47 protein-coding genes and 1 pseudogene (1 of these 48 running past the window's edge) are annotated in these 57,671 nt (G+C 72.9%); 20 read left to right on the top strand and 28 right to left on the bottom strand.

Annotation, left to right across the window (positions count from 1 at the left end; all coding sequences use genetic code 11):
- Positions 1–302, bottom strand: the 5' portion of a protein-coding gene (wecB, locus tag GA0070215_RS10140; RefSeq protein ID WP_091044457.1) for a non-hydrolyzing UDP-N-acetylglucosamine 2-epimerase. It extends 784 nt beyond the left edge of the window; only the first 302 of its 1,086 coding nucleotides appear in the window; it begins with the start codon at positions 300–302; the stop codon falls past the left edge of the window.
- Between the two features lie 438 nt (positions 303–740).
- Between wecB and GA0070215_RS10135 the strand changes: the two genes are divergently transcribed.
- Positions 741–2,654 (top strand): DUF6311 domain-containing protein, encoded by a 1,914-nt coding sequence (locus GA0070215_RS10135; protein ID WP_091044453.1) that lies wholly within the window; start codon positions 741–743, stop codon positions 2,652–2,654.
- Between the two features lie 3 nt (positions 2,655–2,657).
- Here the strand turns inward: GA0070215_RS10135 and GA0070215_RS10130 are convergent, their stop codons facing one another.
- Positions 2,658–3,848, bottom strand: coding sequence for a hypothetical protein (locus GA0070215_RS10130; RefSeq protein ID WP_091044449.1), 1,191 nt, complete (start codon positions 3,846–3,848; stop codon positions 2,658–2,660).
- Between the two features lie 229 nt (positions 3,849–4,077).
- On the opposite strand from GA0070215_RS10130, the gene GA0070215_RS10125 reads away from it, so the two are divergent.
- From GA0070215_RS10125 to GA0070215_RS10110, 4 genes are all read left to right on the top strand, one after another.
- A complete protein-coding gene (locus GA0070215_RS10125) occupies positions 4,078–5,697 on the top strand; it encodes a glycosyltransferase family 4 protein (protein WP_377468843.1) in 1,620 nt (539 codons plus the stop codon).
- The gene (locus tag GA0070215_RS10120; protein ID WP_091044445.1) at positions 5,694–7,262 is read left to right on the top strand and encodes a glycosyltransferase family 2 protein; all 1,569 of its coding nucleotides are present in this window, start codon (positions 5,694–5,696) and stop codon (positions 7,260–7,262) included. Before GA0070215_RS10125 ends, GA0070215_RS10120 begins: the two co-directional genes overlap by 4 nt.
- Before the next feature lie 3 nt (positions 7,263–7,265).
- Positions 7,266–8,549, top strand: coding sequence for a nucleotide sugar dehydrogenase (locus GA0070215_RS10115; RefSeq protein WP_091044442.1), 1,284 nt, complete (start codon positions 7,266–7,268; stop codon positions 8,547–8,549).
- Between the two features lie 189 nt (positions 8,550–8,738).
- Positions 8,739–10,487 (top strand): CDP-glycerol glycerophosphotransferase family protein, encoded by a 1,749-nt coding sequence (locus GA0070215_RS10110; RefSeq protein ID WP_091044810.1) that lies wholly within the window; start codon positions 8,739–8,741, stop codon positions 10,485–10,487.
- Between the two features lie 53 nt (positions 10,488–10,540).
- Here GA0070215_RS10110 and GA0070215_RS10105 read toward each other — a convergent pair whose 3' ends face one another.
- Both GA0070215_RS10105 and GA0070215_RS10100 read right to left on the bottom strand, forming a co-directional pair.
- Positions 10,541–11,083, bottom strand: coding sequence for an acyltransferase (locus GA0070215_RS10105; RefSeq protein ID WP_018784881.1), 543 nt, complete (start codon positions 11,081–11,083; stop codon positions 10,541–10,543).
- Between the two features lie 65 nt (positions 11,084–11,148).
- Positions 11,149–11,487 carry a DUF952 domain-containing protein gene (locus GA0070215_RS10100; protein ID WP_091044438.1) on the bottom strand — a complete coding sequence of 113 codons (339 nt, stop codon included), beginning with the start codon at positions 11,485–11,487 and terminating at the stop codon, positions 11,149–11,151.
- An 85-nt stretch (positions 11,488–11,572) separates the two neighbouring features.
- On the opposite strand from GA0070215_RS10100, the gene GA0070215_RS10095 reads away from it, so the two are divergent.
- The gene (locus GA0070215_RS10095) at positions 11,573–12,229 is read left to right on the top strand and encodes a response regulator transcription factor (protein WP_091044435.1); all 657 of its coding nucleotides are present in this window, start codon (positions 11,573–11,575) and stop codon (positions 12,227–12,229) included.
- 10 nt (positions 12,230–12,239) lie between these two features.
- Positions 12,240–13,628, top strand: a complete 1,389-nt coding sequence (locus tag GA0070215_RS10090; RefSeq protein WP_018784884.1) for a sensor histidine kinase — start codon at positions 12,240–12,242, stop codon at positions 13,626–13,628.
- Between the two features lie 8 nt (positions 13,629–13,636).
- On the opposite strand, the gene GA0070215_RS10085 is transcribed toward GA0070215_RS10090, so the two are convergent.
- The 4 genes from GA0070215_RS10085 to GA0070215_RS10070 form a co-directional block, all read right to left on the bottom strand.
- Complete coding sequence (locus tag GA0070215_RS10085) at positions 13,637–14,587, bottom strand: TAXI family TRAP transporter solute-binding subunit (protein ID WP_377468846.1); 951 nt, start codon at positions 14,585–14,587, stop codon at positions 13,637–13,639.
- Between the two features lie 107 nt (positions 14,588–14,694).
- On the bottom strand, positions 14,695–15,342 hold the full coding sequence (locus tag GA0070215_RS10080) for a hypothetical protein (RefSeq protein WP_091044427.1): 648 nt from the start codon (positions 15,340–15,342) through the stop codon (positions 14,695–14,697).
- A gap of 109 nt (positions 15,343–15,451) precedes the next feature.
- Positions 15,452–16,255 carry a peroxide stress protein YaaA gene (gene yaaA, locus GA0070215_RS10075; protein ID WP_091044807.1) on the bottom strand — a complete coding sequence of 268 codons (804 nt, stop codon included), beginning with the start codon at positions 16,253–16,255 and terminating at the stop codon, positions 15,452–15,454.
- A gap of 16 nt (positions 16,256–16,271) precedes the next feature.
- Positions 16,272–17,876 (bottom strand): hypothetical protein, encoded by a 1,605-nt coding sequence (locus tag GA0070215_RS10070; protein ID WP_091044424.1) that lies wholly within the window; start codon positions 17,874–17,876, stop codon positions 16,272–16,274.
- Between the two features lie 82 nt (positions 17,877–17,958).
- Here GA0070215_RS10070 and GA0070215_RS10065 point away from each other — a divergent pair, with 82 nt between their 5' ends.
- On the top strand, positions 17,959–19,035 hold the full coding sequence (locus GA0070215_RS10065) for an App1 family protein (RefSeq protein ID WP_091044422.1): 1,077 nt from the start codon (positions 17,959–17,961) through the stop codon (positions 19,033–19,035).
- A 49-nt stretch (positions 19,036–19,084) separates the two neighbouring features.
- On the opposite strand, the gene glgB is transcribed toward GA0070215_RS10065, so the two are convergent.
- The 5 genes from glgB to glgA form a co-directional block, all read right to left on the bottom strand.
- A complete protein-coding gene (gene glgB / locus GA0070215_RS10060; RefSeq protein ID WP_091044419.1) occupies positions 19,085–21,190 on the bottom strand; it encodes a 1,4-alpha-glucan branching protein GlgB in 2,106 nt (701 codons plus the stop codon).
- On the bottom strand, positions 21,178–23,298 hold the full coding sequence (locus GA0070215_RS10055) for an alpha-1,4-glucan--maltose-1-phosphate maltosyltransferase (protein WP_091044416.1): 2,121 nt from the start codon (positions 23,296–23,298) through the stop codon (positions 21,178–21,180). The genes glgB and GA0070215_RS10055 overlap by 13 nt, the downstream gene beginning before the upstream one ends.
- 123 nt (positions 23,299–23,421) lie before the next feature.
- On the bottom strand, positions 23,422–24,147 hold the full coding sequence (locus GA0070215_RS10050; protein ID WP_091044412.1) for a class I SAM-dependent methyltransferase: 726 nt from the start codon (positions 24,145–24,147) through the stop codon (positions 23,422–23,424).
- Between the two features lie 43 nt (positions 24,148–24,190).
- The gene (locus GA0070215_RS10045) at positions 24,191–24,745 is read right to left on the bottom strand and encodes a Uma2 family endonuclease (RefSeq protein ID WP_244166936.1); all 555 of its coding nucleotides are present in this window, start codon (positions 24,743–24,745) and stop codon (positions 24,191–24,193) included.
- A 112-nt stretch (positions 24,746–24,857) separates the two neighbouring features.
- On the bottom strand, positions 24,858–26,051 hold the full coding sequence (gene glgA / locus GA0070215_RS10040) for a glycogen synthase (RefSeq protein WP_091044405.1): 1,194 nt from the start codon (positions 26,049–26,051) through the stop codon (positions 24,858–24,860).
- A gap of 94 nt (positions 26,052–26,145) precedes the next feature.
- On the opposite strand from glgA, the gene glgC reads away from it, so the two are divergent.
- Both glgC and pgm read left to right on the top strand, forming a co-directional pair.
- The gene (gene glgC, locus GA0070215_RS10035; RefSeq protein WP_018784895.1) at positions 26,146–27,378 is read left to right on the top strand and encodes a glucose-1-phosphate adenylyltransferase; all 1,233 of its coding nucleotides are present in this window, start codon (positions 26,146–26,148) and stop codon (positions 27,376–27,378) included.
- A 35-nt stretch (positions 27,379–27,413) separates the two neighbouring features.
- Positions 27,414–29,057 carry a phosphoglucomutase (alpha-D-glucose-1,6-bisphosphate-dependent) gene (pgm, locus tag GA0070215_RS10030; protein ID WP_091044403.1) on the top strand — a complete coding sequence of 548 codons (1,644 nt, stop codon included), beginning with the start codon at positions 27,414–27,416 and terminating at the stop codon, positions 29,055–29,057.
- Between the two features lie 6 nt (positions 29,058–29,063).
- Here the strand turns inward: pgm and GA0070215_RS10025 are convergent, their stop codons facing one another.
- Positions 29,064–29,993 (bottom strand): NAD(+)/NADH kinase, encoded by a 930-nt coding sequence (locus tag GA0070215_RS10025; protein WP_091044401.1) that lies wholly within the window; start codon positions 29,991–29,993, stop codon positions 29,064–29,066.
- A gap of 147 nt (positions 29,994–30,140) precedes the next feature.
- On the opposite strand from GA0070215_RS10025, the gene GA0070215_RS10020 reads away from it, so the two are divergent.
- From GA0070215_RS10020 to GA0070215_RS09995, 6 genes are read left to right on the top strand one after another with little or no spacing between them, the layout of a single operon-like run.
- Positions 30,141–30,869 (top strand): sugar phosphate nucleotidyltransferase, encoded by a 729-nt coding sequence (locus GA0070215_RS10020; protein ID WP_091044399.1) that lies wholly within the window; start codon positions 30,141–30,143, stop codon positions 30,867–30,869.
- Positions 30,866–31,804, top strand: a complete 939-nt coding sequence (locus tag GA0070215_RS10015) for an NAD-dependent epimerase/dehydratase family protein (protein WP_091044397.1) — start codon at positions 30,866–30,868, stop codon at positions 31,802–31,804. Before GA0070215_RS10020 ends, GA0070215_RS10015 begins: the two co-directional genes overlap by 4 nt.
- Entirely contained in the window at positions 31,801–32,808 is a 1,008-nt protein-coding gene (locus tag GA0070215_RS10010; RefSeq protein ID WP_091044394.1) for an SDR family NAD(P)-dependent oxidoreductase, read from the top strand. Before GA0070215_RS10015 ends, GA0070215_RS10010 begins: the two co-directional genes overlap by 4 nt.
- A gap of 44 nt (positions 32,809–32,852) precedes the next feature.
- Positions 32,853–34,145 carry an O-antigen ligase family protein gene (locus tag GA0070215_RS10005; RefSeq protein WP_244166954.1) on the top strand — a complete coding sequence of 431 codons (1,293 nt, stop codon included), beginning with the start codon at positions 32,853–32,855 and terminating at the stop codon, positions 34,143–34,145.
- Between the two features lie 23 nt (positions 34,146–34,168).
- Positions 34,169–35,470 (top strand): lipopolysaccharide biosynthesis protein, encoded by a 1,302-nt coding sequence (locus tag GA0070215_RS10000; protein ID WP_091044386.1) that lies wholly within the window; start codon positions 34,169–34,171, stop codon positions 35,468–35,470.
- 53 nt (positions 35,471–35,523) lie between these two features.
- A complete protein-coding gene (locus GA0070215_RS09995) occupies positions 35,524–36,861 on the top strand; it encodes a glycosyltransferase (RefSeq protein ID WP_091044382.1) in 1,338 nt (445 codons plus the stop codon).
- Positions 36,862–36,922: 61 nt separating this feature from the next.
- On the opposite strand, the gene GA0070215_RS09990 is transcribed toward GA0070215_RS09995, so the two are convergent.
- Genes GA0070215_RS09990 through GA0070215_RS09980 form a run of 3 tightly spaced genes read right to left on the bottom strand, consistent with a single transcriptional unit; the run spans position 36,923 to position 40,478 of the window.
- Positions 36,923–38,143, bottom strand: coding sequence for a glycosyltransferase (locus tag GA0070215_RS09990; protein ID WP_091044379.1), 1,221 nt, complete (start codon positions 38,141–38,143; stop codon positions 36,923–36,925).
- Positions 38,143–39,306, bottom strand: a complete 1,164-nt coding sequence (locus GA0070215_RS09985; RefSeq protein ID WP_244166935.1) for a glycosyltransferase family 4 protein — start codon at positions 39,304–39,306, stop codon at positions 38,143–38,145. Before GA0070215_RS09985 ends, GA0070215_RS09990 begins: the two co-directional genes overlap by 1 nt.
- A 41-nt stretch (positions 39,307–39,347) precedes the next feature.
- Positions 39,348–40,478: a DegT/DnrJ/EryC1/StrS family aminotransferase gene (locus GA0070215_RS09980; RefSeq protein ID WP_091044372.1), complete on the bottom strand. Its 1,131-nt coding sequence runs from the start codon at positions 40,476–40,478 to the stop codon at positions 39,348–39,350.
- A 213-nt stretch (positions 40,479–40,691) separates the two neighbouring features.
- Here GA0070215_RS09980 and GA0070215_RS09975 point away from each other — a divergent pair, with 213 nt between their 5' ends.
- The gene (locus tag GA0070215_RS09975) at positions 40,692–41,702 is read left to right on the top strand and encodes a DUF389 domain-containing protein (RefSeq protein ID WP_091044368.1); all 1,011 of its coding nucleotides are present in this window, start codon (positions 40,692–40,694) and stop codon (positions 41,700–41,702) included.
- Here the strand turns inward: GA0070215_RS09975 and GA0070215_RS09970 are convergent.
- Positions 41,665–42,099 carry a hypothetical protein gene (locus GA0070215_RS09970; protein ID WP_091044364.1) on the bottom strand — a complete coding sequence of 145 codons (435 nt, stop codon included), beginning with the start codon at positions 42,097–42,099 and terminating at the stop codon, positions 41,665–41,667. The two genes, GA0070215_RS09975 and GA0070215_RS09970, sit on opposite strands and share 38 nt — an antisense overlap.
- A gap of 122 nt (positions 42,100–42,221) precedes the next feature.
- Positions 42,222–44,708: a Tex family protein gene (locus GA0070215_RS09965; RefSeq protein WP_091044362.1), complete on the bottom strand. Its 2,487-nt coding sequence runs from the start codon at positions 44,706–44,708 to the stop codon at positions 42,222–42,224.
- A 207-nt stretch (positions 44,709–44,915) separates the two neighbouring features.
- Between GA0070215_RS09965 and GA0070215_RS09960 the strand changes: the two genes are divergently transcribed.
- Entirely contained in the window at positions 44,916–46,376 is a 1,461-nt protein-coding gene (locus tag GA0070215_RS09960; RefSeq protein WP_167361503.1) for a D-glucuronyl C5-epimerase family protein, read from the top strand.
- Positions 46,377–46,425: 49 nt separating this feature from the next.
- Positions 46,426–47,937: a deoxyguanosinetriphosphate triphosphohydrolase family protein gene (locus tag GA0070215_RS09955; protein WP_091044804.1), complete on the top strand. Its 1,512-nt coding sequence runs from the start codon at positions 46,426–46,428 to the stop codon at positions 47,935–47,937.
- 7 nt (positions 47,938–47,944) lie between these two features.
- Here the strand turns inward: GA0070215_RS09955 and GA0070215_RS09950 are convergent, their stop codons facing one another.
- The 8 genes from GA0070215_RS09950 to GA0070215_RS09915 all read right to left on the bottom strand — a co-directional run bounded on the left by GA0070215_RS09950 (position 47,945) and on the right by GA0070215_RS09915 (position 56,344).
- A complete protein-coding gene (locus tag GA0070215_RS09950; protein ID WP_091044355.1) occupies positions 47,945–48,589 on the bottom strand; it encodes an acetyltransferase in 645 nt (214 codons plus the stop codon).
- Positions 48,586–49,263, bottom strand: a complete 678-nt coding sequence (locus GA0070215_RS09945) for a sugar transferase (RefSeq protein ID WP_091044350.1) — start codon at positions 49,261–49,263, stop codon at positions 48,586–48,588. Before GA0070215_RS09945 ends, GA0070215_RS09950 begins: the two co-directional genes overlap by 4 nt.
- Before the next feature lie 109 nt (positions 49,264–49,372).
- Positions 49,373–50,518 carry an MBL fold metallo-hydrolase gene (locus GA0070215_RS09940; RefSeq protein ID WP_018784907.1) on the bottom strand — a complete coding sequence of 382 codons (1,146 nt, stop codon included), beginning with the start codon at positions 50,516–50,518 and terminating at the stop codon, positions 49,373–49,375.
- A 110-nt stretch (positions 50,519–50,628) separates the two neighbouring features.
- The gene (locus GA0070215_RS09935) at positions 50,629–51,573 is read right to left on the bottom strand and encodes an SDR family NAD(P)-dependent oxidoreductase (RefSeq protein ID WP_018784908.1); all 945 of its coding nucleotides are present in this window, start codon (positions 51,571–51,573) and stop codon (positions 50,629–50,631) included.
- Positions 51,570–52,754 carry a zinc-dependent alcohol dehydrogenase gene (locus tag GA0070215_RS09930; protein ID WP_018784909.1) on the bottom strand — a complete coding sequence of 395 codons (1,185 nt, stop codon included), beginning with the start codon at positions 52,752–52,754 and terminating at the stop codon, positions 51,570–51,572. Before GA0070215_RS09930 ends, GA0070215_RS09935 begins: the two co-directional genes overlap by 4 nt.
- A 164-nt stretch (positions 52,755–52,918) precedes the next feature.
- Positions 52,919–53,680, bottom strand: coding sequence for a succinate dehydrogenase/fumarate reductase iron-sulfur subunit (locus GA0070215_RS09925; RefSeq protein ID WP_018784910.1), 762 nt, complete (start codon positions 53,678–53,680; stop codon positions 52,919–52,921).
- Complete coding sequence (locus tag GA0070215_RS09920; protein WP_018784911.1) at positions 53,677–55,611, bottom strand: fumarate reductase/succinate dehydrogenase flavoprotein subunit; 1,935 nt, start codon at positions 55,609–55,611, stop codon at positions 53,677–53,679. Before GA0070215_RS09920 ends, GA0070215_RS09925 begins: the two co-directional genes overlap by 4 nt.
- Before the next feature lies 1 nt (position 55,612).
- Entirely contained in the window at positions 55,613–56,344 is a 732-nt protein-coding gene (locus tag GA0070215_RS09915; RefSeq protein WP_196806683.1) for a succinate dehydrogenase cytochrome b subunit, read from the bottom strand.
- Between the two features lie 35 nt (positions 56,345–56,379).
- On the opposite strand from GA0070215_RS09915, the gene GA0070215_RS09910 reads away from it, so the two are divergent.
- The gene (locus tag GA0070215_RS09910) at positions 56,380–57,309 is read left to right on the top strand and encodes a LysR family transcriptional regulator (protein WP_018784913.1); all 930 of its coding nucleotides are present in this window, start codon (positions 56,380–56,382) and stop codon (positions 57,307–57,309) included.
- 119 nt (positions 57,310–57,428) lie between these two features.
- On the opposite strand, the pseudogene GA0070215_RS09905 reads toward GA0070215_RS09910, so the two are convergent.
- Positions 57,429–57,671: pseudogene (locus GA0070215_RS09905) on the bottom strand (IS110 family RNA-guided transposase); the annotation flags it as partial.

Genomic DNA, 57,671 nt, shown 5'->3' with positions numbered 1-57,671 from the left:
GCCAGCGTCGAGTTGGTGTCGCCGTACACCAGCACCCAGTCCGGCGCCTCGGCGGCGAGCACCGGGTCCAGGGCGGCCAGGGTGTTGCCGGTCTGCACGCCGTGGCTGCCGGAGCCGATCCCGAGGTGCACGTCCGGGTCGGGGATGCCGAGACCGGAGAAGAAGACGTCGGACAGGTCGGCGTCGTAGTGCTGGCCGGTGTGCACGATCACGTGCTCGCACCCGTCCTCGGCGAAAGCCGCCGCGATGGGCGCCAGCTTCACCAACTGCGGTCGGGCGCCGACGATGCTGACGACCTTCACACGTGACTCCTCGTGATCTGCGACGGATGCTCGGTGCGGACCGGCCGCCACCCGAGTCGGGAGGCCCTGGACCCCGGCCAGACGGTCGGGCCGGTGCCCGCGGGCCCTAGGAATAGTAGTGCCCCGGTGGCCACCGGACGACGTACGCGGACGCGGGCGGTACGCGATGGTGGGCCGGGCCACCAGCCGTCACCGGACGCCGCCGCCCCGACGGGGAGCACGGTGACCGGTGACAGGGAACGGGACACGAGGGACCAGCCTAACCGAACCGGTCCGATCACCCCGGCCCCACGGTGCCCGGCCGGTGGCGGTGTCCGCCCCGGGCGCGGCCCGGTCACCGCGGGTACGTCCCGCCGTCGGCGGATCGTCGCCGACTCTTCACCGAGCCGGGCGAGCCTGTCCCTGCGCGGCGGCCGTGCTTGCGTACACTTCGGCGCCATGACCGCCCCCGGGCCCGAGACCCGTACCCGCACCGCAGACGCAGGTGGATCGGTGGCCGACGCCACCGACGAAACCGTGAAGCCGCCGGCCGCCGACGGCGCGGACCGGCCCGCCGACGCCGCGCCGCAGCGCCCGGCAGGGCCGCCGGCCGCCGCCACGGAGCGCGCCGACCGCCCCGCGCGATGGCGCCTCTTGCGGCCGGACCTGCTGGTCGCGGCGATCTACCTGGCCGGCGCGTTCTGGGTGACCGCGCGGGGCTGGGTGAACCCTGACGGCCGGCTGCTCGGCAGTCGCCCGAACGACCAGGGCTTCAACGAGTGGATGCTGGCGTACGCCGCGCACGCGGTCAGCAACCTGGAGAACCCCTTCTTCACCACGTTGCAGAACGCCCCGGACGGGGTGAACCTGATGACGAACGTCGGCATGCAGCTGCCAGGGCTGGTGCTGTCCCCGGTCACGCTGCTGTTCGGCGCGCCGTTCGCGTACCTGCTGTTCATCACGCTCAACCTGGCCGGCACCGCGTACGCCTGGTACCACGTGCTGTCCCGGAACCTGGTCTCGTCCCGGGCGGCGGCGTTCGCCGGTGGCCTGTTCTGCGCCTTCGCGCCGGCGCTGGTGTCGCACAGCAACGGCCACCCGCACATCACCGCCCAGTGGCTGGTGCCGTTCATTCTGTGGCAGGTGGTCAGGCTGGCCCGGGACGGCCGCCCGGTGCGCAACGGCCTGGTGCTGGGCGCACTCGTGACGGCGCAGTTCTTCGTCAGCCTGGAGATCCTCTTCCTGACCGCGCTCGGCTGCCTGATGATGGTGATCGGCTACGTGACCTTCCGGCCGCGCGAGGCGCTGCGCCTGGCCGGGCCGATGCTCGGCGGGCTCGCCGTGACGGGCGTGCTCGTCGGAGCCGCCGCCGCGTACCCGCTGTGGATGCAGTTCGCCGGCCCGCAGCACCGGGTCGGTCACCCGGGCGACCCGGACGTGTACGCGCTGACCCTCGGGTCGTTCGTGCGGTACGCCACCGAATCCGTGGCCGGCAGCCCCACGAGTGCCGTGCGCTGGGGCCCGAACACCACCGAGCAGGCCAGCTTCTACGGCTGGTCGGTGGTGATCCTCGCGCTGGGCGCCGTCTGGTGGCTGCGCCGGGAGATCGTGGTCCGGGTGCTCGCCGTGGTCGCGCTGATCTCGGCCGTGTTCTCGGTCGGCACCACCTGGACCGTCGGCACCCGGCGTACCGACGTGCCGGCGCCGTTCGCGCTGGTGTCCGAACTGCCGGTGTTCGACTCGGTGGTGGTCTCCCGGTTCGCGTTGATCACCACGGTGGCGCTCGGCGTCCTGTTCGCGGTCGCCGGGGACCGGGTGGCCCGGGTACGGGTCGGCGAGGGCGACCGGTCCCGGCTGGTGCCCCGGCTGGCCGCTGTGGCGCTGTTCGCCGCGCTGCTGCCGATCCTGCCGACCCCGCTGGAGGCGCGCGGGCGCAACCCGGTGCCGGACTTCGTCACCGCCGGCGTCTGGAAGGACCACGTCGCCCCCGGCCGCACCCTGGTGCCGGTTCCGGTCGACGGCATGACGTCGCTGTACTGGAGTTCCGCCGCGCTGGCCGGCTTCGCCGTCCCGGAGGGCTACTTCCTCGCGCCGGTCTCCAAGACCGACAACACCGGACGGTGGGGAGTCGAGCCGCAGCCGACCGCCAAGCTGCTCACCGCCGTGTCGCGGGGTGAGCGGGACACGGCGGTCGGCCCGGCCGACGTCGAGCAGGCCCGCGCCGACGTGCGGCACTGGAAGGCCGACGCGGTGGCGTTGCCGGACCGGGCACGCCGCCACGACGACCTCAAGGTGGTGCTCGACACGCTGTACGGGCCGGGCCGGCGGGTGGCGGACGTGTGGCTGTGGGACGTCCGTCCGCTTACCCGCTGAGCGTCACGGCGACCTGGTCCAGATGAGCAGCAGGTAGCAGCCGAAGTAGGTCGAGAACGCGGTGAGCGCGACCAGCACCGTGACGGCCCGGGCCCGGCCGGCCCGGGCCAGGCCGACGGCGGCCGGCAGCAGCAGCGCGAACGCCGGCACCAGGAACCGCGCCTTGGAGTGGTAGTAGCCCGCCGCGCCGAGCGTGGTGACGAGCATCAGCCCGCTGAACAGCAGCAGCTGCCAGGGCTGACGGTCGATCACGCTCAGCACGAAGAACGTCAGCGCCAGCAACAGCACCAGGCTCACCACGAGCATCTGCGGCGTCGCGGACACCGCCAGCACCTCACGTCCCCGCCGGAACGTGTCCACGCCGAAGTCGAAGTGGCTGCGCCATCCGGCGGACTGGATGTGGAACCAGCCGTCCGGCCGCCCCGTCTGGACACCCACCCAGGCCAGGTAGCCGAGCCACCCGGCCGGCGCGAGCAGCATGGCCACCCACGGACGCCAGCCGTCCCGGCGCCGGACCGCGGCCAGCAGCGCGGCCAGCCCCACCACCGGGATCAGCGACGAGGCGGTGGGCCGGGTCAGGCCGGCGAACAGGCAGAGCATGCCCGCGGTCAGCCAGTGCCGGCGCAGCAGCGCGTACAGCGTCCACGCGGCAAGCGCGGTGAACAGCGTCTCGCTGTAGGCCATCGACTGCACGACGGCGTGCGGCAGCGCGGCCCAGAGCGCGGCGAGCAGCACCCCGGTGCGACGGTCGTGCAGGTACGAGCCGATCGCGTACAGCGCCCACGCCGCGGCCAGCCCGGCGAGCGCGGCCACCGCGAGCCCGGCGGTACGCGGGCCGAGCGGGGTGACCCGTTCCACCACGCCGATCAGGGCCGGGTAGAGCGGGAAGAACGCCATGTCGCTCTGCACCTGTTCGTACCCGTCGTAGCCCCGCTGGGCGATGGCGATGTAGTAGGTCGCGTCGGACAGCGTCAGTTCGCGCACCGGAGACAGGTTGAGCGACCGGGCCCAGACGTAGACGGCCAGCACGCCGACGAGCCGGATCACCGCGTACACCGCCAGCGCGGGCGCCGCGTCCCGGGCGGCGTCGCGTAGCCGCCGGACGGGGCCGGGCCGGGCGCGGTCGGCTGTGGCCGGCCCGGACGGCGGGGCCGGTGCGGGCCGGCTGGGTTCCTCGGTGGTCACCACGTCCATTGTGCGGTCCCGTTCGCGCTGAGCTGCGGTTGGCCGAAGGCCCGCGTGGCGCGGCCGGCGACCCGGCGAACGACCCGGAGCGGGCGCCGGTCGTTGAACAGGGTGGAGGGTAGCAACAGTCACAGCAGGTCGGGGGGCACCGGCGGCGGCGGGCGTCCGGGCCCGATCCGCTGTCGTAGACTCGCTCGGGTCCGCGGGCGCGGTGCTGGCGACGACGAAACGGGCAGGAATGGGATCTGACGGCACGACCGCAGCGGCGGGCACCCGGGGACGGGTCGTGATGCTGGTGGACAACGGGGTCATCGGTGACTCCCGGGTGCAGAAGGCGGCCCGCTCCGCCGCCGACGCCGGCTGGGACGTCGTGCTGCTCGGCCGCGCGCCGGTCGGCAGCCCGCAGACCTGGCGCGTCGGTGCCGCCGAGGTACGCCTCGTGCCGATGCCCGAACCGCTGTCCCGCCGCCGGCACGAGTTCCGCCGGGCCTGGCTGCGGCATCCGCTCGCCTACCCGCCCAGCGGCATCGCGGCGCACCGTACCCAGGCGGTCAAGGCCTGGCGCGCGGACCTGGCGGTACGCCGCGCGGCGCTCACCGTCGCCGCCCGGGAGTCCGGTGCGGGCCGGCCGGGCGGGCTGCCCTGGGCCGCGCTGCGCGCCGAGGAGAAGCTGTCCGGCCTGACCCGCAAGTGGGTCGGTTTCCGCAACCGTCAGCTCACCCGGGCCCGCAAGGGCCGCAAGCTGGACGGCCCCTGGGACCGCGCGTACACGCTGTTCTGGCGCAGGCTGCGCGGCGACGGCGCGTGGCGGCGCCTGGAACCGGGCCTGTGGGACTACGAGCTGGCCTACGGCCCGGTGGTCGACGAGCTGGCGCCGGACCTGATCCACGCCAACGACTTCCGGATGCTCGGCGTCGGCGCCCGCGCGAAGGTCCGGGCCGCCGCGAAGGGCCGGCGGATCGCGCTGCTGTGGGACGCCCACGAATACCTCCCCGGCGTGCAGCCGTGGCGCGACAACGCCCGCTGGCTGCCCGGCAACGTGGCGCACGAGCGGGAGTACGTGCCGTACGCCGACGCCACCATGACCGTCTCCGGCGGCCTGGCCGACCTGCTGCGCACCGAGCACGGGCTGGCCGAACGACCGGCGGTCGTGCTCAACGCCCCGGCGGTCGGCGAGCTGCCGCCGGATCCGGCCGACCCGGCGCCGGACATCCGCGCCCGCTGCGGGCTCGGGCCGGACGAGCCGCTGCTGGTCTACAGCGGGGTGGCCGCCGCCAAGCGCGGTCTCGGGGTGATGGTCGAGGCGCTGCCCCGGCTGCCCGGCGCGCACGTCGCGTTCGTGGTCAACAAGCCCGACTCGGCGTACGTCAGGGGCCTGGTCACCCGGGCCGGTGAGCTGGGCGTGGCGGACCGGGTGCACGTGCTGCCGTACGTGCCGCACCACCAGGTGGTCCGGTACCTCGGCGGCGCGCAGGTCGGCGTCATCCCGATCCAGCACTGGCCGAACCACGAGATCGCGCTGATCACCAAGTTCTTCGAGTATTCACACGCCCGCCTGCCACTGGTCGTCTCCGACGTGCGCACCATGGCCGAGACTGTCCGGGAGACCGGTCAGGGCGAGGTGTTCCGCGCCGAGGACGTGGCCGACTTCGTCCGCGCGGTGACCGCGGTGCTCGCCGACCCGCAGCGGTACCGTGCCGCGTACGACCGGCCGGGCCTGCTGGCCGGCTGGACCTGGGAGGCGCAGGCGCGGGTCCTCGACGAGGTCTACTCCGGGCTGCTGCCCGACGCGCCGCCCCGGCCGACGCCGCCGGCGCACGCCCCGGTGGAGCCGGCACAGGTGGAGGTGAGCGCGTGACCGGGCCGGACGTGACGGTGGTGGTCGCCGTCTACAACACCATGCCGTACCTGACCGCCTGCCTCGACTCGCTCGTCGGGCAGACCATCGGCCGGGACCGGCTGGAGGTCGTCGCCGTCGACGACGGCTCCACCGACGGCAGCGGCGCCGAACTGGACCGCTACGCCAAGCGTTACCCGGACACGGTCCGGGTGCTGCACCAGGCCAACTCCGGCGGCCCGGCGGCGCCGAGCAACCTGGCGCTCGACCACGCCCGCGGCCGGTACGTCTTCTTCATCGGCTCGGACGACCACCTCGGCCCGGAGGCGCTGGAGCGTCTCGTCGAAGCCGCCGACCGGTGGGACTCCGACGTGGTGCTGGGCCGGATGGTCGGCACCAACAAGCGCTACGTGCACCAGGCCGTCTACGCCACCACGCAGGAGCGGCTCGACCTGTTCGACAGTGACCTGCCGTGGTCGTTGTCCAACACGAAGCTGTTCCGGCGGGAGCTGATCGAGCGGTACGGCCTGCGGTTCCGCACGGACATGCCGATGGGCAGCGACCAGCCGTTCACGCTGGAGGCGTGCTTCCGGGCGAAGAAGGTGTCGGTCCTCGGCGACTACGAGTACTACTACGCGGTCAAGCGGGACAACGCCCAGAACATCACGTACGCGAGCCGGTTCGAGGAGCGGTTGCGCTGTGCCGAGGAGCTCGTCGGGTTCGTCGCCGGGCTGATCGAGCCCGGCCCGCGGCGGGACGCGGTGCTGGTGCGCCACTTCACCTGGGAGGTGGCGAAGCTGCTCCGCGCGGAGTTCCTCGCCCTCTCCCCGGACGTGCAGCGGCACGTCCACGACCGGATCCGCAAGCTGGCCGAGGCGTACCTGACCGACGGGGTGACCGCCCGGATGGCGTCCGAGGAGCGGCTGCGGGTGGCGGTGGCGCGGGACGGCGACCTGGACGCGCTGTGCACGCTCATCGGCCAGCAGTCCGACCGGTCGCTGCCCGGGGTGGTCGTCGACGGCGACCGCTGGTACGCCGGCCACGTCGGCTTCCGCGACCCGGCGTTCGGCTACCCGGACGACTGGTACGACGTCACCGGGCGGGCCGCCGCGATACTGGCCAAGCTGACCGCGACCGGGCTGGCCTGGGGACGCGACGCCGCCGGGGCACGAGCCCTGGTGGTCACCGCGCGCAGCCGCTGGGCCGAGCTGGCCGAGCTGAGCGCGGAGGCGCTGCGGGTCGGTGTGGGCGACCTGGCGGGTGTCACGTCGGTCGAGTCCTCCGGCACCGGTACCGTCGTGCGGACGGACTTCGCGGTGGACCGGTTGCTGGCGGTCGTCGCGGGGACAGGCGAGCGTCGTATCGTACGCGCCGAGGTCTCCGCCCTGGGCGGGACGGGTTCGGCGCCGTTGCGCACCGACCGCCCCGTCGCCGCACCCCGGCTGGTGGCCCGGCGCGGTGTCCGCTGGCATCTCGTCACACCCACCACGAACCACAAGGGCCAGGTGATCGTCGCGATCACGCCGGTGACCCCCGGTCGGTTCCTTGCCCGCCTGCGCCGAATCTGGCCCTCTGGAGGAAAGTAGTTCATGAACATCTGCGTCGTCGCGCTCGGCAAGATCGGTCTGCCGCTGGCCGTGCAGTTCGCGTCCAAGGGGCACCGGGTGATCGGCGCCGACGTCTCCGAGCGGGTCGTCCAGCTGGTAAACGACGGTGCCGTGCCCTTCCCGGGTGAGGCCGACCTGGACGTCAAGCTCAAGGAGACGGTGGCCGCCGGCCTGCTGTCGGCCACCACCGACACCGCCGCCGCGGTCGCCGAGTCGGAGGCCGTCGTCGTGGTCGTGCCGCTGTTCGTGGACGCCGAGGGTGTGCCGGACTTCGGCTGGATGGACGACGCCACGCGGTCGATCGCCCGTGGGCTGAAGCCGGGCACGCTGGTCAGCTACGAGACCACGCTGCCGGTCGGCACCACCCGTGACCGGTGGGCGTCGATGCTCGCCGAGGGCTCCGGCCTGACCGCCGGCACCGACTTCCACCTGGTGTTCAGCCCGGAGCGGGTGCTCACCGGCCGGGTCTTCGCCGACCTGCGCCGCTACCCGAAGCTGGTCGGTGGCATCGACGAGGCGTCGGCCGCGCACGGCGTGCGGTTCTACGAGGCGGTGCTCGACTTCGACGAGCGCCCCGACCTGGACCGCCCCAACGGCGTGTGGGACCTCGGCTCGGCCGAGGCGTCCGAGCTGGCCAAGCTCGCCGAGACGACCTACCGGGACGTGAACATCGGCCTGGCGAACCAGTTCGCCCGCTTCGCCGACACCGTCGGCGTGGACGTCACCAAGGTCATCGAGGCGTGCAACACGCAGCCGTACAGCCACATCCACTCGCCGGGCATCGCGGTCGGCGGTCACTGCATCCCGATCTACCCGCGGATGTACCTGTGGAACGACCCGGCCGCCACGGTGGTCCGCTCCGCCCGCGAGGCCAACGCGGCCATGCCGGAGTACGCGGTCGACCTGCTCGCCGCCGCCTACGGCGACCTGACCGGGGTGGGCGTGCTGGTGCTGGGCGCCGCCTACCGCGGTGGCGTCAAGGAGACCGCGTTCTCCGGCGTCTTCCCGACCGTGGAGGCGCTGCGCCGCCGGGGCGCGGTGCCGTACGTCTCGGACCCGATGTACACGAACGAGGAGCTGGTCGCGCACGGCCTGCCCGGCTACGACGGCGAGCCGGTCGGCGCCGCTGTCATCCAGGCCGACCACGCGGAGTACCGCACCCTCGCCCCGGCCGACCTGCCGGGCGCGACAGTGCTCGTCGACGGCCGCCGGGTCACCGACCCGGCGCGCTGGACCGGCGTGCGCCGGGTGGTCATCGGGGGCTGAATCCACCGGCTCCACGGGCCCCGGTCGTCTGGGACGGCCGGGGCCCGTCGCGTGCCGAGGCCGGGGTGACGCCGTCCGGCGTTCACCTGCCGGACACCCCGGCAATACTTGTGTCACGCGACCCGTTTAAGGTCGCAGCCGTCGGAGATCGACTCGCACCGACATCGGTGCGGCGGACAGGGAGTGTCGTTGTTCAGCAGAGTACGAAGCCAGCAGGGTCTCGCCGCGGTCGGCGCGACGCTCCTCGGCTACGCGGTCATGGTCCTCGCCGGAGTCCTCGGCCTGGTGGTCCCGTACGCGGTGGCCGCGGTGGTCGCCGTCGCCGGTGAGCTGGCCCTGGCCGGGCGGCACACCGGGACCGCCACGCTGCTCGACAAGGCCGGTCTCGGCGCGACCTTCCGGCGACTGGTGCGTGACCTGTCGGTGGCCCTGCTGGTGATCGCCGTGGTGCGCCCCGGCGTGGCCGGCACCGTCGCCGTCCTGCTGCTGCCCGCCGCGCTGTGGACCGTTGCCGTCGCCACAGGCGCGCTGACCAAGGTGATCGACGGCCGGGTCGACCCCCCGGCGTACACCCGCAACATCGACCTCGGCGCGCTGCGGCGGGTTCCGGTGCCGCCGGTCTGGGCGCAAGGGCTGGCCGGGCTGCGCATGCCGCTGCTCAACGTGCTGCTGGTGCCGGCCGCGGTGGTGGCCGCCGCGCTGGACCGGGTCGCCCCCGTGGTGGTCACCGGCCTGGTCACGCTCGCCGCCGGTCTGGTCATCGCCGCGGTGCTGACGCTGACCGCGTTGCGCGGCCGGGGCAGGGCCCCGGGTGTGCTGCCCGCCGTGCACGACTGGATGGCCCGGGAACGGCCCGAGGTGGCGCTGTACTTCGCCGGCCCGGCCAAGGACGTCTACCAGGCCAACATGTGGCTCGCGCCGGTGGAGGCGACCGGCCGTCGCGCGGTCGTGCTGCTGCGCGCCGCGGACGCGTTCAAGCAGCTCGCCGACACCCGGCTGCCGGTGATCTGCGTGCCGGCCGGCGTGGACTTCATGAACCTGGACCTCGGCTCGCTGCGCGTGGCGCTGTACGCAGCCAACGTCGGCGCCAACATCCACCTGCTGCGGGAGCCGGGCGTGAAGCACGTCTTCGTCGGCCACGGCGACAGCGACAAGCAGGCGAGCGTGAACCCGTACAGCAAGGTGTACGACGAGGTCTGGGTGGCCGGGCCGGCCGGGCGGGAACGGTACGCCCGGGCCGACGTCGGCGTGCTCGACCGCGACATCGTGGAGGTCGGCCGGCCGCAGCTCGCCGGGGTGCACACGTTCGGCTCCGGCGACGCCGGCCACCGTTTCACGGTGCTGTACGCGCCGACCTGGGAGGGCTGGCTCGACGACGACCCGTACCACACGTCGCTCGTGCTGATGGGGGAGCGGATCGTGTCCGGTCTGCTGGCCGCCGGGGACGTGCGGGTGATCTACAAGCCGCACCCGTTGACCGGGACGCGCTCGCCCAGGGCCCGCGCCGTGCACGAGCGGATCGTGGCCCAGATCAAGGCGGCCGGCGGCGAGACCGATCCGTCCTCGCTGGACGGCGCCGCGCACCTGGTGGTCACCGGCCGCACGCCGGGGCTGTTCGACTGCTTCAACGTCACCGACCTGCTGGTCAGTGACGTGTCAAGCGTGGTCTCCGACTTCGTGCAGAGCGAGCGCCCGTACGTGGTGGCCAACCCGGCCGGTCTGCCCGAGGACGAGTTCCGGCGGCAGTTCCCGACCGCGCGGGCGGCGTACCTGCTCGCGGCGGACTGCGGCGAGCTGACGAAGATCCTCGACGTGACCCGGGCCGGGGACGACCCGATGACCGGGGCGCGGCGGGACCTGAAGGAGTACCTGCTCGGCCCGGCCGGGTCGAACCCGATGGACCGGTTCCGGGACGAGATCGGCCGGCTCTGCGGCTGAGGCGTACCGGAAAGGGGCGACGACCGGCGCGGTCGTCGCCCCTTCTCGTCTGCTCAGCCCTGGTGCGGCGGGTTGTCGACGTCGCGGGAGACGACCTCGCCCTTGGCGTCGACCCAGCCCTTCGGGCGGGCCGGGTTGCCGGCCACCAGCTGGTACGGCTTGACGTCGCGGGTCACCACCGACCCGGCGGCGATCATCGCGTACTCGCCGACCTCGATGCCGCACACGAGCGTGGCGTTCGCGCCGATCGACGCGCCCCGGCGGACGAGTGTCGGGGTGATCGTCCAGTCCGGGTTCTGGGCGCGCGGGCGGAAGTCGTTGGTGAACACCGCGCAGGGGCCCACGAACACCTCGTCCTCGATGGTCACGCCCTGGTAGACCGAGACGTTGTTCTGGATCTTCACCGAGTCACCGACTGTGACGCCCGCGTCGACGTAGACGTTGCGGCCGATCACGCAGCCGGCACCGACCTGGGCACTGGACCGGATGTGCGCCAGGTGCCAGACCTTGGTGCCGTCGCCGACCTGGGCGCCGGACTCCACGTCGGCCGTCGGGTGGACGAAGACGGAGGCGGACCGGTCGTTGCTGTCAGTCATCTCAACTCGCATCATGCCAGGGCGCGTCGCGCCGTCGGGCGGGCTCGACGCAGCATAACGAGCGCTCACCCGAGCAGTTCGGCCACCGCTTCGGCGGCGGGCCGGTCGGCCGGGAGCGGATGCGCGGCGACCACCGCGTCCACCGGCAGGGCCGCGTACAGGTGCGGGAACAGCGCCCCGCCGCGGGACGGCTCCCAGCGCAGCGCGTCACCGAGCCGGTCCTCGTCGACGGCGAGCACCGTCAGGCCGGTGACCCCGGCGAAGAACCTGCGCGCGGTCTCCACCACCTGGCCGGCGGCGGAGAGGTGGACGAAGCCGTCCTGCCGGTCCATCGCGGTGCCGGCGAACCGCCCGTCCGCCCGCGCCTGCGCCCACTCGTCGTCGGCGAGAATCTTGTAGATCACGGCAGCAGCCTAGAGCGGCCTCGCGCCCGCGCGGCGCGTCTGCCACCATTCGCAGGGCAAAACGTCGAACGGAGGGGAGGCACGGGTGCGCATCCTCCTGGTCGAGGACGACCGCCGGGTCGCCGCGGCGTTGTCGTCCGCGCTGACCCGGCGCGGCTACCAGGTGGAACACGCCGCGACGGTGGCCGCCGCGCTCTCCGCCGCCCCCTGCGACCTGGTGCTGCTCGACCTGGGCCTGCCCGACGGCGACGGCACCGACCTGTGCCGCGAGCTGCGCCGGCGCAGCAGCCGGCTCGGCATCATCGCGGTCACCGCGCGCGGTGAGGAACGCGACCGGGTGCTCGGGCTGCGGCTGGGCGCCGACGACTACGTGGTCAAGCCGTTCTCGATGGTGGAGTTGCAGGCGCGGATCGAGGCGGTGCTGCGCCGGGCCGCGCACACCGCGCCGCAGCGCAACCTGATCGAGGCCGGCGTGGTCCGCATCGACGTGGGCGGCCGGACGGTGAACGTGGCCGGCCGGGACGTCACCCTCACCCGCAAGGAGTTCGACATCCTGTTGTCCCTGGCCCGCCAGCCGGGGGTGGCGGTGCCGCGCGAGCGGATCCTGCTCGACGTGTGGGGCACCACCTGGGCCGACCGGCACACCGTGGAGGTGCACGTCGGGTCGCTGCGCGGCAAGCTCGGCGACCCGACGCTCGTGGAGACCGTGCGCGGGGTCGGCTACCGGCTCCGCGACGCCTGAGGAGGGGCCCGTGCGCCGCCGGTTGGTGATCAGCTATCTGCTGCTGATGGTGCTGGTCCTACTCGCCCTGGAGACCCCGTTGGCGGCCACGCTCGCGACCCGGGAGACCGACCGGGTACGCGCCGACCGCCTCGCCGACGCCACCCGCTTCGCCTCGCTGGCCGGGCCGGCGCTGCGGGGCGGCAGTCCCGGCCCGTTGGACGGGGAACTGGCCGCCTACGACGCGCTCTACGGCATCGGCGCGGCGGTGGTGGACCGGGAACGCCGTACCGTGGTGGCCTCGTCCGGCTGGGAGCCGGGCGCGGGCGCCGGCCCGGCGCTCGACACCGCGCTGTCCGGACAGCAGTTCAGCGGCCCGGAATCGGTCTGGCCCTGGGTCGGCGGGCCGGTGGTGACGGCCGTGCCGATCAACGACGGCGGCGAGGTGCTCGGCGCCGTGGTCACGACCAGCCCGGCGGACGAGGTGCGCCGCACCGTCACCGTGTGGTGGCTGCTGCTCGCCGGCATCGGCCTGCTGGCGGTGCTGGCCTGCGTCTCGACCGCGTTCGGGCTGGCCGGCTGGGTGCTGCGCCCGGTAACCGAGCTGGACGCGGTGACGCACGAGATCGCCGAGGGCCGCCGCGCCGCGCGGGTCCGCGCCCGGCTCGGCCCGCCCGAGCTGCGCCGGCTGGCGACCAGCTTCAACGACATGGCCGACGCGGTCTCCGACGTGATGGACCGGCAACGCGCCTTCGTCGCGCACGCCAGCCACCAGCTCCGCAACCCGCTCACCGCGCTGCGGCTGCGGGTGGAGGAACTCGGTCCCAGCCTCACCGACCCGGACGGGCGCGCCGAGCACCGGCTGGCGCTGGAGGAGACCGACCGGCTCGCCACGGTGCTCGACGCGCTGCTCACCCTGGCCCGTGCCGAGCGGGAGGAGAACCAGCGGGTGACTGTGGACGCCACCGCCGCCGCCGCGTCCCGGGTGACTGCCTGGCTGCCGCTGGCCCGGCACCGTGAGATCACGCTCCGCCTCGACGCCGAGGACGCGCCGGTGCACGCCCGGACCGTGCCGACCGCCATCGACCAGGCGCTCGACGCCCTGATCGACAACGCGGTGAAGTTCAGCGGCAGCGGGGGAGAGGTGACGGTGACCGTACGCGCCGCCGGCGGCGGGACGGTGCTGACCGTCGGCGACACCGGCCCGGGCATGACGGCGAGTCAGCTCGACCAGGCCACCGAGCGTTTCTGGCGGGCGCCGGACGTGCAGAACGTGGACGGGGCGGGCCTCGGGCTGACCATCGCGGCGGTGCTCGTGGACGCCTCCGACGGCCGGCTCACCATGCGCCAGGGTGAGCCCCGGGGCCTGGTCGCCGAGCTGTGGTTCCCGGCGCACGACGACGAGGCCATCCGGCGCTGACCCCGGCGTCAGGGCTTCGCGGCGCGATACCACTGCGCCGCGCCCGGATGCAGCGGCAGTGGGGTGGTGACGATCGCCGACCGGGGACTCATCCGGCCCGCCGCCGGATGCGCGGCGGCCAGCTCCTGCCTGCGGTCCATCAGCAGCCGGGTCACCTCCCGCACCAGCGCGGCGGGCAGGTCGGCGCGGACGATCAGGTAGTTCGGGTTCGCCACCGTGCTGACCGGGTCGGCCCGGTACACCGAGCGAGGCACGTCCCGGGTCACGTAGACCTGCCCGTACGCCCGGCGCAGCGGCTCGGTCCAGTCGCCCAGGTCCACGATCCGCAGCGAGGTCCGCCGGGCCAGCTCGGCGACGCCGCGCACGGGCAGCCCGCCGGAGAAGAAGAACGCGTCGATCCGCCCCTCCCACAGGGCCGCCACCGACTCGTCCAGTCCCAGGTGTTCCTGACGTACCCGGTCGCCGCCGAGCTGGGCCACCGCCAGCAGACGGGTGGCGGTGATCTCCGTGCCGGAGCCGTCGGCGCCTACCGACACCCGCTGCCCGCGCAGGTCACCGAGCGTGCGGATCGGCCCGCCCGCGCGGGTGACCAGGTGCAGCAGGTCGTCGTACACCCGGGCCACCGCCAGCACCGACGGATGCTCGGGCTCGCGCAGCGGCAGCACGTCGGCCTGGGTGAAGCCCAGCTCCGCCTCCCCGGCGCCGACCAGCCGGACGTTCTGCGCCGAGGCGGCGGTGACCACCACCTCGGCCCGTACCCCTTGCACCTCGCGGTTGAGCAACGCCGCGAGCGACTGGCCGAAGGCGTGGTAGACGGCGGTCGGACTGCCCGTGGCGATGCGGATGCGGGTCGGCTCGGACGGCTCGTCCCGGCACCCGGACAGCCCGGCGACGAGCAGGAGCACCAGCACGAGCGGGGCGGCGGTGCGCACAGGCCAGTGTCGGCTCACGGGCTGCACTCTGCGCCGTGCACCCGCCGCGGCGCAAGCCCACGCGGTGCAGGACACCGCCGTGCAGGCAGGACACCGCCGTGCAGGGACCGCCGCGCCGGCCCGGGCCGGGCGCGTCAGCTCGCCGGGGCCAGCTCCGCGCTCTCGGTGATCCGCTCCCGGTACTCGCCGTTGGGCACCACCACGAGGAAACAGCCCGAACCCGGCCGCAGCGCCGCCGGCACGTCCAGCAGCGCCGCACCGCGTACCAGCACCGCCGCCAGGTCCCGGTCGGCGAGCCGGACGCCGAGGCAGTGCCGGCGGACGTGCCGGCCGCCCGCCAGCAGCGCCGCCCGCCAGGCCGCCGCCGCCAGCCGGGGCCGCCACAGCCGCCGTGCCGACGACGCGCCCGGGAACGGCCCGCCGAGCAGTTCCCGGCGGCCCTGCCGCCAGCCCACGCTCAGCAGATTCGCGTACGCCGCCCGATGCTGCGGCGGCACCGACAGCCGGTGCAGCTCGTAACGGCGGCGCAGGCCACCGGTGGTCAGCTCGTGCTCCACCGGCACGTCGAGGCGGCCCAGCAGTTGCCGCATCCGCTGCGCCGCGTCCTCGCGGTTGAACTCGGCGATCCCGCCCCGGTGCGGTCCGGAGCCGACGCGGCGCGCGTCGGCGGCCGGCGGCGGCGTGCAGCGCAGCATGCAGGCGATCTCGAAGGCGTCGGTCAGGGTCAGCCAGTCCAGCGGCGGCGGCGACGGGCGCGAGTGGTCGAGCAGCGTGGTGAGCATCGGCGCGGCTCCTCGGTCAGGATCGGGGTGCCTCTACCGTTGCCGCCGAGCGCCGGGCCGGGAACCGCTGCGCCCGAGCCTTGAGCAAAAATTGCGCGAAGCCCGCGACTCAGAGGTCGGTGACCACCAGGTCGACCTGCCGGGGCCGGCCGGTCGCCCGGGGCGCCTCCTCGACCGTGTACTTCAGCTCCCGCAGCGCCCCCACCAGCGCGTCGGCGGTACGCGGCCGGGCACCGGCGAGCAGCAGATCCCGCACCATCCGGCCCTTCGTCGCCTTGTTGAAGTGGCTCACCACCGACCGGTCCGCCGTGCCGTCCACGATCCGCTCGTGCAGCACCCGCACGGTCACCGTGCGTTCGGCGAGCGCGCCGCGCGGCGTCCAGGTGGCCGCGTACGCGCCGGAGCGCAGGTCCAGCACCGGGCCGCGCCCGGCGGCCGGCTCCAGCACCGGGCCGAGCGCCGCCCGCCAGTACGCCGACAGCGCCCCGAGCCCCGGCAGCCGCGCCCCGATCGGGCAGCGGTACGGCGGGATCCGGTCGGCGAGGCGTACCGCGCCCCACAGGCCGGAGCTGATCAGCACCTGGCGGCGGGCCGCGCGCTGCGCGTCCGGGGGCAGCGTGTCCAGGCCGAGCGCCTCGTAGAGCACCCCGGTGTAGAGCCGCCCGGCCGGGGCGGTCGCCGCCTCCCGCAGCCGGGCGTTGCGCCGCAGCTCGCCGCGCTGCCCCTCGGTGAGGCCCAGCGCGGTCCGGGCCGCCGTCTCGTCCGGCCCGGCGCACAGGTCGACGAGCGCGGACAGGACCGCCTCCCGGGCCGGATTCAGCTCGGTCAGGGACAGCCGGGACGGGTCCAGCCGGCGGCCGGTGCCGGCCTCGGCCTTCCCCTCCGACGGAGGCAGCAGGATGAGCACCGGCACAGCGTACGGGCCGGGGTCAGCGCCACGGCCGCACGGCACGGTCGGGGTGGTACACGCGACTGCCGCCGACCTCGGCCACCACCGCCGCGTCGGCGCGGTCGCCCAGCAGCCGCCGCAGGGTTCGCTCGGCGGGGGAGCCGACGGCCACCACGTACCCGGGCCGCTCCGCGCGCGCCACCCGCTGCCAGTACGCCGGATAGCGGTTCTGCCCCGGCGTCAGCGCGCCGTCGAGCACACCGCAGGCCACCGTCTCCCCGGTGTTGAAGATCAGCCGGTTGCAGATCCAGTAATCCCCGTACACCTCGCGCAGTCCGGCGTCCCGCACGGTTTCGGCCAGGCGGCGGGCGCTCAGCTCCTCGTCGCGTACGCCCGGCATCCCGGCCAGGAACGCCACGGTCCCGGCGACAGTCGCGGCGGTCAGCCCGGCCAGCACCACCGCCGCGGTGGCGCCGCCGAGCCGGGCGGCCCACCCGGCGGTGCCCCGCAGCGCGTGCGCGGCGGCCAGCCAGAGCGGCCACAGCACGGCCGGCAGCGAGATCTGGAGCACCGACAGGTAGCGGGCGTTGCCGAGCGGGTCGGTCGCGGCGAGCGGGCTGCGCACGTACGCCAGAAGTGTCAGCGCCGCGCCCGCGACCAGCGCGAGGACCGCCACGGCCCGGACCCGCGCGGCGTGGTCGGCGGCCCGGCGGTACGCGACCAGCCCGAGCCCGGCGGCGGCCACCAGCAGCAGCGGGTAGAGCACGCCGAACCACTGCGCCCAGCGCGCGCAGCCGTCCATCGGGCACAGGCCCGACGCCAGCGGCACCCCCTCCAGCAGTCCGCCGCGCAGCCGTTCGGTGAGCGACGGCGCGACCCCCTCCTTGGTGCTGATCTCGCGGAACACCGACAGCGAGTCCTGCCCGGGCGGCGCGACGAGGTTGTCCTTGACCATCGGGGCGATCCCGGCCAGGAAACCCGCCACCAGCAGCACACCCGGCCAGCCGATCAGGTCCCGCGGCACGGCCACGGCGAGCACCACGCCCGCCACCAGCAGGTAGGGCGCGATCAGCCAGTCCGACCAGAGCGCCAGCCCGGCGAGCAGCCCGAACGCGCCGGTGGCCGGCCAGTGGTGCCGGACCCGCCGGCTGCCGAGGGCCACCGCGATCAGCAGCATCGCCAGCACGGCCGGTTTGACCTCCGGACGGCCGCCGACCACCGTGAGCTGGTCGCGGACCACCCGCTCCGAGCCGAGCGCCAGCAGGCCCACCACGATGACCGCCAGCCAGGGGGTGAACAGGCGGCGGGTCAGCCGGTACGCCAGCCACAGGAAGACCGCGAAGAGCGCGAGCATCGGCAACCGCAGCACCGGCCAGCTCGGCCCGGCCCAGCCGACCAGCGGCGCGGCGAGGTACGACTCCAGCACGCCCATGTAGCGCTGGCCGTAGAGGAAGACCGGCCGCTCACGACCGGCGGCGATGTGCAGTGCGGCCAGGCCGAACGTGGCCTCGTCGCTGTTCGACGCGGGCACCGTGAGCAGCGTCAGCACCAGCCGGTACCCGACCCCCGCGACGCCGAGCAGCAACGCCACCAGCGCCGGCGCGTCCGGTCGCCGTCGTGCCGGGTCCCGCTTCGTCGTCGACACGACCAACGCCCCCGTCGTCGTCCCGACCGCAGTCTGTCACGGCGGCGCCCGGCGCCGGGGCGGATCGGCGTGGATCACTCGCGTGGCCCGGCCGCTGCGGTTGTGGCACTGTTGCCGTGTGCCGCCCACACCACCTGACCAGTTGGCCATTCCGCAGCTGCACCGCGCCGCGCGCTTCGAGGACGCCGTGCACGGCCTGGTGGAGCGCCGGTTGCGGCGCACCGGGTGGCAGCCCAACATCATCGCGTACGCGGGCTACGGCGCCCCGGGCTGGGCGCGCGTGCTCTGCCGGGTGCTGCTCGGGCGTCCTGACACGCGGCGGCGGGGCCGGCTGGACAAGGTGCGGGGCTGGCGCAGCTTCGCCACGCTGCCCGCCAAGCACGTCACCGTGACCATCGAGGCCGACGGCGTACGCCAGGAGGTGACCGCCGACCGCAGCGGCTTCGTCGACACCGTGATCGAGGCCGACTTCGCCCCCGGCTGGGGCTGCGTACGCCTCAGCGTCGCCGACGCCGAGCCGGTGGAGGCACTGGTCCGCGTCCTGGACCCGGCCGTGCGCTTCGGCATCATCTCCGACATCGACGACACCGTCATGGTGACCGCGCTGCCCCGGCCGCTGCTCGCCGCGTGGAACACGTTCGTGCTGGACGAGCACGCCCGCAACGCCGTGCCGGGCATGGCGGTGCTGTACGAGCGGCTGGCCACCGCCCACCCGGGCGCGCCGGTCTTCTACCTGTCCACCGGCGCCTGGAACGTCGCGCCGACGCTCACCCGGTTCCTGTCCCGGCACCTCTACCCGGCCGGGCCGCTGCTGCTCACCGACTGGGGGCCGACCGCCGACAGGTGGTTCCGCAGCGGCCGGGAACACAAGCGGGCCACGCTGGCCCGGCTGTCCCGGGAGTTCCCCGAGGTGCGGTGGCTGCTGATCGGCGACGACGGGCAGCACGACCCGGAGATCTACCGCGAGTTCGCCGCCGCGCACCCGGACAACGTCGCGGGGGTGGCGATCCGGCGGCTGTCCCCGACGCAGTCGGTGCTGGCCGGTAGCCTGCCCGCGCCGGCCGGGCGGTCGTCGTCGGGCCCGATCGGCCAGAAGTGGCTGAGCGCCCCCGACGGCGCCGGTCTCTGGAAGCTCCTCCGCGAAGCCGACCTGGTCTGACAGTTCCCCCTCTCCCGATAGTGCATCCGGGAACCGCTCCCAGCCCTTTTCACGCCTTCGGTGAGAGCCAGAGGACGCCCAGCGGGGGGACGCGCAGCGCCACCGACGCGGGCAGGCCGTGCCACGGCACGTTCTCGGCGTGCACCTCGCCCAGGTTGCCCACACCCGACCCGCCGTAGTGGTGGGCGTCGGTGTTCAGCGCCTCGGTCCACGTACCGCCGGCCGGGAGGCCGATCCGGTAGTCCTCCAGCGGGGTCGCGGAGAAGTTCGCCACGCACACCAGCGTCTGCCCGTCCGGGGCGATCCGGATGAACGACACCGTGTTGTTGGCGACGTCGTCCCCGGCGATCCAGCGGAACCCGGCCGGGTCGGTGTCCTGCGCCCAGAGCGCCGGGCTGGCCCGGTAGGCCCGGTTCAGGTCGGCCACCAGCCGCTGCACGCCCGCCCGCGCCGGGTCGTGGGTGAGGTACCAGTCGAGGCCGCGTTCCTCGCTCCACTCCCGGTCGTCGGCCAGCTCGCAGCCCATGAAGAGCAACTGCTTGCCCGGGTGCGCCCACATGTACGCCAGCAGCGCCCGTACGGTGGCCAGCCGCTGCCACGTGTCGCCGGGCATCTTGCCGGCGAGGGAGCCCTTGCCGTGCACCACCTCGTCGTGGCTGATCGGCAGCACGTAGTTCTCGCTCCACGCGTACGCCAGGGAGAACGTGAGCTGATGGTGGTGGTGCTGCCGGTAGATCGGGTCCTTCGAGGTGTAGAGCAGGGTGTCGTGCATCCAGCCCATGTTCCACTTGAACCCGAACCCGAGCCCGCCCTCGGAGGTCGGCCTGGTGACGCCGGGCCACGCGGTGGACTCCTCGGCGATCATCAGCACGCCCGGGTGGTGCCGGTAGACGGTGGCGTTCACCTCCTGGAGGAGCGCGATGGCCTCCAGGTTTTCCCGGCCCCCGTGCACGTTCGGCGCCCACTGCCCGTCGGACCGGGAGTAGTCCAGGTAGAGCATCGAGGCGACCGCGTCCACGCGCAGCCCGTCGATGTGGAACTCGTCGAGCCAGTAGAGCGCGTTGGCGACCAGGAAGTTGCGGACCTCGTTGCGGCCGAAGTCGAAGACGTACGTGCCCCAGTCGGGGTGCTCGCCCCGGCGCGGGTCGGGGTGCTCGTACAGCGGGGTGCCGTCGAAACGCGCGAGCGCCCACTCGTCCTTCGGGAAGTGCGCCGGCACCCAGTCCAGGAGCACACCGATGCCGGCGGCGTGCAGCCGGTCCACCAGGTGACGGAAGTCGTCCGGGTCGCCGAACCGGGCGGTCGGCGCGTAGTAGCCGGTGACCTGGTAGCCCCACGAGCCGCCGAACGGGTGCTCCATCACCGGCAGGAACTCCACGTGCGTGAAGCCCATCTCCAGCACGTACGCGGTGAGCTGCTCGGCCAGCTCCCGGTAGCCGAGGCCGGGCCGCCAGGAGCCCAGGTGCACCTCGTACACGCTCATCGGCTCCTGGTGCGGCGCCTGCCGGGACCGGCGCGCGAGCCAGTCCGCGTCGCCCCACTCGTACCGTGACTCGTGCACCACCGACGCGGTGGCCGGCGGCACCTCGGTGCGCGCGGCCATCGGGTCGGCCTTGTCCCGCCACCGGCCGTCGGCGCCCAGGATGCGGTACTTGTAGCGGCTGCCCACCGGCAGGCCGGGCACGAAGATCTCCCACACGCCGCTGGACCCGAGCGACCGCATCGGCCATCCGTCGTCCGGCGCCCAGCCGGTGACGTCGCCGACGAGCCGCACCGCGCGGGCGTTGGGCGCCCAGACGGTGAACGCGACGCCCTCGTCGAACACGCGGGCGCCGAGCGCCGCCCAGAGCCGCTCGTGCCGGCCCTCGCCGATCAGGTGCAAGTCGAGGTCGCCGAGCGTGGGCGGATAACGGTACGGGTCGTCGTGCGTCGTGCCGTCCACCTCGACCCGGTAGTCCAGCACCTCGCCGGGTAGCACCGCCTCGAAGACACCGGCGTCGTGCACCCGCTTCATCGGGTGCCGTTCGCCGTCGGCGAGCACCGTCACCTCGCCGGCGCCCCGGCGTAGCGTCCGGATCGTGGTGCTCCCGTCGGCCGGGTGCGCGCCGAGCACGGCGTGCGGGTCGTGTACCTCGCCGGCGATCAGCTGGTCCATCGGGCGTCGTCCTTGTCGGCCGGTGCGGTCGGGGCGGTGCCGCCGGAGAGGTCGGCGGGTACGTCTTCCACTGTGAGGTCGGGCGCGGCCGGGTGCTCCGGTTCGGCCGGGGCCGGTGCGGCCGGCTGCGCCGGCTCGGGTGCGGCCGGGCGGCGCACGGTGAGCACGTGCGCCGGTTGCAGGTACGGGTCGAGGCGTACCGCGTTGCGCTGCCCCCAGTCGTACTCGGCGCCGGTCAGTTCGTCGCGCACGGTGAACCGTTCGTGCCAGTCCAGGCCCAGCGCCGGCATGTCGAGCGTGGTGTTGCCCCACTGCACCTCGCGGGAGTCGAACGAGCAGACCACGATCACCGAGTTGCCGGTCTCCGGGTCGTGCTTTGACCAGCACAGCAGCGCCGGGTTGTCGATGTCGTGGAACCTCAGGTTACGCAGCTGCCGCAGGGCGGGGTTGTCCCGGCGTACCCGGTTCAGCGTGGTGATGAACGGCGCCAGCGACCGGCCCTGCGCCAGCGCGGCGTCCCAGTCGCGGGGCCGCAGCTCGTACTTCTCGTTGTCCAGGTACTCCTCCGCGCCCGGCCGGGCCACGTGCTCGAACAGCTCGAACCCGGCGTACATGCCCCAGGAGGGGGACAGCAGCGCCGCCAGCACCGCCCGGATCTTGAACATCGGCGGGCCGCCGTGCTGCAGCGACGAGTGCAGGATGTCAGGCGTGTTGGGCCAGAAGTTCGGCCGCATCCAGTCGACCGAGGCGACCAGTTCCTCGCAGTACTCCCGCATCTCGGCCGCCGTCGTGCGCCAGGTGAAATAGGTGTACGACTGGGTGAAGCCGATCTTGCCGAGCCCGTGCATGATCGCCGGCCGGGTGAACGCCTCGGCCAGGAACAGCACGTCCGGGTCGACCTGCTTGACCTCGGCGATCAGCCAGTGCCAGAAGTCGAACGGCTTGGTGTGCGGGTTGTCGACCCGGAAGATCCGCACGCCCTCGCCGACCCAGTGCAGCACCACCCGCAGCACCTCGGCCCGGATGCCGTCGGGGTCGTTGTCGAAGTTCAGCGGATAGATGTCCTGGTATTTCTTGGGCGGGTTCTCCGCGTACGCGATGCTGCCGTCGGCCCGGGTGGTGAACCACTCCGGGTGCTCGGTGACCCACGGGTGATCCGGCGCGCACTGCAACGCCAGGTCCATCGCCACCTCCAGCCCCTGCTCGGCGGCGGCCGCGACGAAGTCGCGGAAGTCCTCCGGCGTACCCAGATCGGGGTGGATGGCGTCGTGGCCGCCCTCGGCCGCGCCGATCGCCCACGGCGAGCCCACGTCGTCCGGCCCGGCGGTGAGCGCGTTGTTGCGGCCCTTGCGGTTGACCCGGCCGATCGGGTGGATCGGCGGCAGGTAGAGCACGTCGAAACCCATCGCCGCGACACCCGGCAGCCGCTGCGTCGCGGTCGCGAACGTGCCGGACCGGGCGGGCGCGTCGACGGTGGCCGCTGTCGCGCCCTCGGAACGGGGGAAGAACTCGTACCAGGCGGAGAAGAGCGCCCGGGGCCGGTCCACCCACAGCGTGCGCTCCTCGCCGGTGGTGACCAGCTCACGCACCGGGTGCTCCCACAGCAGGTCGGCCAGGTCCAGCGCCGCGCTCACCCGCCGCGGCAGCTCCAGGTCGTCGTCGGCCAGCGCCCGCGCGGCTTCGCGTACGCGGTCACTGTCGGCCTTCGGCACCAGGTCGAGCGCGGCGGTCAGCACCCGTACGCCCTCGGCCAGGTCGTTCGCCAGTTCGGCCGCGCCCTGGCCGGCGGCGAGCTTCTTGGTGACCGCGTTCTGCCAGGTCAGGTACGGGTCCTGGAACGCCTCGACGGCGAAGCGCCACAGGCCCACCGCGTCCGGGCGGATGGTGGCGTGCCAGCGGTCCTGGCCGGGCTCGCCGGGGCGCATCCGGGTGAACGGCCGGGCCGTGCCGTCCGGGCCGAGCCAGACCACGTTGCAGCCGAGCGCGTCGTGGCCCTCGCGGTAGGCGCGCGCCGACACCGGTACGACCTCGCCGACCACCGCTTTGGCCGGGTAGCGACCGCAGGAGACGACGGGGGAGACGTCTTCGATCGGGAACCGTCCAGTCACCCGCTCAACCTACTGCGCGAGATCGTCTCGCGCTCGGCGACTTCACCTCAGAAGCCCCGCGTCGACGGGCGCCGGGCCCGGTGCCGCTGAAGCACCCATGCCGTTCCACCGAACGGGTGGCGTTCAGGTTGACCGCTCGGCGATGAACACGAACTCCCGGCCGGGGCGGTCGGGGGCCTCGCGCACGTCTGTCAACCGGTAACCGGAGGCGGTCAGGCTCGCCTCGATCTCGTCGCGGTCGCGGAACCGCAGCGTGGAGTCCGACGTGAGGACCGTGCCGTCGCGCAGGAACCGGTACGTGTGCCGGAACGAGACCAGCGGCAGGTCGACCGCGGTGACCTGGAGGCGCTGCTCCACCGGCCCGACGCCCGGCACGTCCCGCAGGACAGGCGCGGTGTCCGCCCAATCCTCCCACGCGCGGCGTTCGGGGCGGCGGGTCTCGAACACGAGGCGCCCGGCGGGCCGCTGCGCGGCGTGCACGCCGCGCAGGGTCCGCTCCCAGTCGTCGTCGGTGACGAAGACCTGCGCCACGTTCCCGGTCATCGTGGCCAGGTCGGCGCGCAGCGGCGGCAGCGTCGTGGCGTCGCCGTGCAGCCAGCGGACCCGGTCCGCGCCGTCCTTGGTCCGGGCGACATCAAGCGACGCCCCGGCCGGGTCGACCCCCACGACGGTACGGCCGTGCCGCGCGAGCAGGAGGGCCAGGCTCCCGGTGCCGCACCCGAGATCGAGCACCACGCGTGCGTCCAGCTCGTCGGCGATCGCGAGGTACGCGGCCAGGTCGTCCCGGTCGCCGTCGAACGCGTCGTAGACCGGCGCGAGGCGAGGATGGGCGAAGATCGCATCCGGCATCCGGCGACTGTATCCGCCGCCCCCGCGACCGGACGTCGTGCCGTCAGCCGAGGTCGTGCTCGACCGGGGTGGTGTTGAGGACCCAGGCGAGCGGCATCGTCGCCCGGACCCGGTAGTCCGCGCCGTCCAGGCGGTGCATCGTGACGGTCTGCGCCGCGTCCTGCTCGACGACCCAGTACTGCGGGATGTCCGCCGCGGCGTACTCGCCACGCTTGGTCACGGTGTCGATGCCCTCCGAGCCGGGCGAGACGATCTCGACCACGAGAAGCACGTCAGCGGGCGGCAGCCACACGCCGTCGGCCTGCGTCTTGCTCCACACCACGAGGTCGGGGATGCGTCCACCGACCCCGCCGTGCCGACCCGGGATGCGCAGCCCGACCGCCTGGGCGACGTGTTCCGCCGGTACGCCGCCCTGGGCGAGCCACATCATGAGCCGGGTCGCGATGATCGCATGGGCGTATCCCGGCGGCGGCATGATCGAGAGAGCTCCCTCAGGGCTGATCTCGTATCGATGGTGCTCGTCCGCGGCCATCATCGCGGTCAGGTCGTCGAGCGACACGGTCGACGGCATGGATCTGCCCACCGCCTCTGCGCTCATGCCGGAATCGTACCGGCCACGGCGGAGCCGTGGTGGGCACGGACACGCCCCGGGCCCCACCCGTTAAGAAGGGGCCCTTCCTCTACCGGAGGCGTTAACAGGGTGCCCTTCCTTACACCCCCACCGAGCGGTACACCTCGAGCGTCTGCCGGGCGATCGCGTCCCACGAGAAGTGTTCCACCGCCCGCCGCCGCCCCGCCGCGCCGAACGCCGCGATCCGGTCCGGGTCGGCCAGCAGCTCGTTGATCCGCGCGGCCAGGTCGGCGACGAAACGCTCCGCGTCCAGCGGGGTGCCGGAGCCGTCACCGGCCTGCTCGACCGGCACCAGCAGCCCGGTCTCGCCGTCGGCCACCACCTCGGGGATGCCGCCGGTGGCGGTCGCCACGACGGCGGTCTCGCAGGCCATCGCCTCCAGGTTGACGATGCCCATCGGCTCGTAGACGGACGGGCAGACGAACACGGTGGCGTGGGTGAGCACCTGGATCACCTCGGGCTTGGGCAGCATCGCCGCCACCCACACCACCCCCGACCGCTTCGCCCGCAGCTCGGCGGCCAGCTCCTCCACCTCGGCGGCGATCTCCGGGGTGTCCGGCGCGCCGGCCAGCAGCACCAGCTGGACGTCGGCGGGCAGGTCGCGGGCGGCGCGCAGCAGGTACGGCAGGCCCTTCTGCCGGGTGATCCGCCCGACGTAGACCACGCTGGGCCGCCCCGGGTCGATGCCGAGCCGGTCGAGCACGTCGGTGTTGCGGTCCGGGGCGTACTGCGCGGTGTCGATGCCGTTGTAGACCACGCGCACCCGGTCGGGGTTCACCGCCGGATACGCGGTCAGCACGTCCCGGCGCATGCCCGCGCTCACCGCGATGATCGCGTCGGCCGCCTCGAAGGCGGTCCGCTCGCACCAGGAGGAGAGCGCGTACCCGCCGCCGAGCTGCTCGGCCTTCCACGGTCGCAGCGGCTCCAGGCTGTGCGCGGTCACCACGTGCGGCACCCCGTGCAGCAGCTTCGCGGTGTGCCCGGCCAGGTTGGCGTACCAGGTGTGGCTGTGCACCACGTCGGTGCCGGTCGTCCCGGCGGCCATCTCCAGGTCGACGCCCATGACCCGCAGCGCGGCGTTCGCGCCGGCCAGCGCGGCCGGTTCGGCGTACGCGGTGACACCTTGCTCGTCGCGGGGCGCGCCGAAGCAGTGCACCCGCACGTCGGCGAGCCGGCGCAGCTCGCGGGCGAGGTATTCCACGTGCACCCCGGCGCCGCCGTACACCTCCGGCGGGTACTCGCGGGTGAGCAGGTCGACGCGCATCGGTGCCATGCCCGCACCCTAGTGCAGAGCGCCGTGTCGCACCCGGTACGCAAGTGTGGGCGTCCGAGTGGTGAAGTCGGTTCCGGGTGGTTAGCGTCTGAGCATGGCTGCCAAGGTGCTCGCGATCGTCCTGGCCGGCGGGGAGGGCAAGCGCCTGATGCCCCTGACCACCGACCGGGCGAAGCCCGCCGTCCCCTTCGGTGGGATGTACCGTATGGTCGACTTCGTCCTGTCCAACCTGGCGAACGCCGGCTTCCTCAAGATCGTCGTGCTGACCCAGTACAAGTCCCACTCGCTGGACCGCCACATCACCAAGACCTGGCGGATGTCGACGCTGCTGGGCAACTACGTCACGCCGGTGCCCGCGCAGCAGCGCCGCGGCCCGTGGTGGTTCGCCGGCTCGGCCGACGCGATCTACCAGAGCTTCAACCTGATCAACGACGAGCAGCCCGACTACGTGATCGTCTTCGGCGCCGACCACATCTACCGGATGGACCCCCGGCAGATGGTCGAGGACCACATCGCCTCCGGCGCCGGAGTGACCGTGGCCGGCATCCGGCAGCCGCTGTCGACGGCCGACCAGTTCGGCGTGATCGAGGTCGGCGAGGACGGCAAGCGCATCCGCGCGTTCCGAGAGAAGCCCACCGACGCGGTCGGACTGCCCGACGCGCCGGACGAGATCTACGCCTCGATGGGCAACTACGTGTTCACCACCCGGGCGCTGTGCGAGGCGGTCGAGCGCGACGCGGCGGACAAGACGAGCAAGCACGACATGGGCGGCAGCATCATCCCGATGCTCGTCGAGCGCGGCGAGGCCAACGTCTACGACTTCAAGGACAACGAGGTGCCCGGCAGCACCGACCGCGACCGCGGCTACTGGCGGGACGTGGGGACGCTCGACTCGTTCTACGACGCGCACATGGACCTGATCAACGTGCACCCCGTGTTCAACCTCTACAACTTCGAGTGGCCGATCTACACCGAGCAGCCGCCGTACCCGCCGGCCAAGTTCGTGCACGCCTGGGGCGAGCGGGTCGGCCGCGCGGTCAGCTCGATGGTCTCGCCCGGCTCGGTGATCTCCGGCTCGCTGGTGGAGAACTCGATCGTGGCGCCGAAGGTGAAGGTGCACTCCTGGGCGCACGTCGAGGGCGCCGTGCTGATGGAGGGTGTCCAGATCGGCCGCCACGCGGTCGTCCGGCGCGCGATCCTGGACAAGAACGTCCACGTCCCGGAGGGCGCCGAGATCGGCGTCGACCTGGAGAAGGACCGTCAGCGCTACACCGTGTCCGACAACGGCATCGTCGTCATCGGCAAGGGCCAACGCGTCGAGCCCTGAGCAGTCCCCACCGCATCACCGAGGAGGATCCCGCAGTGGCCCACCCCCGTGCCGGTCAGCCCGCGCAGCCCGCCGACCTGGTCGACGTGCCCCGGCTGGTCACCGCCTACTACGCCGAGCACCCGGACCCGGACGACCCGGCGCAGCAGGTCTCCTTCGGCACCTCCGGGCACCGCGGGTCCAGCCTGCGCAACGCCTTCAACTCCGACCACATCCTGGCCGTCACCCAGGCGCTCTGCGACTACCGGCGCGAGCAGGGACTCGACGGGCCGCTGTTCCTCGGCCGGGACACCCACGCGCTCTCCGCGCCCGCCGAGGCCGACGCGCTGGAGGTGCTCGCCGCAAACGAGGTCACAGTGCTGCGCGACAGCCGTGACGGCTACACCCCGACCCCCGCCGTCTCGCACGCCATCCTCACCCACAACCGGGGGCGCACCGGCGGCCTCGCCCACGGCATCGTGATCACCCCGTCGCACAACCCGCCGTCCGACGGCGGGTTCAAGTACAACCCCACCCACGGCGGGCCCGCCGACACCGACGCCACCAGGTGGATCCAGGACCGCGCGAACGCCATCCTCGCCGCCGGGCTCAAGGAGGTGAAACGCATCCCGTACGCGCGGGCGCGCGCCGCCGACACCACCGGGGAGTACGACTTCCTCGCCCGGTACGTCGACGACCTGCCCGCCGCGCTGGACATCGACGCGATCCGCGACGCGGGGGTGCGCATCGGGGCGGACCCGATGGGCGGGGCGAGCGTGGCGTACTGGAGCGAGATCGCGCAGCGGCACCGCCTCGACCTCACCGTGATCAACCCGCTCGTGGACCCGACGTGGCGGTTCATGACGCTCGACGGCGATGGCAAGATCCGGATGGACTGCTCGTCGCCGAACGCGATGGCCTCGCTGATCGCCGCCCGGGACGAGTACGCGGTCTCCACCGGCAACGACGCCGACGCCGACCGGCACGGCATCGTCACCCCCGACGGCGGGCTGATGAACCCCAACCACTACCTGGCCGTGGCGATCGGCCACCTGTTCCGTACCCGGGAGCAGTGGGGCCCGGCCGCGGCGGTGGGCAAGACGCTCGTCTCCTCCTCGATGATCGACCGGGTCGCGGCCGACCTCGGCCGCCCGCTGCTGGAGGTGCCGGTCGGGTTCAAGTGGTTCGTGCCCGGCCTGCTCGACGGCACCGTCGGTTTCGGCGGCGAGGAGAGCGCCGGGGCGTCGTTCCTGCGCCGCGACGGCGGCACCTGGACCACCGACAAGGACGGCATCCTGCTCTGCCTGCTCGCCGCCGAGATCATCGCCACCACCGGCCGTACGCCCAGCGAGCACTGGGCCGAGCTGGCCGACCGCTTCGGCGCGCCCGCGTACGCCCGGATCGACGCGCCGGCCGGGCGGGCGGAGAAGGCCGTCCTGGCGAAGCTGTCGCCGGACCAGGTCACCGCCACCGAGCTGGCCGGTGAGCCGATCACGGCGATCCTCACCACCGCGCCCGGCAACGATGCCGCGATCGGCGGCCTCAAGGTGACCACCGAGTCGGGCTGGTTCGCCGCCCGCCCGTCCGGCACCGAGGACGTCTACAAGATCTACGCCGAGTCGTTCCAGGGGGCGGACCATCTGGCCCGGATCCAGGAGGAGGCCAAGGCGCTGGTCGACGGGGTGCTGGCCACCGCCTGACCCGGCTCACTTGGGCGGGGGCAGCTCGCGGCGGTCGAGCTGCTCCCGCAACCCGTCCGGCAACAGCTCGCGCAACTGGTCCGGCAGCAGCGGCAGGTCCAGCAGGCTCAGCTTGAGTTGGCTGCGCTCCTGGTAGCGGCGCGGGTCGAGGCGGACCACCCGGCCGGCGTCCCTGACGTACCGGACGTGCACCGAACCCTCGGTCGCCGCCTGCCGGATCAGCAGGCCGTCCATCTCCACCGCCACCGGCGCCGAGTCCGCGCGCAGCTCCAGATGCACCGTCTCGTGCGCGGAGAGCAGCACCGATCGGGAGATGCCGGCCATCGGCGCCGACGGCGTCACCACCATCGCCTCGGTGGCCGGTGAGATCAGCGGCCCACCGGCGGCGTAGCTGTACGCCGTCGAACCGGCCGGCGTGCTCACCACCAGCGCGTCGCACCGGTAGTAGCCGTACCGCTGGCCGTCCACCGCCAGCGTGGCCGCGACGAAGCCGGCTCCGGGCTGCCGGACCAGGGCGATGTCGTTGAACGCCACCACGTCGTCGCCGCAGACGTCACAGGCCAGGCAGGCGTGCGACTCGACTGTGAAGTCGTGCTCCACCAGCCGTTCCAGGGCGCGGGGCAGGTCCGGCGGCTCCACCTCGACCAGGAAGCCGAGCTTGCCCAGGTGGACGCCGAGCACCGGCTTCGGGTCGCGGACGGCCATCCGCAGCGCGCCCAGCATAGTGCCGTCGCCGCCGATGCTGATCAGCGCGGCGCAGCGCCCGGCCAACTCGTCCGCGGCGAACGCCTCCACCGAGGCCGGTACGCGGGCGCGGTCCTCGGCGCGTACCGCGAGCGTGATCCGGTGCCGGGCCGCCCAGTCCGTGATGATCCGCACCACCTCGGAGACGTCCCGGGTCGGGTGCAGCACCAGCCCCAGCACATCGCCCGCCACCGCTACAGCTCACCACAGCGGCGTGCGGCAACGGGCCCACCCGCGGCTGCGGAGCCGGGAAAGTGCCCCCGAACAGGTGATTTCCGTACCCCCGCGCGGGTGCGGCTCGTTGGACGCGAGGTAGGGCGGGGGACGAGTGGAGAGTCGATGCATGTCGTGATCATGGCGGGCGGCGCGGGCGTACGGCTGCGTCCCTACACCTCCACCTTGCCCAAGCCGCTCGTGCCCATCGGCGAGAGCTACGCGATCCTCGAGATCGTCCTGCGCCAGCTCGCCGGCCGCGGCTTCACCCACGTCACCCTGGCGATCAACCACCTGGGCGCGCTGATCCGGGCCTTCGTCGGCGACGGCTCCCGGTTCGGCCTGGCCGTCGACTACGTCGAGGAGGACCGGCCGCTGTCGACGATCGGCCCGCTCTTCGGCATCCGGGGCCACCTGCCCGAGCACTTCCTGGTGATGAACGGCGACGTGCTCACCGATCTCGACTACGCCGACCTGCTGGCCACCCACACCCGATCGGGCGCGCCGCTGACGGTGGCGACCTACCGGCGTACCGTCAAGATCGATTTTGGCGTCCTGGAGCTGGCCGGCGACAAGATCACGTCGTTCTCGGAGAAGCCAGTCCTGCACTACCGGGTGAGCATGGGCGTCTACGGCCTCTCCCGCAGCACCATCGCCCACTATCCGGTGGGGCAGCCGTTCGGGTTCGACCAACTGGTACTCGACCTGCTGGGCCGGGGCGCACCACCGGCCGGCTACGAGTTCGACGGCTATTGGCTGGACATCGGCCGCCCCGAGGACTACGACGAAGCCAACCGTTGCTTCGCCGAAGTCCGGGATCTTCTCCTGCCCGCCGGCACGCCGGCGGGGGCATGATGCGCGTTCTCCTCTTCGGCGCCTCCGGATTCATCGGCTCCCACTCACGAAAGGAGCTGGAGGCCACGGCGGAGGTGGTGTGCCCGTCGCGCGGCGAGTGCGACCTGGTCACCGCGAGGCCGGAGGCGTTGCGTACGTTGCTCGGCACGCTGCGACCGGACGCGGTGGTCAGTTGCGCCGGAGCGGTGAGCGGCGCGGCCGAGGACCTGGTCCGGGTGAACACGCTGGCAACCGCCAAGCTGGTGGACGCGATCGCCGACGCCGCGCCCGGCGCACGGCTGGTCCGTCTCGGCTCCGCCGCAGAGTACGGTCCGGTCCGGTTCGGCACCTCGGTCGCCGAGGACCGCCCTCCGGCACCGGTCAGCGCCTACGGCGTGAGCCAGGCGGCGGCGACCCGGCTCATGGAGGTGGCGGCAGCGGCCGGCCGGGTGGACGCGGTGGCGCTCCGGGTGTTCAACCCCGTCGGTCCCGGCATGCCCCGCACGACGCTGCTCGGCCGGGTAGCGGCCCTGCTGTCCCGCCTCGCGCCCGGTGAGGACCTGCGTACCGGTCCGCTGGGCGCGTACCGGGACTTCGTGGACGTGCGCGACGTGGCCGCCGCGATCCGGCGGGCGGTGACCGTCACGGCGCCCCAGGCTCGTGTCCTGAACGTGGCGAGTGGCCGGGCGGTGCCGGTGCGCGACGCCGTCCACCTGCTGGTGTCGGTGTCCGGCCGGCCGGTCCGCGTCCTGGAGGACCGCCCACCGTCCCCCCGGTCCGCCGACGTGGGCTGGATACGCGCCGACGTCGGCCGGGCGGCCTCGGTCCTGGGGTGGGCACCCGAACACGACCTGTCCGAGTCGATCGGTGCGCTGTGGAGCCGGACGGCGCCGACTCATCTGGCCGACCCGGTGCCGGCTACGGCCGGACCGCTGAACAGGAGGAGCGAACCATGACGGCACACTCGTCCGAAGAGCCGGTGGTGGTGACCGGAGCCGGTGGCTTCATCGGATCCCACCTGGTCGAGGCGCTCGCCGCCGCGGGCCACCCGGTACGCGCCCTGGTGCGCTACAACGGCGCCGGGTCGCACGGCTGGCTGGACACGTTCGGCCCGGACCAACTGGCCGGTGTCGAGGTCGTCGCGGGCGACATCCGCGACCGGGGGTTGGTGCAGCGGCTGGTAGACGGTGCCTCCACCGTCTACCACTTGGCCGCGTTGGGCGGCATCCCGTACTCGTACCTCGCGCCGCAGTCCTACGTGGACACGAACATCACCGGCACGCTCAACGTGCTGGAGAGCGCGCGGACGGCCGGCGTGGGGCGGGTGGTGGTCACGTCCACGAGCGAGGTGTACGGGACAGCCACCACGGTTCCCATGACCGAGCAGCACCGGTTGCGCGGTCAGTCGCCGTACTCGGCCTCGAAGATCGGCGCGGACAAGCTGGCCGAGAGCTACCACCTCAGTTTCGGCCTACCGGTGGTCACGCTCCGGCCGTTCAACACGTACGGTCCCCGGCAGTCCACCAGGGCGGTCATCCCCACCATTATCAGCCAGCTGGCGAAGGACGGCGGAGTGATCCGGCTGGGCGCGCTGCGTACCACCCGCGACCTGCTCTACGTGACGGACACCGTGGCGGCCTTCCGGGCAGTCGGCACGGCGCCGGACGATGCCGTCGTGGGTGGCGTGTTCCAGGCCGCGACCGGCCGGGAGACCTCGGTCGGGGACCTGGTACGCAAGATCGCCGCCATGTTCGGCGTCCAGCCGGAGGTGGTGGTCGCGGAGTCCCGACTCCGTCCCGCGGAGTCCGAGGTCGAGCGCCTGCTCGGCGACGCCGGCCTGCTCCGGTCACGGACCGGCTGGCAGCCGGTCACCAGCATCGACGAGGGACTGAAAGCGACGGTCGAGTGGTTCCTCGACCCGGCCAACCTCGCGCGCTACCGCTCCGACCGGGCGGTGTGACGAGTTCCAGGCCCGCTGCCCCGGGAGGGTCGAACGTGACGGTGATGCAGGACAACCGGCGGTCGCCGGCGATCGGTACGGTTCGCGGAGCCGCCGGGCCCGCAGGCCCGGAGACACCGGCGCGACCCACGGGTGGTCTTGTCTCGGCAGTGCTGCGCGCCACCGCCGTCGTGTTGCTGCTCAACTTCGACCAGTTCACGCGGACTGTCGGCCGCGGATTCCTCATCGCCGCGGTCGTGCTCGCGGTGCCGTTGCTTTTCCACGAGATCCTCCGTCCGGCCTCGCGGGCTCGGACAGTGGTCTTCTGGGTCCTGGTGGCCTTCGGCGTCCTCGCGTTGCCGGGAATCCTGCACCCCCCGGAGACCGACTACGGTCGGCAGAAGTTCGTGTTGCTCCTGACGTTGACCATGTTCGCCACGCTGGCGGCGGCGGTGCTGCGCGGGCGACGAGACGTCGAGATGTTCGCCGCGGTGTTCGTGGTGTCGGGGGTGGTGCTCGCGATCGCCACGCTCACCGGCGATCCGCAGAACGGCCGGGCCGACGGCTTCGGCTCCAACCCGATCTGGCTGGCCCGGGCCCTCGGTGGTGCGCTCGTCGCGCTCACCTGGCTCTATCTGCAGAAGCGGGTGGCCGCCTGGTGGGCAATGGGCTTGGCGCTGTTCCTCGGCCTCGCTCTCTTCGCGACCGGCTCCCGGGGTCCGCTAGTGGCCACTGTGGTCGCCCTCTTCGTCCTGGTGCTGGCCGGATTTCGCCTCAAGATCCGGCGGGGACGGCGCGAGTGGGTCGGTCTGAGTCTGATGAGTGCCCTGGTGCTGGCCGTCATCACCATGCCGTCGTTGCTGCCGCCCCGGGTGTACGCGCTCCTGGTCGACCCGAGCGAGGAGATGTTCGGCACCGCCCGGGCGGAGATGCGCGAGGTCAGTGTGCCGATGATCGCCGAGCATCCAGGTGGGGTCGGCTACGGCAACTGGTCCGACCACTCCGGCATGCTGGTGCACAACTATCCGCACAACCTGTGGCTGGAGTTACCGGCCGAGGCAGGCTGGCTCGTCGGAGGGGCCTTCATCCTGGCCACCCTGATCGTGGCAGGAAGGCTCTGGCGCGCGACCCGGCGTGACCCGGTCGCCGGGTTCGTGCTGGCGGTGCTGGCGTTCAACGTGGTGGCGGTGTCGACGTCCGGGGATGTGAACGCCGGGCGTCCGCTCTTCGTCGCACTGGCTCTCGGTGTGCTCGTGATGACCGGCGCGACGTTGCGCACCGGAGTGCCCGCCCGCGCCGAAGTGCCGGCCCGCAACGCGGGTAGGCGCCCGGTCGGCCGCCGAGGTGTCGCTGGGTGAGGTGGCGTGCCAGGCGGTTCGCCATGTCGAGCGGGCGGCGCGGAGTGGTGGGCATCGCCGCCGGATCCGCCGGCGGCCAACTGCTGGCGCTGGCCGCGGCGCCGTTGCTGACGAGGCTCTACCGCCCGGCCGACTTCGGTGTCCTCGCCGTGGTCGCCGCGCTCGTGGTCACAGTGGGCACGGTGGCCGCGCTCCGGTTCGAGATGGCAGTTCCGCTACCCGAACGCGAGGAGGACGCCCGGGCGCTGGTACGGCTCGGCCTCGCCGCGGCGACCGGCACGGCGGTCCTGGGTACGGTCGTCGTCCTGCTGACGAGGGACCGGGTCGCCTCCTGGTTCGGTCAGCCGGAACTGGCCCACTGGCTCTGGGTGGTGCCGTTCTCCGCCGCTGCGATGGGCGTCGTCCTCGTGCTCAACCAGTTCGCCGTGCGGCACCGTCGCTACGGGGCGATCGGCCGGCGTAACCTCTTCCAGTCCCTGACGGTGGTGGTCACCCAGATCGTGGCTGGTGTGACGGGACTTCGTCCCGGCGGCCTGGCGCTCGGCTTCGGGTTCGGTCAGCTAGCGGCCGCCGCGGTCCTGCTCCGGGACGTCCGTCGGCGCGGCGCGATCGCCGCCCGGGGCGATCGACGGCCGCCACGCCTGCCGGCGGTCGCGCGCCGGTATCGTCGGTTCCCGCTGCTCCTGGCCCCGTCCGGTCTTCTCAACGTCCTCGGCACGCAGTTGCCGGTGCTGCTCATCGCCTCTTGGTACGGCTCCGCGGTGGCCGGCTGGTTGGGATTGACCCAGCGGGTGATCGCCGTGCCCGCCGCCCTGGTGGCGTCCGCGGTAGCCCAGGTATATCTGGGGGAGGTCGCCCGAATCGCCCGGGAACAACCCCGGCGAGGTCGGCGCGTGTTTCTCGACGCCAGCCGGAGACTGGCCCTGATCGCGGGTCCCGGCGCACTACTCGTGCTGGTCGGCGCGCCGGCAGCCTTCAACCTGGTCTTCGGTCCGCAGTGGGACAGCAGCGGCGCCTACGCACAGGCCCTGGCCGTCTTCATGGCGGCTCAGATCGTCGTCTCACCGCTGTCGCAGACGCTCGTCGTGTTCGAGCGCCAGGCTCTGCAACTCGCCTGGGACGCGGGCCGTGTCGCGGTGGTGGCGGGAGCAGTGTCGGTGGTGGCGCTCGTGGGCGGGTCACCGCTGACCGCGGTCTGGGCGTTCGGGGTGTCCGGCGCGCTGGCGTACGGCGTCGGGTGGTTGATGGCGCTGCGGGTCGTGACGGCGGCCGGCCGGAACCTCGGCAGCGCTCGTTCCGCGCCGCAGCTCGTGGCGCAGAGCTGAGGCGTTCGCATCCTTCGTCACGTCTTGTGTCTTGAGAAATCGTTTATCCCGTCATGAGGAACATCTACCCGGAGCGGGTCCCGCGCCTGCTGATCGTCTCGTATCACTTCCCGCCGGCGGAGACCGTCGGCGCGCGGCGGCCCGCGGCCCTTGCGGCGTTCGCGAAGCAGCAGGGGTGGGAGGTCCGGGTGCTGACCGCAGTAGGCACCGACCAGGGCGACGCCCTCGTCCCGGTGCCTGAGGAGCAGATGATCCGGATCGCGCCGTCGCCGCGGCTCCGGCGGCCCGGCCGGCCTGCGGGAGAGCCGGTGCCGGACGGTACCGCCCCACCGCCGTTCCGGCTTGGGCGACTCCGCTCCGGCGCCGATCGACTTCTGGTAAGGGCTGGCATGGAACTGTTGCTGCCGGACCCCCAGCTCAACTGGATCCGACCACCGGTACAGAACTTCGACCGGGGTGCCGCTGGATGGCGCCCGGACGTCATCCTGGTATCCGGCCCGCCCTTCTCTGGATTCGTCGTGGCCGCCGCACTCGCCCGGCGGTTCCGGGTGCCGTGGGTCGCTGACTACCGGGACCTGTGGTCCGTCGGCAACGAGTACTGGGTGCGCTCCGCACTGCGCCGAGCGGTCGACAAGAGGCTGGAGCGGCGCGTTCTGCGGACCGTGGCGGCGTGCGTGACGGTCTCGGAGCCGCTGGCGGAGACGATCCGCCGCGCCTTCGGTGCGCAGACGCACGTGGTGATGAACGGCATCGACCGCCGGCCAGTACCGATGGAGCCCTCCGCGAACTCGGTGGGCGGCGAGACGCCGACTACCACACTGACGCTCGCACACACCGGCTACATCTATCCGGGAAAGCGTGATCCGAGTCCGCTGATCGATGCGATCGCCCTGCTCGGCGCGGACGCCGCGAAGGTGCACGTGATCTTCGCGGGGGAGGACCACGGCATCACCCGCGCCGCCGCCGAGCGGGCCGGCGTGACCGACTCCGTCACCCTTCTCGGCCAGGTCTCGTCGGAGAAGTCCTGGCGGATCCAGGCGGATGCGGACGTGCTCGTCCTGCTCATGTGGAATGATCCGCGAGCCGCCGGCACGGTGACTGGCAAGATCTTCGACTACCTCCAGGCCCGCCGCCCCATCCTCCTGATCGGTTACGAGAATGGCGTGGCCGCGCGCCTGCTGCGCGAGCGGGAGGCGGGTGTCGTAGCGAACGAGCCAGCCGCGATCGCCGCCCAACTGCGGGAGTGGCTGGCGGTGAAGGAACGGACCGGACGGGTGCCGGCAGTGCCGGCCGCCGCGTTGGACGGATTGTTCCGTGAGGACCAACTCGGCCGTTACCTCGACATCCTCCGGGACGCCGCGCAAGAGGGTGCCCGGCACGCCGACGCCTGAACGGTCCCGGCCGGACGGCGCCCGCACCGGTCGACGGGGGTGCCGTCCGGTGCGCGGTATGTCAGCGTGCGGACGGAAGGGAGGCCGGTGCTCTACGGTCCGACTGTCCGGTGGAGGTCTCGGCGACCGTCCGGTAGAATGACGCCCGACGGGCGTCGAGGGTCTCGGCGGAGAAGTCACGGGCCCGGCGGAGGTTGCGAACCGAGGCTGCCGCGAGCCGGTCCGGGTGGGCCAGCATCGCGGTGACCGTGAAGGCGAGCGCGGCCGGATCGTCGGGCGGCACCAGGCAGTCCGGTTCGAGCAGCTCCGGAATGCCGCCGGCGGTCGACCCGACCGCCGGCAGCGCCCTGGCCATCGCCTCAATGAGCGCCCGGGGCAGGCCCTCGGTACGCGACGGCATCACGAACAGATCTGCCGCGTCCAGCGCCCGGCGGACCGCCTCGGCGTCGGGCAGCGGGCCGGTGAAGCTCACCTGGTCGGCCACTCCCGACCGAGCGGCCAGCTGCTCCAGATGGGGACGGTAGGCGCCCACGCCGACATGCACGAGCCGGGCCTGGGGCCCGTCGGCGGGCATCAGCGCCAGCGCGGAGATGAGCGTGTCGATTCCCTTGTAGAGCTGTTCGAGCGAGCCGACCGACACCAGTGTCGCCACTGGCGGAGGCTGCCGGACCCGCCGGGCCCGCGGCACGAACGCCGCCGGTGGTAGGTCGACGCTGGAGATACCGGCCGTGGGCGTGGTCGGCAACGCGGGGTAGCGGAGTTGCAGGCGCCGATCCGTCTCGTACGCCACGGCGGCGGCCTCGCGGCACTGCCGGCGCAGCGTCTGGGTGGACAGCATGCGCAGTAGCGGCCGCAGTGGATGCCGGACGACTCCCGGGGCGAGTACGTCGTACGGATCGCCTATCACTTCGAGCGCGTACGGGAGGCGGGCCCGGTAGCGTGCCCGTGCCAGCAGTGAACCGATCGGCGAGGGTACCCGGAGCACCACGGCGTCCCGGGGGTCCGCCGCAGCGGTCACCGCCGCGGCGATCGCCCGCCGTCCCAGCAGGTAGCCCTGTGGTCCGACGTAGTACGGCAGCGCCCAGACCTCGACGCCGTCCCCGTCGACCCGGGCCGCAGCCGGGGGGCGCTGTGCGATGTCCCGGACCCGGGCGGCGACGCGTACATTGTCGAAAGCGGCCAGGTAGCGCCGCCAGATCGCGTTGTCCGGCCCGGCCTCGACCCACACCGCGCCGTCGGGAGTGCGGCTGAAGCGCGACTCCGACGTCACCACGACCCGCATCAGGCTCTCCCGCCGGTCCGGCAGGCGGCCTCCACCACGTCGGCGACGTCGCCGGCCGCCACCGTGTTGTCGAAGTGCCGCAGCGCGAACCGCTGGGCCCGCTCACCCCGCAGCCGGAGCCGGCCGTCGGTAAACTCGCCGTAGGCCTGCCGCAGCGCGGCGACCAGCGCCCCCACGTCGTTGCGCGGCACCACCCAGCCGGTCGTCTCGTCGACGGTCTCGGGCAGACCGCCGGCGTCACTGACGATGCAGGGCACACCGGTGGCCCCGGCCTCGCAGGCGGCACCGTGCCCCTCGGACAGCGAAGGACTGACGCTCACGTCGGCGGCGCGGTAGCAGTCGCGTACATCCGACACCGACGTCAACCACGTCACGCTCGGGTCCCGATCGACGCCGAAGCGCTGGATCAATTCCCGCCGGTGCGCCTCCCCGCCTGCCGAGAAACCGGCGCCTACCAGGAGTAGCCGGGCGCCCGGGTGGCCAACACGGAACTCCCGCCAGGCCGCCAGCAGCACGTCGTGGCCCTTGATGCCGCGCCCCTGGTGGACCAGCCTCCGCGGCGGATAGACGTAGGAGACCATGATGACGACGAACATGTCCTCCTCGATGCCGAGTTCGGCCCGTGCCTTGGCTCGCACCTCCCGTCGGTCGGCCGAGCCGGCCAGGTCGGCGAAGTGCGCGGTCCGGGCGCCGTAGGTGACGACCGGGCGCCGGGGTGCGGGGCACCCGAGCGCGCCGTAGAGACCGGAGGTGTGGCCGGTGCCGCAGATGGTGACGTCGTCGAGCCGCCACAACGCCCGTTCGACGAGTTTGATCAGCGGAGAGTCCAGGTACAGCGGCCCGGCCACCATGTGCACCCGGCGCAGCGGCAGACGCATGCTCGCGAAGCGGGCGGCGAGCGCGGACGCGTACAGGTGGTACTTCAGCACGTCCGGGCGGAGCCGGCTGATCAGACGGCGGAGCCGCCACAAGTCCCGCAGCGTCGACGGGCGCGGCCGGAAACGGAAGTCGAACGGCGAGTCGTACACCTCGACACCTCGCCGCCGCAGCTCCTCGGTCAGCCGCCCGGTCCGGCGCGGCAGGACCGCCACCACCTCGTGCCCGCGGCGGCGGAGTTCCTCCACCTGCGGAACGATCCAGAGTCCGCCCTGGTCGGTCTTCAACAGGACGACGATCCGAAGCGGGCGTATACCCGCGCCGGCCGTCACCGGGCGTCCAGGAACTGCTCGACCGCGCCGATGACCCGCGCCAAGCGGTCGTCGTCCAGCGCGGAGCCGCTGGGCAGGGTGAGTGCTCGAGCGAACAGGTGATCCGAGGCGCCCGTCACGACCGCACGGCACCCGGCGAACACCGGCTGCCGGTGCATCGGCTTCCACACGTGCCGGGTTTCGATGTCCCGCGCGGCCAGGTGCGCGCCGAGTTCCGCAGCCGACCACCCGGTCCGCCCGGGGTCGACCACGATGCTGGTCAGCCAGCAGTTCGAGCCCTCGTCCCCGTCGCCGAGCAAGCGGACCCCGGGCACACCGGAGAACAGCTTGGCGTAGCGCTCGCGCAGCAGCCGGCGGCGGCGCATCATCCCGTCCAGCCGGTGCAGCTGTGCCCGGCCCAGGGCGGCGAGCAGATTGCTGAGCCGGTAGTTGTAGCCCACGTCGACGTGCTCGTAGTGCGGCACGGGTTCGCGCGCCTGGGTGGCCAGGTGCCGGCAGCGGGCGAGCAACGCCTCGTCGTCGGAGAGCAGCATTCCGCCGCCGGACGTCGTGATGATCTTGTTGCCGTTGAACGACAGCGCGTTGAGCCGCCCGAAGGATGCGGCGGGACGCCCGCGGTAGGTGGCGCCCAGGGCCTGCGCGGCGTCCTCGACCACCGGCACGCCCGCCGCTTCACACACCGGCAGCAGCTCGTCGTAGTCGGCGCACGTGCCGAACATGTCCGCGATCAGTACCGCCGCGACCCTCTCGCCGGCTCGGGTCAACATGTCGAGCATGTCGGCGAGCGCGGTCACGTCCATGTTGCCGGTCGCCGGGTCGCAGTCGACGAAGACCGGCTCGGCGCCGGTGTAGACAGCGGCGTTGGCGGTGGCCACGAACGTCATCGTGGGCGCCACCACCACGCTTCCCGGTCCGGCCTCGAGCATGAGCAGGGCGAGGTGCAGCGCGGACGTGCCGGAGTTGAGAGCCAGCGCGTGCGCCGCCCCGACGCGCTCCGCGACCTCCCGCTCGAACGCCTCAACCTCCGGTCCGAGCGGCGCCACCCAACCCGAGCGGATCGCACGGAGCACGTAGGACTCCTCCAGGGGCCCGACATCGGGCGGGGACAGGTAGATCCGGCCGGTCATCGAGCCTCCGTCCCCGCAGCGGGATCACGGTCGTGGCAGCGAAGGGTCACGGACGGTAAAACGGCCGACCCGCCGAGGAGTGATGGCGTACGTCGGGTTCGTGCTGAAAAGCACACGATCGTGCCGCGCGGCGGCGCCGGATCGCCCCCGCCTTCCCGGTAACGAGTAGAGTTCGGCGGCCCGTGCCAGGCACCGAAGATCCGGGAGGCCCGAGTGCTGCACCTGAGGGTGATCGCGCCGAGCGACCAGTCGTCGGCGGTCGTGGACCTGCTGGCCGCCGATCCTGGTGTCACGCACCTTGTGGTGCTGCCGGGCGCCGCCCGCCAGCCCGAGGGTGACTACGTCACCTGCGACGTCGTTCGGGAGAGCGCCGACGGCGTGCTGAGCCGGCTCCAGGAGATGGGTGTCGAGGCGCACGGGGCGATTGCGGCCGACGACGTGGAGCTGACCTTGTCCTCTGCGGCCGACCGGGCCGCCGAGGAGGCGCCCGGGCACGGCGAGGACGCCGTGGTCTGGGACGAGATCGCCGCGAAGACCGGTGAGCAGACGGTGCTCACCGGCACGTTCCTCGCTCTGATCGTCGTCGCCACCATGATCGCCGGGGTCGGCGTGCTGCTCGACCAGCCCATCCTGATCGTCGGTGCGATGGTGGTCGGCCCCGAGTTCGGGCCGCTCGCCGCGCTCTGCGTGGCGCTGCTGCGGCGGCAGCCGTGCGTGGCCGGCCGCTCGGTGCAGGCCCTGACCGTCGGCTTCGTCGTCGCCATGGTGGCCACCGTGCTGAGCACGTGGGCGCTCACCGCGGCCGGCCTGGTAGACCGGGACATGCTGCTGGCGGAACGGCCGATGACCGACTTCATCTGGCGCCCGGACGCGCTGTCCTGGGTGGTGGGCCTGCTCGCCGGTGTCGCGGGCATGCTGTCGCTGACGTCGAAGAAGTCCGGGTCGCTCGTCGGCGTGCTGATCTCGGTGACCACGGTGCCGGCGGCGGCGAACGTGGCTGTGGCTTCCGCGTACGGCGTCTGGCACGAGGCGGCCGGCTCCGCTCTCCAACTGGTGATCAACCTGGCGGCGATCGTGCTCGCCGGGCTACTCACTCTCGTGGTCCAGCTGTGCTGGTGGCGGCATGTCGCCCGGCGGGCCGCGCTTGCGGTGCCGCGGCAACGGGCCGATCAGCGGCCGTCGCCGGTCAGGGCCAGTCGTCGCCCGCGTCGAGGCGTCGGCTGAGCAGCGTCGCCAGCGGCACCGACTCGCCGTCGCGCCCGCCCCGGCCGACCACCAGCGGCGGCGCGCTGGGCCGCGGGTCGGCCCCGAGCAGCCGCGAGCGCAGGCCGGGCGGCACGGTGAGCAGATAGAAGCGCCCGTCGGTGTCCACCGCGCGGCTGTGCGCCCGGTCCACGTACCAGCCGGTGATCCGCGTGCGGTAGCGCCCGCGACCGTCGTGGCCGGTCGCGGTCAGCCGGTCGGCGCGCAGCCCGCGCCGCAGCGCCTCGGCGGCGAACCGGGTCACGAGGTCGGCGGCCTCCGCCTGCTCCGCGGCGCGCTCCCGGTCGGCGGCCTCCGCGTGCGCCCGCACCGCGCGGCGCCGCCGCTCCCGCCACCGCTCGTCGTCCTCACCGCCCACGACCGCGAGGGTACGCGGAACCGGCGCCGCCCGGCGTGATCAACTCCAGCTCGCCGAAGTGGTGGTGTCGCGGAGCCTCCGATCCCACCACCTCGGCGAGACTGTGTTGATCAAGGGTGGTGTCAGGCCAGTCCGGCGCGGCGCAGCGCCTCCGCCATCGCGTCGTTGACCGGGGCACCGCCACCGCCACCGCGCCCGGGCCGCTGCTGCTGGGCACCGCGCGACGCGCCGCCCTGCCCGCCACCGCCCTGTCCGTCACCGCCCCGTCCGTCACCGCGTTGCCCGCCGCCGCCCGAGCCGCCGCGTTGCCCGCCGCCGCCCTGCCCGCCGCGCTGGCCGCCCCGCCCCTGGCCGCCCGGCCGAGGGCTGGCGCCGCCCCGGTCCCGTCGGCCGTCGCCGCCCGCCGGGCGTCCGCCACCGGCGGGCGCCTCGTCGTCCAGCCGCAGCGTCAGCGAGATCCGCTTGCGCGGCACGTCCACGTCGAGCACCCGGACCTTGACCACGTCGCCGGACTTCACCACGTCGCGCGGATCCTTCACGAAGGTGTGCGACATGGCCGAGACGTGCACCAGGCCGTCCTGGTGCACGCCCACGTCGACGAACGCGCCGAACGCGGCCACGTTCGTCACCACGCCCTCCAGCACCATGCCAGGCGTCAGGTCGCTGATCTTCTCCACGCCGTCGACGAACGTGGCGGTGCGGAACTCCGGGCGCGGGTCACGGCCCGGTTTCTCCAGCTCGGCCAGGATGTCGGTGACGGTGGGCAGGCCGAACGTGTCGTCGACGAAGTCGGTCGCGCGCAGGCCGCGCAGGAGGGCCGACCTGCCGATCAGCGCGCGCAGGTCCTGCCCGGTGGTGGCGAGGATGCGGCGCACCACCGGGTATGACTCGGGGTGCACGCTGGAGGAATCGAGCGGGTCGTCGCCGCCGGGGATGCGCAGGAAGCCGGCGCACTGCTCGAACGCCTTCGGTCCGAGCCGCGGCACCTTCTTCAGCTCCCCACGGGTGCGGAACGGCCCGTTGGCGTCGCGGTGCAGCACGATGTTCTCGGCCAGCCCGGCGCCGATGCCGGAGACCCGGGTGAGCAGCGGCGCGGAGGCGGTGTTGACGTCGACGCCGACCGCGTTGACGCAGTCCTCGACCACCGCGTCGAGCGAGCGGGACAGCTTCACCTCGGACAGGTCGTGCTGGTACTGCCCGACGCCGATCGACCGCGGGTCGATCTTCACCAGCTCGGCCAGCGGATCCTGGAGGCGGCGGGCGATCGACACCGCGCCGCGCAGCGAGACGTCCAGGCCGGGCAGCTCCTGCGAGGCGTACGCGGACGCGGAGTAGACCGACGCGCCGGCCTCGGAGACCACCACCTTGGTCAGCTTCAGCTCCGGGTGCCGCTTGATCAGGTCACCGGCCAGCTTGTCGGTCTCCCGGCTGGCGGTGCCGTTGCCGATCGCGACCAGTTCGACGCCGTGCGCGGCGGCGAGCGTGGCGAGCGTGTGCAGCGACGCGTCCCACTGCCGGCGCGGCTCGTGCGGATAGATGGTGTCGGTGGCGACCACCTTGCCGGTGGCGTCGACCACCGCGACCTTCACACCGGTGCGCAGGCCCGGGTCCAGGCCCATCGTCGCCCGTGCCCCGGCGGGCGCGGCCAGCAGCAGGTCACGCAGGTTGGTGGCGAAGACCCGCACGGCCTCCTCCTCGGCCGCCTGCCACAGCCGCATCCGCAGGTCCGCGCCCAGGTGGATCAGGATCCGGGTACGCCAGGCCCAGCGCACCGTGTCGGTCAGCCACCTGTCGGCGGGCCGTCCCTGGTCGCTGATGCCGAAGCGTCCGGCCACGGCCGCCTCGTAGCGGCTGGGGCCGGGGTTCGCGTCGGCGTCCCCGTCGGCCTCCGGGTCCATGGTCAGCTCCAGCACGCCCTCCTTCTCGCCGCGGAACATGGCGAGGATGCGGTGCGAGGGCAGCTTCGGGTACGGCTCGGCGAAGTCGAAGTAGTCCGCGAACTTCGCCCCGGCGGTCTCCTGGCCGTCGCGTACCCGGGAGACCAGCCGGCCCCGCGACCACATCTGCTCGCGCAGCGTGCCGATCAGGTCGGCGTCCTCGGCGAAGCGCTCGATCAGGATGGCCCGCGCCCCGTCCAGGGCGGCGGCGGTGTCCGCGACGCCCCTGTCCGGGTCGGCGAACCTGGCGGCGACCGTCTTCGGGTCCTGGGCCGGATCGGCCAGGAGCGTGTCCGCGAGCGGCTCCAGTCCGGCCTCGCGGGCGATCTGCGCGCGGGTGCGCCGCTTCGGCTTGTAGGGCAGGTAGATGTCCTCCAGGCGGGACTTGGAGTCGGCGGCGAGGATCTGCGCCTCGAGCGCCTCGTCCAGCTTGCCCTGGCTCCGGATCGACTCCAGCACCGCCGCGCGCCGCTCGTCCAGCTCGCGCAGGTAGCGCAGGCGCTCCTCCAGCGTGCGTAGCTGCGCGTCGTCGAGCAGGCCGGTGGCCTCCTTGCGGTAGCGGGCGATGAACGGCACCGTGGCGCCGCCGTCGAGCAGCTCGACTGCCGCCCGTACCTGCCGTTCGGCGACGCCGAGTTCTTCGGCGATCCGTTGGTGCACTGAGTGGGTCACGATCTGATCCGCCTTCTTCGGGTGGGTTCCCGTGCATTCTGCCGTCCCATCCCGCGACCGGTGTCCGCGCCCGCCCGCCGTGCCGGAGGTCGGTAACAGTCATGAATACTCATGTTATGTATGTCTATTCCACGCATGATGAAACGAGGCTGGCAAAAGCGGCAGGCGGTTGCTGGGATGGAGGACACTCCCGACCTTGGAGGTCCCATGAGGATCCGGTTTTCCTGGTGCGCGTGGGTGGCGGCCGTGCTCGCCCTCGGCCTGACGGGGACGCCGGTGGCCGGCACGGCGGCCGCCACCGCACTCCCCGGGCGGAGCGCGAAGCTCACCGCGTATGCCCGGGACGGCTACCTGCCGCGCCTGCTGCCCGGCTCGGTCTCACCGACCTCGCGGCAGATGACAGTCCCGCGGACCGACCCGCTGGCGCACGACGCCTCGGGGGTGCGGCTCTTCACCTGGCAGGGCGTCCTCTACGACCACCCGGTGGTGCAGGCCGACTGGGGACTGGACAACCTCAACGCCTACCAGGTCACCAGCGACCGGTTCTTCCTCGACCGGGCGATCGCGCAGGCGCGGCGGAACCTGGACCGCAAGGTGGAATCCCGCGGCGCGTGGTGGTACTCGTACCCCTTCGACCTGCCTCGGTGCACCGGGCTGGTGCTCCAGGCGCCCTGGTACAGCGCCATGGCGCAGGGGGAACTGCTCAGCCTGTTCGTCCGGCTGTACGAGGTGACCGGCGACGCCACGTGGCGTACGGCGGCGGACCGTACGTTCCTCAGCCTCACCCTCGGACCACAGCTCGGGGTGCCCTGGGTGAGCTGGACCGACACGGACGGCTACCTGTGGCTGGAGGAGTATCCGGACAACCCGGGCGTGCGCGGGGAACGGGTTCTCAACGGCATGATCTACGCGTTCTACGGCGTTTACGACTACTGGCGGATCACCCGGGACAGCCGGGCGGTTAGCCTGATGGACGGGACGGCCACGACCGTACGGCGCTACGTGCCGGCCACGCTGCGCGTTCCGCAGTGGGCCAGCCGGTACTCGGTCGGCTGCGCCCGGTCCTACCCGAGCTACCACCAGGTGCACACCCAGCAGATGCTCGCGCTGCACCAGCTCACCCACGCCGGCGTGTTCGCCGCGTACGCCGATGTGCTGCGCGCCGACTACCCGTACCCGCCTGTCGACGGCATCGTGTGGTTCGGCCCCGGCTCCCACGTCGCCTACCAGTTCGACGCCGCCGGCCGGGTCGTCGCGCAGAAGTCGATCAACCTGATCCGGTTCTCCACCGCCACCGCCGACCAGCGCGTCCGGGTGGCTGGCCGGGGCGTGCACTACCGCATGGCGAACGGGGTGTTCGCCGGCATGTTCGTGGCGGAGGACGCGCAGAACCGGTGGCTCGCCGGGAAGTTCGTCGAGCACACGTACGCGCCCACCCGGCTGCTGACCGTCGAGCCCGGCACCTACACCGGCTACGCGTACGACAGCAGGTGGCAGGTCGTCGGGTCCAAGACCGTCACCTTCCCGCGCGCCTCGGGCGCGTTCCTCGGCGCCAGCGCCTGGGTGAACGGGCGCCTGAGCTACCAGGTCACCGCCGGTACCTATCTCGGCTACTGGCTGCCGGCGGCACCCGGTCTGGTGCTGGGGGACGCGCCCCCGCTGGCCTAGGCGCAGGTCGCGCCCCGCCGGCCGGTTCGGCTGCGCTAGCGTGGCGATCATGGAGGTACCTGCGGATCCGCGGGCCCGGCGGCTGTTCGGTGGCAGCGCCCGGGCGCTCGGCGACCTGGCCGCCGGCCCGTTCCGGGCCGACCGGGACCGGATCGTCGGTTCGCCGTTCTTCACCCGGCTGGGTGGCGTGACCCAGGTGATCAGCCCGGGTGGCTCCGGGCTGCTTGTGCACAACCGGCTCACCCACAGCCTGAAGGTGGCCCAGGTGGCCCGGGCGATCGCGGAGCGGCTGACCGCCGACCCGGCGTACCGGGATCTGCTGGAGAAATTCGGCGGCTGCGATCCGGAGGTGGTGGAGGCCGCCGCGCTCGCGCACGACCTCGGGCACCCGCCGTTCGGGCACCTGGGGGAGCGGGTGCTCGACCGGCTGGCCCGGCAGCGGCTCGGGCTGGCCGACGGCTTCGAGGGCAACGCCCAGTCGTACCGGATCGTCACCAGCACCGAGATCCGCGGCGCGGCGACCACCGGGCTGGATCTGACCGCGGCGGTCCGGGCGGCCATGCTGAAGTACCCGTGGACCCGGCTGGACCATCCCGACCCGCACCCGCGTCACCTGGACCCGGCGCCCCGGGGCGCGGCGGCCCCGCCGGAGGATCCGGAGAGCGGGTCGGTCAAGTTCGGCGCGTACCGCACCGAGCTGGACGACCTGCGGCAGGCGCGGGAGCCGTTCGCCGGGCGGATCCCGGACTGGCAGCAGACCCCCGAGGCGTCGGTGATGGACACCGCCGACGACATCGCGTACGCGATCCACGACGTGGAGGACTTCTACCGCGTCGGGGTGCTCCAGCAGGGCGCGGTGGCGGCCGAGCTGATGGCCTGGCAGCGCGAGTGCGGTCACCTGCGGTCGATCACGGCGCCGGCGCTGGAGGGGGCGGGCCGGCGGCCCGGTGCGGCGATCGAGCGGCTGCGCCGGCAGTTGCACCGCAAGGACGGCTGGATCGCCGACGACGAGGCGTTCGCCGCCGCCGTCGAGCACGTCCGCGAGGAGCTGGTGGAGGGGCTGCTGGCGCTGCCGTTCGACGGCTCGATCGAGGCGGAGCAGTACGTGGCCCGGTTCTCCGCCCGCTGGTCCACCCGTTTCGTGGACGCCATCACCGTCACCCCGGAGCCGGACGTCCGCTCCGGGTACGTGCTGCTGGCGAAGGCGCAGTGGCACGAGGTGCAGGTGCTCAAGTTCGTGCACCACCGGTTCGTGCTGGCCCGCCCGGACCTCGCCCTGCACCAGCGCGGTCAGGCCCGGCTGCTGGGTACGCTGGTGGAGGCGCTCTGGGAGTGGCTGCTGGACCCGGACGAGGAGTCCCGGTTGCCGCGCCGGCTGCACGACCTGGTGGAGCTGGCCGAGGCGGAGTTGCACCCGCGTACCCCGGACCGGATCGGCCGGGCCCGGGGCCGGGCCATCATCGACTTCGTCGCGCAGCTCACCGACGGTCAGGCGGTGGCGATGCTGGACGCGTTGTCGGGACGTTCGGGCGCCCTCTGGACGGACGCCTTCGTGCTCTGAGGACCGCTCAGCGGGCCGGCACGCCCTTGACCACGATCTCCGGCGGAACGTCGCGCACCACGCACGCACCGGCGCCGACCGTCGCGCCGGTGCCGACCCGCAGTCCCGGGAGCACCACGGCACCCGCGCCGATCAGTGCGGCGGTGTCGAGGCGGCAGTCGCCGGAGACCGCCGCGAGCGGATGCAGGGAGACGTGGTCGCCGACCACGCAGTCGTGCGCGAGGGTGGCGTTCTGGTTGACGTGCAGATGCCGTCCGGCGGTGACGTTGGTGGTGATCCGGCCACCGGCGAACACCACCAGGCCCTCGGCCGACACCAGGTCCGGGCCGACTGTGGCATCCGGGTGGACGAGACTCGCCGCCGGCCTGCCGTACGCGTCGACCTGCGCGCTCACCTTCTGCCGGACGCGTGGGTCGCCCAGTCCGAGCACGACGTGGGTCTCCGGCGGCAGCTGCCCGAGCGCCGCCACGGTCCCCAGGTACGGGGCGCCGAACGACTCGGCGCGTTTGCGGTTCCGCTCGGACGGGTTGTCGTCGACGAAGCCGACCAGCCGCCACGGCGGCCGGATGGAGGCGTCGTTGACCGCTGCCACGATCTGGGCGATCTCCCGGCCGTGGCCGCCGCAGCCGACGACGACGAGGTCGAGGGTCACCGCGATCCGCGTCCCGCGGTCGCGGGCACCTGCCGTTCGCCGGCGGTACCGCGGAACTCGTGCGCGGTGGCGGTGCCGGGCGCGCTGATGCCCTGCCGGCGGAGCACTGCCACCGCGGTCCGGGCCAGGATGCGGGCGTCCAGGAGGAGGCTCCAGCGCTGCACGTAGTGCAGGTCGTAGGCGAAGCGCTCCGCCCAGCCCAGCTTGTTGCGGCCGTTCACCTGCGCGAGGCCGGTCAGACCGGGCCGGACGTCGTGCCGGCGGAACTCGTCCGGCGTGTAGAGGTCGCGGTAGCTGGTCGGGAACGGGCGCGGACCCACAAGGCTCATGTCGCCGCGCAGGATGTTCCAGAGGCTGGGTAGCTCGTCCAGGCTGGTCGCCCGCAGCCACCGTCCCAGGGGTGTCAGCCGCGCCTGGTCGTCGCCGGGGGAGAAGCGGTCGTCACCACCCGCCATGGACCGGAACTTCAGGATGGTGAACTCGCGGCCGTACCGGCCGATCCGCTGTTGACGGAAGATGATCGGGCGGCCCATGCCGAGCAGGACCGCGACCGCGACCACGGCCAGGATCGGCGCTGCCACCAGCAGGGCAGTGGCCGAGACGGCGACGTCGACGCCCCGCTTGAGGGCCGCGGCGACACTCGCCTGTGAGGTGGGTGTGTGTAGATCTTCCACGCCTGGGGAGAGGCGAACCTGCATGCTGTCCTCCGGCCGCTGACTCGTCAGCGAACAGAGTACGCAAATATGCGCAGAAGCATGCCTTGTCCGAATTTTTCGGCGTGGTTCAGGCGATCGACTGCCACCACCCGTCCACCGACGGCGGCTCGTCCACCACGACCCGCTCGCCGGGACGCGGCACCGCGAGCCGCACGTCGCGCGCCTTCGCCTCCGCCCAGAGCCGGTCCACCGGCTCGGACCAGTCGTGCAGGGCCAGGTTGAACGTGCCCCAGTGCACCGGCACCAGCAGCCCGCCGCGGACGTCCAGGTGGGCGGCGACCGCCTCCTCCGGGAACATGTGGATGTGCGGCCACGCCCTGTCGTACGCGCCGATCTGCATCAGCGTCACGTCGAACGGGCCGTGTTCGGCGCCGATCGCGGCGTACCCGTCGAAGTAGCCGGAGTCGCCGGTGTAGAAGACCCTCCGGTGCGTACCGGTGATCGTCCAGGAACTCCAGAGCGTGCCGTCGCGGCGCAGCCCGCGCCCGGAGAAGTGCTGCGCGGCGGTCGCGGTGAGCGTCAGCCCGCCGGCCCGGTGGCTCTCCGACCAGTCCAGCTCGACGATGCGGTGCTCGGGTACGCCCCAGCGGGCCAGGTGGGCGCCGACGCCGAGCGGCACCACGAACGGCGCGGACTGGAGGTCGGCCAGCCGGCGCACGGTCTCCATGTCCAGGTGGTCGTAGTGGTCGTGCGAGATCAGCACCGCGTCCAGCGGGGGCAGCTCGGGCAGGCGCACCGGCGGCTCGTGGATGCGCCGCGGCCCGACCAGCCCGGACGGGGAGCACCTGTCGCTCCACACCGGGTCGAGCAGCACCCGGTGTCCCTCGATCTCGACGAGCGTGGAGGCGTGGCCGTACCAGATCACGTTCAGTTCGCGGACCGGGTCGGCGGCGGGCGCGGCACCGGGGCGCAGCAGCGGCACCTGGCTGCCCGGCCGCCGCTTCTGCTTGCCGAAGATCAGCTCCCGGACGAGGTTACGGCCCGGGTCGGCGACCATCGTGGCGGTGGCGCCGGCCGGATTGTGGAAGGTGCCGTCGCGGAAGCGCGGTGACCGGGCCGCCCGTTCCGCCCGGGTGCCGGTGAGCCGGCCGCCGAGTTGGGCCGGGACGTCCCGCGCCACCCAGGCCAGGCCGGCGACGGCGGCCAGCCCGGCGAGCTTCCAGACCCGCCCGCCGCGCGTCCGGTCCGGTTCCCGCCCCGTCGATTCCCGCATGCTCGTCCCTCCGCCGTGTCCCGTCGTACACGGTAACCACCCGCGTTCCGGCCCGCCCGCGCGACGGCCGCCCCGGGACGGGCCGGCCGTGCGCGGGTCCGCCGCGACGGTCAGGGCAGCCGGCGGCGTACCGCCGACGCCACGGTGGCGGCCCGCCCGCCGACCGCGCGTACCACCCGGGCCGGGTCCGGCAGCCATCCGCCCCGGACCGCCTCGCCGGCGGAGTTCGGCGTGAACACGACGCCCTCGTGCGGGGCGACCGGCGTCCGGGTCAGCCCGGCCAGGCGCATCAGCGGCCCGACCAGCACGTCGTACACGCCGGGCAGGACGGTGAAGCCGAAGCGCATGACCACGTTGAGCCGTCCCACCGACACCTCCCGGCGGGGCCGGTCGAGGCAGTGCGCGATGGCCCGTGCCACCCGTTCGGGCGACGCGATCGGGGGCGGCGGGCGGCCGATCCGCCCCAGGTAGTTGGCCGCCTGCCGGTAGACGGGTGTGTCGACGCTACCCGGGTTGACCAGGCAGATCGCGACGCCGGGCGTCTCCCGCGCCTCCTGCTGGAGCGTGCGGGCCAGCCCCTGCAGGCCCCACTTGGCGGCGACGTAGCCGCTCATGTAGGGCGCGGTGATGTGCCCGAGCACCGAGCCGGTGAGCACGAGCGTGCCGCCGCCGGCGTCCCGGAACCGGCGCAGCGCCTCCCGCGCCACCGTGGCGGCGGCCAGCAGGTCGGTGCGGACCACCTGCTCGAACACCTCGGCCGGGGTCTCGTCGAAGCGGCCGTAGGACATGACCGCAGCGGTGTGCACCCAGGCGTCCACGCCGCCGAACTCGGTCCGCGCCGCGTCCGCGAGCGCGGCCACCGCGCCGGGCTCGGTCACGTCCATCGGTACGGCGATCGCCCGCGCGCCCGCCGCCCGGCACTCGTCGCGCACCTCGTCGAGTGTGGCGGGGGAGCGGGCCGCGAGGACCAGCCGGTCCCCGCGGCCGGCCAGCTCCCGCGCGGTCGCCCGGCCGATCCCGCTGGTCGCGCCGGTGACGACCACTGTCCGGGTCACGGCGCGAGCACGACCTTGACGCAGCCGTCCTCCTTCTTCTGGAACATCTCGTACGCGCCCGGCGCGTCGGTCAGCGGCAGCCGGTGGGTCCGCAGGTCCTCCACGCCCAGCGGGTCGTCGTCGCGCTCCAGCAGCGGGATGATCTCGTCGACCCAGCGCCGCACGTGGCACTGCCCCATGCGCAGCTGGATACCCCTGTCGAACATCTCCATCAGCGGCATCGGGTCCTGCTCGCCGCCGTACACGCCGGAGATCGACACGGTGCCGCCGCGCCGCACGGCCTTGACCGCGGCGTGCAGCACCACCAGCCGGTCCACGCCGGCCTTGTCGGTCATCGCCTGGGCCAGCTTGTCCGGCAGCAGCCCGGCGGCGGTCTGCGCCACCTTGCCCAGCGGCGCGCCGTGCGCCTCCATGCCGACCGCGTCGATCACCGCGTCCGGGCCGCGCCCGTCGACCAGGTCGATGAGCGCGCCGGGCACGTCGTCGAGCTGGCTGACGTCGAGCACCTCGATGCCGTGACGCCGGGCCATCTCCAGCCGCTCGGGCACCAGGTCCAGCCCGATCACCCGGCCGGCGCCCAGGTGCCGGCCGATCCGGGCGCTGAACTGCCCGACCGGGCCGAGCCCGAACACGGCGAGCGTGCCGCCGGGCGGGACGTCCGCGTACTTCACGGCCTGCCAGGCGGTGGGCAGGATGTCGGACAGGTAGAGCCAGCGCTCGTCCGGACCGCTGTCCGGGATCGTGATCGGGCCGAACTGGGCCTGCGGTACGCGCAGGTACTCGGCCTGGCCGCCGGGGACCGAGCCGTACAGCGAGGTGTAGCCGAACAGGGACGCGCCCTTGCCCTGGCTGGTCACCTGCGTGGTCTCGCACTGCGCGTAGAGCTGCCGCTCGCACATCCAGCACGAGCCGCAGGAGATGTTGAACGGGACGACCACCCGGTCGCCCTTCTTGAGCCGGGTCACGCCGGGCCCGACCTCCTCGACGATGCCCATCGGCTCGTGCCCGAGGATGTCGCCGGGCTTCAGGTACGGCCCGAGCACCTCGTACAGGTGCAGGTCGGAACCGCAGATCGCGGTCGAGGTGATCCGGACGATCGCGTCGGTCGGCTCCTCGATCCGGGGATCCGGGACGTCCTCGACCCGAACGTCCCGCTTGCCGTGCCAGGTCAGTGCCTTCATGCCTGTGTGTCCCCTCTCCGGTGCCGTCCATCGGACTGCTACCCGCGAGAGGCGGGTTGAATCGGCGGCGCGCCGACGCCGGCGGCCTGATACCCCTGGTCAACGGCGACCGCCGCGCCCCCGGGTGCGGGGCGCGGCGGTCGCGTGGGTTCGTCCGGCGGCGGTCAGGAGCCGGGCGTGCCCGAGCGCTTGGCCGTCGCCTTCAGGTAGTCCCGGTTGAGGCGGCCGATGGTGTTCAGCGGGATGCCCTTCGGGCAGGCCGAGGCGCACTCGCCGACGTTGGTGCAGCCGCCGAAGCCGGCCTCGTCGTGCGCGTCCACCATGCCGATCACCCGGGTGTAGCGCTCCGGCTGGCCCTGCGGCAGCAGCGAGAGCTGGGTGATCTTCGCGGCGGTGAACAGCATGCCGGAGCCGTTCGGGCAGGCCGCCACGCAGGCGCCGCAGCCGATGCAGGCCGCCGAGGAGAACGCCGCGTCCGCGTCGGCCTTCGGCACCGGCACCGAGTGCGCCTCCGGGGCGCTACCGGTCGGCGCGGTCACGTAGCCGCCGGCGGCGATGATCTGGTCGAACGCGTTGCGGTTGACCACGAGGTCCTTGACGACCGGGAACGCGCGGGCCCGCCACGGTTCGATGTCGATCGTGTCGCCGTCGGAGAACTGCCGCATGTGCAGCTGGCAGGCGGTGGTGCCGCGCTGCGGCCCGTGCGCCTCACCGTTGATCATGAGGCTGCACGCGCCGCAGATGCCCTCGCGGCAGTCGTGGTCGAACGCGACCGGCTCCTCGCCGTCGAGGATGAGCCGCTCGTTGAGCACGTCGAGCATCTCCAGGAAGGACATGTCCGGGGACACGTCCTGCACCGGGTAGGTCACCATCCGACCCTTGTCCTCGGGGCCGTGCTGGCGCCAGATGCGCAGGGTCAGGTTCACTTGTAGCTCCGCTGCGTGGGGTGGACGTATTCGAAGGTCAGGTCTTCCTTGTGCAGCACGGGCTCACCGGTGCCGGTGTACTCCCAGGCCGCCACGTAGGCGAACCGGTCGTCGTCGCGCTGCGCCTCGCCGTCCGGGGTCTGGTACTCGGCCCGGAAGTGCCCGCCGCACGACTCCTCGCGGTGCAGCGCGTCGATGCACATGAGCTCGGCCAGCTCGAAGAAGTCGGCCACCCGGCCGGCCTTCTCCAGCGACTGGTTGAGCCCCTCGCCGTCGCCCGGCACGCGCACCCGCTGCCAGAACTGCTCGCGCAGCGAGCGGATCTCGTCGATCGCCTTGCGCAGCCCGGCCTCGGAGCGCTCCATGCCGCAGTGCTCCCACATGATCTGGCCCAGCTCGCGGTGGAACGAGTCCACGGTGCGGTCGCCGTTGATCGCCAGCAGCCGCTTGATCCGCTCCTCGACGTCGGTCCGCGCCGCGACCGCCTCGGGGTGGCTGGCGTCGACCTGGTCCAGCGGGCCGGAGGCCAGGTAGTTGGCGAGCGTGTTCGGCAGCACGAAGTAGCCGTCGGCCAGGCCCTGCATCAGCGCCGAGGCGCCGAGCCGGTTCGCGCCGTGGTCGGAGAAGTTGGCCTCACCGATCACGAACAGGCCGGGGATCGACGACTGGAGGTCGTAGTCGACCCAGAGGCCGCCCATCGTGTAGTGCACGGCGGGGTAGATCCGCATCGGCACCTCGTACGGGTCCTCGCCGGTGATCCGCTCGTACATCTCGAAGAGGTTGCCGTACTTGGCCTCGATGGCCTTGCGGCCGAGCCGGTTGATCGCGTCGGCGAAGTCCAGGTAGACGCCGAGGCCGGTCGGGCCGACGCCGCGTCCCTCGTCGCACACGTTCTTCGCGGCGCGGGAGGCGATGTCGCGGGGGACCAGGTTGCCGAAGGACGGGTAGATCCGCTCCAGGTAGTAGTCCCGCTCGTCCTCGGGGATGTCCCGCGGGCTGCGCTGGTCGCCCTTGGCCTTGGGCACCCACACCCGGCCGTCGTTGCGCAGCGACTCGCTCATCAGGGTCAGCTTCGACTGGTGGTCGCCGGATACCGGGATGCAGGTCGGGTGGATCTGCGTGTAGCAGGGGTTCGCGAAGTACGCGCCCTTGCGGTGCGCCCGCCAGGAGGCGGTGACGTTGCAGCCCTTGGCGTTCGTGGAGAGGTAGAAGACGTTGCCGTAGCCGCCGGAGGCGAGCACGACCGCGTCGGCCATCTCGGTGCTGATCTCACCGGTGACCATGTCGCGGACCACGATGCCGCGCGCCCGGCCGTCGACGATCACCAGTTCGAGCATCTCGTGGCGGGCGTTCATCTCCACGTTGCCCAGGCCGATCTGCCGCTCCAGGGCCTGGTACGCGCCGAGCAGCAGCTGCTGGCCCGTCTGGCCCCGGGCGTAGAAGGTGCGCTGCACCTGGGCGCCGCCGAAGGAGCGGGTGTCCAGCAGGCCGCCGTACTCCCGGGCGAAGGGCACGCCCTGGGCCACGCACTGGTCGATGATGTTGACCGACACCTCGGCCAGGCGGTGCACGTTCGACTCGCGGGAGCGGAAGTCGCCGCCCTTGACCGTGTCGTAGAACAGGCGGTGCACCGAGTCGCCGTCGTTGCGGTAGTTCTTGGCGGCGTTGATGCCGCCCTGCGCGGCGATCGAGTGGGCCCGGCGCGGGCTGTCCTGGTAGCAGTAGGACCGCACCCGGTAGCCCTGCTCGGCCAGCGTGGCGGCGGCGGAGCCGCCGGCCAGTCCGGTGCCGACCACGATCACCGTCATCTTCCGGCGGTTGGCCGGGTTGACCAGCTTCATCTCGAAGCGGTGGCGGTCCCACCGCGTCTCGATCGGGCCGTCCGGGGCCCGGGTGTCGGCGATCGGGTCGCCGGAGGTGTAGAGATCCATGTCAGGCCACCAATCCGGTGATCACGGCGAACGGGACCAGCAGGTAGCCGCCGACGAGCGCGACGGCGAAGACGAGCGCGGCGATCCGGGCCCGGCGTTCGCCCTTGGGAGTCTGCTGGCCGAGGCTGCGGAACGCGCTGAAGGCGCCGTGGCGCAGGTGGAAGCCGAGGGTCACCAGCGCGAGGGTGTAGAAGAGCGTGACGTACCAGCGCTCCGGCGCGAAGTCGGCGACCACGTTGCCGTACGGGTTGGCCGGGTCGCCCTGCGGGTTCAGGTGACCCGTGGTCAGGTCGAGGATGTGGTAGATCACGAACAGCAGGATGATCACACCACCCCAGCGCATCGTGCGGGCCGCGTAGTTCACGTGGATCTTGCGGCGGTGCGCGTACGGCACCGGGCGGGCGGCCCGGGACCGCTTCGCCAGCACGACGGCCGCGCCGATGTGCGCGAGGACGGCCACGGTGAGCGCCGCGCGCTGGATCCACAGGAACCAGGTCGTGGGCAGCAGCGGCGTGCCGATGTCCCGCAGCCAGTGCGCGTAGTGGTCGAACGACGTCTCGCCCGTGAAGATCTTCAGGTTGCCGAGCATGTGCGCGATCAGGAACAGCACGAGGATGATGCCCGTCACCGCCATGACGGCCTTGAGACCGACGTTCGAGCGGATGGGCGATCGAGTTTTCGTGATTACCACAGGCTCGACGCTAGGAGCACTTCGATCAGGCGTCCAATGCATCGAAATCGCAGCGTTGATAGCCGTAGGCTATGTAGATGCAGCTCCATCAGCTTCGGTACTTCGCAGCGGTCGCCGAAGTACGACATTTCACCCAGGCAGCCGATCTTGTCGGCATCACCCAGCCCTCGCTGAGTAAGCAAATTCACGCTCTGGAGACCGACCTGGGGGCACCGCTGTTCGAGCGGGTAAGGGGCAACATCACACTCACCGCGGCCGGTGAGGTGCTGCTGCCGCTGGCCAAGCGGATCCTCGCCGACGTGGAGACGGCCACCCGTGAGGTGCAGGAGCTGGTGGGGCTGCGCCGGGGCCGGGTCCGGCTCGGCGCCACGCCCAGCCTGGCCACCTCGCTGGCCCCGCCGGTGCTGCGCCGGTTCCGCGACGCGTACCCCACGGTCGACCTGCGCGTGGAGGAGGGCGGCTCGCAGGACCTCGTCCGGGACCTGCTCCGCGGCGACCTCGACCTCGCCCTGATCATCATGCCGGCGGCCGGCGCCGACCCGGGGCTGCGCGCCGACCCGATCCTGCGCGAGAGCCTGGTGGTCGCCTCGGTCGACCCGCTGCCGGGCACCTCGCCCGCCGGGGAGCTGCGCATCACCGACCTGCGCGACCAGCCGCTGGTCATGTTCCGCGAGGGTTACGACCTGCGCGATGCCACGCTCCAGGCGTGCCGGGCGGCCGGGTTCGAGCCGACCCTGTCCGTGGACGGCGGGGAGATGGACGCGGTGCTCAGCTTCGTCGAGGCCGGGCTCGGCGTCGCGCTGGTGCCCGGCATCGTGGTGGCCCGCCGCGCCGGCATCCGGGTCACCCGGCTCGTCCCGCCCGGCGTCCGCCGGACCATCGCGGTGGCCCGCCGCCGCGACGTGGTGCCCACCCACGCCGGGCGCGAGCTGCGCCGCATCCTCCTGGAGTACGTCCACGACGCCACCGCCACCGCCGAACTCCCCCCGGGCGTGGAGCCGTTGTAGCCCCGCCCCGCCGCCCCGTCGATCTGACCGGTAAATGACCTGTACCACGGTGGGTTTTGGGCGCGCGGGGGTGGCCCGGCGTCGGTGGGTCGACGCGGGTGGGGTTGGGGTGTGGGGTGTCAGGTGGCGGGTTGCAGGGTGACGGTGTGGCCGAGGGATTCGAGTTGTCGGACGAGGCTGTTGGTCCTGCGGGTGGTGTTGATCCGGCGGTCGTGGAAGTCGGCGCCGAGGTCGTGGTAGCGGGCCGTCGGGTCAGCGAGTAGGTGCCAGATGATCACGAGGATGGACCGGGCGACGGCGACCAGGGCCTTGCGCTTGCCCCGGCGTGTGACCAGACGTCGGTACCGTGCGGACAGGAACGT

It is taken from the genome of Micromonospora marina (assembly GCF_900091565.1).
Taxonomy (GTDB): Bacteria; Actinomycetota; Actinomycetes; order Mycobacteriales; family Micromonosporaceae; genus Micromonospora; species Micromonospora marina.
The sequence above is the reverse complement of the archived record's forward strand: the minus strand, read 5'-3'. Positions and strand labels throughout refer to the sequence as shown.

Coding starts and splice junctions, on each gene's coding strand:
- GA0070215_RS10135 (WP_091044453.1), top strand. CDS start 741: ATGACCGCCCCCGGGCCCGAGACCCGTACCCGCACCGCAGACGCAGGT.
- GA0070215_RS10130 (WP_091044449.1), bottom strand. CDS start 3,848: ATGGACGTGGTGACCACCGAGGAACCCAGCCGGCCCGCACCGGCCCCG.
- GA0070215_RS10125 (WP_377468843.1), top strand. CDS start 4,078: ATGGGATCTGACGGCACGACCGCAGCGGCGGGCACCCGGGGACGGGTC.
- GA0070215_RS10115 (WP_091044442.1), top strand. CDS start 7,266: ATGAACATCTGCGTCGTCGCGCTCGGCAAGATCGGTCTGCCGCTGGCC.
- GA0070215_RS10105 (WP_018784881.1), bottom strand. CDS start 11,083: ATGACTGACAGCAACGACCGGTCCGCCTCCGTCTTCGTCCACCCGACG.
- GA0070215_RS10080 (WP_091044427.1), bottom strand. CDS start 15,342: ATGCTCACCACGCTGCTCGACCACTCGCGCCCGTCGCCGCCGCCGCTG.
- glgB (WP_091044419.1), bottom strand. CDS start 21,190: ATGGACCAGCTGATCGCCGGCGAGGTACACGACCCGCACGCCGTGCTC.
- GA0070215_RS10050 (WP_091044412.1), bottom strand. CDS start 24,147: ATGCCGGATGCGATCTTCGCCCATCCTCGCCTCGCGCCGGTCTACGAC.
- GA0070215_RS10045 (WP_244166936.1), bottom strand. CDS start 24,745: ATGAGCGCAGAGGCGGTGGGCAGATCCATGCCGTCGACCGTGTCGCTC.
- glgA (WP_091044405.1), bottom strand. CDS start 26,051: ATGGCACCGATGCGCGTCGACCTGCTCACCCGCGAGTACCCGCCGGAG.
- glgC (WP_018784895.1), top strand. CDS start 26,146: ATGGCTGCCAAGGTGCTCGCGATCGTCCTGGCCGGCGGGGAGGGCAAG.
- GA0070215_RS10020 (WP_091044399.1), top strand. CDS start 30,141: ATGCATGTCGTGATCATGGCGGGCGGCGCGGGCGTACGGCTGCGTCCC.
- GA0070215_RS10015 (WP_091044397.1), top strand. CDS start 30,866: ATGATGCGCGTTCTCCTCTTCGGCGCCTCCGGATTCATCGGCTCCCAC.
- GA0070215_RS10010 (WP_091044394.1), top strand. CDS start 31,801: ATGACGGCACACTCGTCCGAAGAGCCGGTGGTGGTGACCGGAGCCGGT.
- GA0070215_RS10005 (WP_244166954.1), top strand. CDS start 32,853: ATGCAGGACAACCGGCGGTCGCCGGCGATCGGTACGGTTCGCGGAGCC.
- GA0070215_RS10000 (WP_091044386.1), top strand. CDS start 34,169: ATGTCGAGCGGGCGGCGCGGAGTGGTGGGCATCGCCGCCGGATCCGCC.
- GA0070215_RS09995 (WP_091044382.1), top strand. CDS start 35,524: ATGAGGAACATCTACCCGGAGCGGGTCCCGCGCCTGCTGATCGTCTCG.
- GA0070215_RS09990 (WP_091044379.1), bottom strand. CDS start 38,143: ATGCGGGTCGTGGTGACGTCGGAGTCGCGCTTCAGCCGCACTCCCGAC.
- GA0070215_RS09980 (WP_091044372.1), bottom strand. CDS start 40,478: ATGACCGGCCGGATCTACCTGTCCCCGCCCGATGTCGGGCCCCTGGAG.
- GA0070215_RS09960 (WP_167361503.1), top strand. CDS start 44,916: ATGAGGATCCGGTTTTCCTGGTGCGCGTGGGTGGCGGCCGTGCTCGCC.
- GA0070215_RS09955 (WP_091044804.1), top strand. CDS start 46,426: ATGGAGGTACCTGCGGATCCGCGGGCCCGGCGGCTGTTCGGTGGCAGC.
- GA0070215_RS09940 (WP_018784907.1), bottom strand. CDS start 50,518: ATGCGGGAATCGACGGGGCGGGAACCGGACCGGACGCGCGGCGGGCGG.
- GA0070215_RS09930 (WP_018784909.1), bottom strand. CDS start 52,754: ATGAAGGCACTGACCTGGCACGGCAAGCGGGACGTTCGGGTCGAGGAC.
- GA0070215_RS09920 (WP_018784911.1), bottom strand. CDS start 55,611: ATGGATCTCTACACCTCCGGCGACCCGATCGCCGACACCCGGGCCCCG.
- GA0070215_RS09915 (WP_196806683.1), bottom strand. CDS start 56,344: ATGCATTGGACGCCTGATCGAAGTGCTCCTAGCGTCGAGCCTGTGGTA.
- GA0070215_RS09910 (WP_018784913.1), top strand. CDS start 56,380: ATGCAGCTCCATCAGCTTCGGTACTTCGCAGCGGTCGCCGAAGTACGA.